Consider the following 50,634-nt stretch of genomic DNA (forward strand, 5'->3'; position numbering starts at 1 on the left):
GGTGCCTCGTTTCGCTCGTAGAGCGTGTCGTGGCAGGTGACGAGCTTCTCGCGGATCGCCTCGATCGGCTCGCTCACGTCGACGACGAGCAACACGAGGTCCGCCCGGTAGACCTCGTCGAGCGTCGAGCGAAACGACTCGACCAGCCAGTGGGGTAAGTCGCTGATGAACCCCACTGTATCGGTGAGCAGGACGTCCCGTTCCATGTCCGCGCGGCGCGTGGTCGTTCCCAGCGTCGTAAAGAGCTGGTCGCGCGACTCGGCTGTCGTATCGAGGTCGGGATGGAGGCCCTCGTTCTCGTCGACGGCGACATCCGCAGCGAGCCGTCTGAGGAGCGTGGATTTCCCGGCGTTCGTGTATCCCGCCAACGCCACGAGATCGAAGCCCGACTCGCGGCGCTCCTCTCGCCGGTGCTCCTCGGTTTTCGCGATCGAGGCCAACTCGTCCTTGATCCGGCTGATCTGGGATTTGATGTCGCGCTCGCGGGACTCGTCGTACTCGCCAAGCCCCATGAACCCGGGGTGTTCCTCGCGTTTCGCGAGGCTGACCTTCGCGTCCACACGGGGAAGTTCGTAGCGCAGCTCGGCGAGTTCGACCTGGAGTTGGGCCTTCCGTGTCTGGGCGCGCTGGCCGAAGATGTCGAGGATCAACGTAAAACGGTCGATCACCTCGACGTCGTCCGGTAGCTCCGTCCCGATGTTATATATCTGGTAGGGGCCGAGGCGGTTGTCGAAGATCACCGTATCGGCACCCGTTCGGTCGATCAGGCGCGCCAGTTCCTCGACCTTTCCCTCGCCGATGTGGTAGGCGGCGTCCTCCGTGCGTGTCTGTGCCAGTTCGTCGAGGACGGTGTAGCCCGCAGCACGCGCCAGATCTCGGATCTCGCCCGTGTCGGCTGTGCCCTCGTCTACTCGTTTGACGATGACCGTATTCATAGTATGAGTGTTCGTGCGGCGTAGGCCGCCTGGTGTGCGATCTCGACGGTTCGACGCTCGGCAACCGGCTCGGCGTATGTGAACTCGGGGTCGAACGACGTGTCGACGACCTCGGGCCACTCGTGGAACCCCCCGCGCTCGGCGACGACGGCTCCCAACGGTGGATCCGGAAGACTGCCGACCGCCTCCGCGGCGACCGACAGGGTGGCCGTGAGCGTCGGCCCCGCTCGGCTGCTCGCGAGGTCGATCCCGGTCACCTCGCGGATGCGATTCGATCCGACGCTCGCGGCGACGGCTGCCGAGACCATCAGGTATTCGCCACGCTCCTCGTGGCGACTGCTGATGTCGATACCGACGTCATCAGCCGCGCCGGTCCGTCACCCCGAAGCCGTCCCGTTGCCACACCATATCGCGCGCTACGTGCCCGGTCGACTTCAATCCCGTGCCGGTTTCGGTGCGTTCGACCGGGGCTATCGCGTGCCGATCTCGTCCTCGTCCTTGATGATTCGGGTCTGGCCGGTACCGCTGGTGTGTTCGTTGACCAGGTCGTAGAAGTCGTTTTGCATCCCCGCGGGAAACTCGAGTACCCCGACCCACGAGCCGTCGTTCTGCCACTCCTCGCGTTTGAGGTCGCCGAACTGTCGGACCTGCGCCTGGGCACTGCCCGCATGCTCGGCCGGCAGTTCGACCGCCACGACCACCTCGTCGAACCGGATCGGGATAACCGGTCTGAGGGCGTCGAGCGCGTCGTCGATCTGCTGTTCGACCGGTTCCATCGCGTCGACCCTGAACCCCGCCTCCTCGAGGGCGCTCTCGATGCGGTCGGGCGGATGGGGCGCGTTGTCCATCTGCGGGTTCACGGCGTTTCGCGCGATACGGTTGATCAGCTGTCGACGCTTCTGTTCTTGCATCTCGCGGCGCTGCTCGGCGGTGATCTGGATCTCCCCCCGTCGGATGACCTCGGGAATGATCTCCATGGGATCGGTGGTGTCGAAGACGTCCTCGAGATCGCTCTCGGCGGGCCGATCCCCGCGTGAGGCGTTCTCGAAGACCTCCTCGGCGGCGATCACCTCCTCTAGGTCGCCGTCGAACTCCTCGCGTTTGATCGCCAGCGCCGCATCCGGGTCGACGAGCACTTCGAACCGTGCGCCATGGGATTCGAGACGGGCCGTCACCGCCTCGTCAAGCGATATCATACCCATGCGTTCGAGCCGGCGGTAAAAGAGTGTTCGCGCTTTCGGTTCCGCTTACTCGGCCGATTCGTCGGACTCCTGCTCCTCGTCCTCCTCGTCGGCCAGCAGGTCGAACTCGTCGAGGTACGAGTCGATCTCGTCGTCCTCGACCTCGGTGAACGACTCGGTCTCGGTGGGGATCGTCGCCATGCCGATACTCTCGGGGCGAAGTCCGCCGTCGTTGACCTCCGCGAGCGCGCGAAGCGCGAGCTCGATCCCGCCCTCCAAGTCGGATTCCTCCTCGTAGTTGTCCTCGAGGTAGTCCTCGATGTCGCCACGGTCCGCGCCGACCGCGAGCGCCTTCCACTCGTAGGGCGTCCCCGAGGGGTCGGTTTCGTAGAGCCGTGGTTCACCGTTTTCGATGCCGCCGATGATCAGCGCGACGCCGAACGGCCGGGCGCCGCCGACCTGCGTGTACTGCTGGATGTGGTCGGTGACGTCCTTCGTGAGCGTCTCGACGCCGATGGGCTCGCCGTATCGAAGCCGGTTCACTTGTGCGTTCCGCCGGGCGAAGTCGATCAGTTGGCGGGCGTCGGCGACGTGGCCCGCACTGGCGATGCCGATGTGGTCGTCAGCCTTGTGGATCTTCTCGACGCTGGTGCGCTCCATCAGCGGCGAGCGGATGCGTTTGTCGACGGCGAGAACGACGCCGCCGGCGGTTCGGATGCCGATGCTTGCCGTGCCACGTTTTACGGCCTCGCGGGCGTACTCGACCTGATAGAGCCGTCCGTCAGGCGAGAAGATCGTGATTCCTCGGTCGTAGGCCTGCTGTTGGTTTTGTCCCTGCATAGTATCACACTGGAGTTACGTCGAAGTCCGTCGCGCCGGTGTACGCATCCCCGACCCGTACGTCGACGAGGCCGTCACGAACGACGGCGGCCCGGTCTGCGTTCTCGTACACGACTCGATTCTCGCCCGAAACTTCCGGTCGGCGTCCTAAATACTTTTCTTCACAGCGCTTCACCGTTCCGCTGATCCCACGTACGGAGACGCCGACCTCCTGCCCGTCGACCTCGTCGAGACAGGCCAGCGCGGCCCGTGCCTCGCTCACCGTGTCCCGCCGGGTACGGACGACCGCCTCGCCGACGCCGTCGGCGTGGTGAAACGCGAACACGCTCAGCTCGGCGTCCGCACTTGCCGGGTCGCCGAGCAGATTCTGTCCGGCGTACCAGAGCCCGCGCTGGAACCCGCGCCGCGAGAGCGCCGCATCGGGCCAGGTTTCGAGCCCGACGCCGAGATAGCGCCATTTGGGCCGGACGTGTTTCGGGAGGTGCTTCACACCCCGATAAAAGGGCTCGGCACGGATAGATCCCGCGTTGGCGGCGACCGACGTGGGTTTCGAAACTCAGCGCCGCTCGGCGACCAGCACGCCGACCTGGTCGTGGACTCGCTGTGCGTGGGTGATCGCAAAGCCCGCCGCGGTGAACGCCTCGACGAGCGTGCCGACCGTCGCGGGGACGTCCACCTCGGGGCTGTAAAACGGCTCGTCGGGATCGGGCTCGCCGAAGAACATCACGTCGCCGAGTACGACCTTCTGAGGTCCGAGTCCCGCAATGGTCTCGATGGCCTCGCGCTTTTCCTCGTCCGCGAGGTGGTGCATCGCGAAGTTCGAGACGACGATATCGACGGGGTCGTTGTAGTCAGGCTCCCGGAAGCGTCCCTCGCCGAACTCGACGTTATCGAGCCCCTGCTGTTCGGCTTTCTCGCGCGCTTTCTCCATCATTCCCTCACTGATATCCCGTCCGACCACGCGCTTCGCGTCGGGTGCAAGCGCCAGCGCGATCGCACCGGTCCCACAACCGATATCGAGGACCGTGTCCTCGGGATCCGGGTCCGCGTGCTCGATCACGAGGCTCGCACAGGCTTTGTACTCCTCGCTGTCCTGGCTCTCGTCGTAGTCGGCGGCGTGGTCGTCAAACCGGCTCGCGTGCTCCTCAACGGTTCTCTTCATACCGTCCCCTACGCACCCCCGGCTCTATGAACGACTCGGAGGCGATCGCTCGATTGCGCTGTGCGAGCCGCCCCCACTCTCGAAGCCCCTCCTCGACCTGCTCGGCGGTGAACCCGATCTCCTCGCCGACCGCGATCAGCTCGCGCGGGCCGCGCAACTGGAGGTGACTCTCGGGGGAGGCGCTCACCACGAAGGGCGCGTCGTACTGGACGACGAGTTCGCGGAGTTTTCGCATGTCCGAAAGCGCCTGCACCCGCGGGCCGCCCGCCTGTCGAAGTACCCTCGAGAAGTCGAACTCGACGCGTACGCCGTTCTTCGCGGCGGCCTTCGCGAGCACGTGGTTGAAGTCACCCTCGTCGGCCATCGGCTTCGTGAGCACGTCGACACGGGGCTGTTCGACCGCGAACCGGTTCAAATCGTTCGTCCCGCCCCGGAGCGCGAGAACCGTGTACTCCTCGCGACGGTTCCCGAGGTGTCCGCTTGCTTTCTGTGGGTTTTCGGCGCGGACCTCGGTCCCCGAGACGACGTCGATTTCGTACCTCTCGGTGATCCGTTCGGCATCGGCCACACCGCTTCGGACGACGAGTCCCGAAAAGCCGTACTCGCGGGCGGTGCAGGCGAAGCGCGCGGGCGTCGCGCGGCCTTCGGGCGTGGCGTCAACCGCCTCGTACATGGGCCCGTTTCGTGCGCGGCGATGAAGTCCGTGGCGGTTCGGGTCGGGTTAGGGTTAACATCCTCGACGGCGTATCCCCACCCGTATGTCACGACGCAACCCATTCGACGACGTAGAGGAGTTCTTCGACCGGCTCAATCGCCAGTTCGAGGGCCAGGGTGGATTCGACCAGGACGTCTTCGGGATGGGCGGGTCGAACCGCCTGAGCGTTGATCTGCTCGATCGCGACGGGGAACTGGTCGTCACGGCCGACGTCCCCGGCTTCGAGAAGGACGAGATCGACGTTCGAGTCTCCGGGCGAACCCTCACCATCGAGGCCGACCGCGAGCGGAGCACCGAGGAGGAGGACGAGACCTACCTTAGGAGCGAACGCCGGAGCGAGTCGCTCCGCCGAACGCTTCAGCTCCCCGAACGCGTCGACGAGGAAGCCGTCTCGGCGACCTACAAGAACGGCGTGCTGACGATCACGCTCCCCAAACACGACCCCGGGATCGGCGGGAAGTCGATCGACATCGAGTAAGGTCGTACCGATCTGTCTCGCTTCGGGGGCGACCCGCTGTCGTTCACTGTCCGGACTGCAGAATGCCTCTCGGTCGCTACCGGGAGCGTTGAGAGCCGGGTTCGAGGGGGAACGCGCGAGCAGGGCCAACCCCTATGGGCGTGTCAGTCGTAGCCCCGGCCAACCGGCACGCGGTGGCCGGGCGAGATCCATGGAAAGCGTAAACCCAGCGACCGGCGAGACGCTCGAAACGTACGACGACCACACCGAGGACGACGTCGATCAGGCGCTCGACCGGGCCACCGAGGCCTTCGGAGAGTGGCGCGAGCGCCCGATGGACGAGCGACAGGTGCTGCTCTCCCGGGCTGCGGAGGTGCTCCGGGAGAACCAAGAGGAGTACGCCCGGTTGATGACCGAGGAGATGGGCAAACCCATCACCGGGGCCCGCGCCGAAATAGAGAAATGTGCGTGGGTCTGCGATTTCTACGCCGAGCGCGCCGACGAGTTCCTCGCCGACGAGGTACTCGGCAGCGAGCCCGAATCCCGTTCGCTCGTCTCCTACGAGCCGCTCGGGTCCGTGCTCGCGGTGATGCCCTGGAACTTCCCGTTCTGGCAGGTGTTTCGCTTCGCGGCCCCGCACCTCACGGCGGGTAACGTCGGCCTGTTGAAACACGCTTCGAACGTCCCGGGCTGTGCGAAGGCCATCGAGGAGGTCTTCGAGGAGGCGGGCTACCCCGAGGGAGTCTTCACCAGCCTGCTCGTCGGGTCGGACGCCATCGAGGACGTGATCCGCGACGATCGCCTCGCGGCGGTGACGCTCACGGGAAGCGAGGGTGCCGGCCGAGCGGTCGCCGAGACCGCCGGCAGCGAGATCAAAAAGAGCGTCCTCGAACTCGGGGGTAGCGACCCGTTCGTCGTGCTCGACGACGCCGACGTCGAGGCCGCCGCCGAAACCGGCGCGCAGGCCCGCACGATCAACTCGGGACAGTCCTGCATCGCCGCCAAACGTTTCATCGTTCACGAGGCCGTCTACGACGAGTTCGTCGAGCGGTTCACGGAGGAGATGGAGTCGCTCTCGATGGGCGATCCCATGGACGAAGACACCGACCTCGGCCCGCAGGCCCGCGAGGACCTCGTCGAGGACGTCCACGATCAGGTCGAACGGAGCGTCGAGGCGGGCGCACAGCTCCGGACGGGGGGTGAACGCCCGGATGAAGACGGGAACTTCTACCCGCCGACCGTGCTGACCGAGGTGCCGCGGGACGCCGCCGCGGCGACCGAGGAGGTCTTCGGTCCCGCCGCCGCCGTCTTCCAGGTCGAGAGCGAGGACGAGGCGATCGAGGTGGCAAACGACACCGACTTCGGGCTCGGCGCGTCGCTCTGGACCGAGGACCTCGATCGAGGCGAGCGCCTCGCCCGCCGGGTCGAGGCGGGCTGTGTCTTCGTCAACGAACTCGTCAAGTCCGACCCCCGAATCCCGTTCGGCGGCGTGAAGAATTCCGGCTACGGCCGGGAACTCGCCGAGAAGGGGATTCACGAGTTCGTCAACGAGAAGAGCGTCTGGGTGCAGTCGTCCGAAGGCCCGGACGACGTCGCGACGGAGTAAAGAGGGCGGGGGCGTAACTCGGAGGCGATGGTCGACGGGCGCGCGCTACGGAGACGGGAGCTGCTCAGGGCGGGGGCACTCTGTGCGACGGTGGCGAGCGCGGGCTGTCCGAGCCTTCGCTCGGGGTCCGACTCCGTCGGCGAGGACGAGGAGCCGGAGACGTACACGTTGACCGTGAGGATCGAAGAGAACGGCCAGCCGGCACTCGAGGCCTCGGTGTCCGTCCAGACCGCCCAGCTCGTTCCGCGGGCCGACGCGCGGGTGCCCGGTCCGGACGGGATCGTCTCCTTCGAACTCGAAGACGGCTCGTACATCGTCCGCGTCGAGAGTCAGGAGTTCACCAACGTCGAGGAACCCGTCGATATCGACGGCGAGGACGTCGAGGTGACGATCCCGCTCGAACGCGGGATCGGGTGATCGACTACTTCCGCACGACGAGGACGGGCACCGAGGCGTTGTCGACGACTCGCTCGGTGACGCTACCCATCGACAGCAGCTTCTCGCGGGGACTCTTCCCGTGTGTCCCGATCGCGATCAGGTCGATTCCAGCTTCGTCGGCGTATTCGAGGATCTCCTTCTGTGGCGTACCGGTTCGAACCTCACCGACGGCTTCGAGTCCCGCGTTGTCGGCTTGCTCGCGGACGTGCTCGACGGCCTGTTCACCCTCCGTCTGCAGGGATCGTTCGACCTCCTCGCGGGCGTCCTCGGCGGCGCGCGCGACGCGGCTGTCGACGACGTAGAGCGCGTGAACGGCGGCGTCGTTGTCGCGCGCGATCCGCAGGCCGTGTTCGAGCGTGGTGTCGACCATCTCGCTTCCGTCGGTCGGAATCAGGACGCTGTCGTACATACTCGGGCGTTCGTCCGCCGGCTACTTTTAGCCTCCCCCGGACGCGGAACCGCGAAGCGGTGCATCCAATCAGGGGACTTTGATGTAGCTCGACCCCGCCGCCTGCAACCCCACGAGTTCGCCGACGCCCGCCGGAACCGTCTCGACGCCCTCCGCGAGGGAGGTCTCGTCGATCCCCCGGGAGCGAAGCGAGTTCGCACACGCCCGGAACGCGACACCGCGGTCGGCGAGCGCCCCGACCCGATCCGCCTGTTCGGCGTCGGCCGTCAGCGCGAGAACGCCGTCCCCGTTGGCGACGAAGACGACGCTGGCGTCCGCCCGTGCGTCGAGCAGGTTCCCGACGTTCGCGATCGCGTGCGCGCGCTCGGCCGGCGATTCCGCGGAGCAGTGAAGTGCGACGTCCATACGGCCGAGAGGACGCCCCTGGACATAGAACCTCCCCCGATGCCGCGCGGCTCGCCGGCCATGGGTCATGACGGGACGACGACCGTCGGTGAAGTAATGGCCCTTGCGTCCCTCGAACCGGTATGGTCACCACTGCCGAGTTGCTGGTCGAGTGTCTCGAACGCGAGGGGGTCGAGTACGTCTTCGGCATCCCGGGCGAGGAACTCGAGGACGTCCTGTTCGCGCTCCGTGACTCCGATATCGTGTTCGTCCCGACCCGCCACGAGCAGGGCGCGGCGTTCATGGCCGACGTCCACGGCCGGCTGACGGGCAAGGCCGGGGTCTGTCTCTCGACGCTGGGCCCGGGCGCGACGAACCTCATGACGGGCGTCGCCGACGCCCATCTCGATAAGTCCCCGCTGGTCGCGATCACGGGCCAGGGCGGGCGCGAACGGCTCCACAAGGAGAGCCACCAGGCGCTGAACGTCGTCGACATGTTCGAGCCGATCGTGAAGTGGAACACGCAGTTGGGCGAGCCCGATGTCGTCGCCGAATCGGTCAGGAAGGCGTTCAAACTCGCCGAACACGAGAAACCGGGTGCGGCCCATCTCGAGTTTCCCGAGGACGTCGCCGCCGAGGAGACGACCGAGACGCCCCTGCCGGTCCGCGAGCGGGTGCGCCGGGCCGATCCCGATCCCGATTCGATCGAGCGGGCGGCGAACCTCTTCGAACGGGCCGAACGGCCGATCGTGCTCGCGGGCAACGGTGCGGTGCGGACCCGGGCGCGCGGCGCGGGCCGCGATTCCGAGAGTTCGAACCGGCTGCGCGAACTCGTCGCCCGGATGGGCGTGCCCGTCGTCGCGACCTACATGGGCAAGGGTGCGATCTCGGATCGCGAGCCCTACTCGCTTCTGACACTGGATTCGGGCCCGGATGGCGAGGCTGCGGCGGCCATCGAGGACGCCGACTGCGTCCTCGCGGTCGGCTACGACATCGCCGAACACGACCCCGAGGGCTGGAATCCCGACCTCGAAACGACCGTGGTCCACGTCGATCACGAGCCCGCCGAGGTCTATCGCCACTACAACCCCGAGGTCGAGATCGTCGCGGACATCCCCGCGAGCCTGCGTGCGCTGACGGAAGCGATTGGCTCGGGAACCGGGAAGGCATGGTGTACCGACGTCCACGACCGGGTGATCGACCACGTCACCGCGCGCCCGGAACCGGACGACCCCTTCTCGGTCCGACACACCCTGCCGATCCTGCGGGCGGCGATGGCCGACGAGGACGTCCTGCTCTCGGACGTCGGCAGCCACAAGATGGCGATCGCCCAGTCGTTTCCGACCTACGAACCCAACACCTGCATCGTTTCCAACGGATTGGCGAGCATGGGGATCTCAGTTCCGGGCGGGCTCGCAGCGGATCTCGCCTGCGAGTCGAACGTCGTCGCCGCGACCGGCGACGGCGGCTTTCTGATGAACGGCGCCGAAATCGAGACGGCAAAGCGACTCGGACTCGGCTATACGATCCTCCTGTTCAACGACAACGACTACGGGCTGATCAGCGAGAAACAGGAACAACACCTCAGCGAACACTTCGGGACAAAACTCCAGAACCCCGATTTCGTCGCGTTCGCCGAGAGTTTCGACATCGAGGGCCATCGCCCCGAGACGTGGGACGAACTCGAGGAGGTCCTGAACGAGGTGGTCCCCTCCGAGGAGATGGCGCTCGTCGAGGTCCGACTGGAGTGATGGTCCCGTACTCGGGCCATCAGCCGACGAGCGCGCGCCCCCGTGGCGAGAGTGCGAACAGCCCGACACCGAGCAGCGCCCACAGAAGCACCATCAGCCACTCGTAGGGCCAGACGAGCGCCGACGGCCCACCGGGTAGGTAGAGCACGACGAAAAACGCCGAGAGGACCAGCGCGATCGCGCCCGTGAGGTAGCCGGCAGGCACCTTGAAGGGCCGTTCCATCCCGGGTTCGCGCCGGCGGAGGACGAGAAACGAGACGCAGACGAACAGCCACGCGAGGACGATCCCCAGCCCGCCGGCGTTGACGATCCAGCCGAGCATCCCCTCGCCGAACAGAGGCGCGAGCACCGACGAAACGCCGATCAGCAGGATGGCGTTGTGGGGCGTGTTGTACTCGGGGTGGGTCTTCGCGAGGACGGCGGGCAGCATGTCCGACTCGGCCATCGCGAAGATCGCCCGGCTCCCGCCGATGACGAAAGCGTTCCAGCTCGTGAGAATGCCCGCGATGCCCGCAAGCGCCATCAGCTGGCCGACGGTCACGCTGTCGTACAGCGTCTCCATGGCCGCCGCGGCCGGAAGCGGGCTCTCGACCAGCTGTGCGCCCGGTAAGGCCCGGCTGGAGCCCCAGAGAACGGCGATGTAAAAGAGGGTCGCCATCAGTACCGCCGCGACGATGATCGTCCCCAGCGACCGGGTGGGGACGTCCGCCTCCTCGGCGGCTTGGGGGATCACGTCGAATCCGACGAACATGAACGGCGTCGCGAGCACGACTCCGAAGACGCCCGCCACCCCACCGATCACGGGCGGGTCGGGGGAGGGCTGGCCGCCGGTGATCGCGCCGATTACCAACACTACCCCCGCGAGCGCGATGACGAGCGTGACGATCCCCTGGAACTGGGCGGCCGGGCGGATCCCGACGTAGTTGACGGCGGTCATGACGGCTGCACCGCCCGCGCCGACGAGCACCCACGTCCCATAGACCGGATCGCCCGCGATCGACCAGAGTTCGACCGCGTTGAACCCCGGGATCACGAACGCGAGCGCCGACGGCAGGGCGACGGCCTCGAAGGCGGCGACGCTGACGTAGCCGAAGGCGATCGCCCACGTACAGATAAACGATCCGAGCGCGCCGAGCGCCCGGTGGCTGTAGACGTGCTCGCCGCCGACGAAGGGCATCGCCGAGGCGAGTTCGCCGTAGATCACCGCGACGAAGATCACCAGCGTTCCACCGATGACGAACGCCGAGATCGCGCCGAGGGGTCCGCCCTCGTTTATCCACTGGCCCGAGAGGACGATCCATCCCCAGCCGATCATCGCGCCAAAGGCGAGCACCAGCAAGTCCCGTTGGGAGAGCGCTTTCACCAGTCCGCGCTCGGTCGTGTCTGTGTTCGACATACACGGCCCCTCACGACACGGGTAAAAATACGTTCGGGGGACGGCAACGCGATGTTGCCCGGTTTACAGGATCTCGCGGACGTTCTCGACGGCCGATTCCTTCTTTGCGGGGTAGGCCTCGACCTTCGCCCGCAGTGTGATCCCCTCGCCGAGGCGGGCCTCGCCGCCGAAGGCGGCCTGCTTGTCGAGATACAGGAACAGTTCGCAGTTCTCGGTGACCCGGTCGTCGAGTTGCTCCCGAACCCGCTCTAGATCGGCCGAGCCTCGGAGCTGATCGAGGACGTGACGGATCCCGTCCGCGTTCTCGACGCGCGCCGAGAGGACGAGGATGCGGTCCCCGTGATACCCCTCCGTCTCCGCCCTGTCGATCTCGACTCCTTCGGGGAGGTAGGTTCTAAGGGCCTGCTCGACCCGCTTTTCGTCCTCGGTAGCGTAGCAAAAAGTTCGGATATCGACGTAGTGAAGCGGGACGGCGGCCATCGCGCGTTACTCTTCGGTCTCGTCGGCGGGGGAGAGGTCGTCCTCGGGAATGCCGGTCTCCTGGCCGTCCTCGAAGCTCACGGTGTAGGTGGCATCGCCGAACATGTTCTCCATTACCTGCGTGACCCGCCCCTCCTGACCGTCGTACTCGCTGTGCTCGTCCGACAGCACGACGTGATCGTCCTCGTCGAAGCTCATACTCACCGGTAGCCCCCGGTTCGGTAAAAGCGACATGGTTCGTCCGCCGAAGCGTTATTCCGAGCCGCGCTCCTCCTGCCGGTATGTACGCTTTCGCCACGCCATCGCCCCCGGGAGGTGGCTAATGACGACGATCGACAAGCTGTGGTTTCGTGCCAGCGAAGCGAGCCAGCGAGCCGAACGGGCCTACCACCGCCTCCGCGAGCGCCATGATGCCTGTCTCGAACGCGAGCGCCACCGGCGGGTTTCCCGGGGACGCTTTCGGACCCTGACCGAGCGCGTCGAGCGCACCGGTGCGCCCTACGGGGCCCACACCATCGTCTACCGCCCTTCGGGGGAGCTCCTGCTCGTGCGCCACGACGGCGTCGACCTGTGGGTGCTCCCCGGCGGCGAGGTCGACCCCGAGGAGGACTTCGAGCGCGCCGCAGTTCGTGAACTCGCCGAGGAGGCCGGCGTCGACGCCGAGTATGATGGGTTGGGAATCCTCACGCGGGTCCGGATCACCTGCGGCGAGTACGAGACGGTGGGCGTGGTTCCCGTCTTCACCGCCCGAGCGCTCACGACCGAGACCCACATCGCCGATCCCGACGATGAGATCTCCGCGGCACGATGGTTCGCCGACCTCCCCGAGGACACCCGCGACCGCGAGGACCTGTTGGCGTGGCGCGAGCGCGAACTGTGAGTTACTCGTCGGGCCCGTAGCTCTTTCCCTCACGGGTATCCGCGCGCATCCGCCGCAGCGTGGCCTGGGCGTTCGCGGCGTCGTAGCCGAAGAAGACGTCCTCGCCGTAGGCGTCTGCGACCTCCGCGGCGTGGATCAGATCGTCGATATCGAGGTCGACCGCATACAGTTCGACGCTGAAGGGAGTCCCCAGAAGACTCTCGAAACCGCTCGCGATGGTTTCGAGCCAGTAGGTCGTCGAGTAGGCCATGTCGTAGAGCGGGACAACGAACTCGTCCACATGGGGTTCGATGGCCTCGATGTCGAGGCCGGCGCGCTCGTAGAGGTGGCCCGGATACGGGTCGGGATAGAGCGTCAGATAGGTCTTGCCGGGAATCCTCTCCGAAGCGTCGGCGACGAACTCGGTAATGATCGACGCGCGCCACGCGAGGCGGTCCTCGAACTCGCTTTCGGCGAACAGCCGGTTACAACGCTCGCAGAAACAGTACTCCTGACGGGGAAATCCCACGTCGTCGAGCCGGACGCTTTCGTTCTCCTCGGCAGCCTCGCTCACCATTTCGAGGAGCCCCTCGCGATAGTCCTCGTGGGTCGGGCAGATGTACGCCCAGTCGAAGTAAGGGCGTTCGCGGGTGGCGAGTTCGCCCTCCCGGTTTCGCGGGACGAGTTCGGGTGAGCTCTCGGCGGCGGCGTTGTCCCCGAAACAGGAGATCATGTTGATTGCTTCAGGGATCGGCTCCGTGGAGCGCCCGCTGACGTCCTTCGATTCGTAGAAGGCGAGATCGAACTCGGGCCAGGTGCATTCCTCCTCGTTGCGCGTGACGACCCCGAACATATCGGTCCTACCGCCGGGGCGCGTAAGTGCGTTGCTACGTCCGGCGGCGCCGCGGGAGTGCGACACAGTTTTGCCACACATCGTTCTGTATCAAACCATGGGTCAGTATCAACGACTGGCGTATTCCCAGTACGCCCGCGGCGGGTTCGCGCTGGGAGTCGTCGTGTTCGCGGTCGGCATCCTCGGTCACGCGTTCGGCCCGACGGTGTTCGGCTCGCTTCCCGAGTGGGAGGTAACGCTCTTTACACTGATGGAGATCGGCGGGATCGGACTCGCGCTCTGTTCGCCGATCGTCTTCGCGATCGTCCTCCCGTTGATCGAGTAAGTGCCTCCGAGTGTCCGCATCGAAGTGATCTCGCTCCGGCCGCCGTCACGGAGGACCCCCGGATGATACGGCATAGCCTCCACCGGGCGATCACGCGGTCTCCAGGGCAGTGTCGAAGAACCCCACCTCGAACGCCATCGCGCGAGAGAACAGCGCGTCGAGGCGTGCCTGCCGGCGCGCCGAACACGCGGATCCGTGTTCGTCGAGCTCCGAGCGCAACCACTCGACGGTCGCTTCGAACTCCGGGATCGTGTGGAGTTCGATCCACTCCGCGAGGTAGAACGCCTCGGGCGACTCCTCGATCGCGCTCGCCCACTCCAGATACGCCCACTCGACGGGCACCAGTACGGCCAGCGTCTCGGCGTATCCGCCCTCGTGGGCGGCTCGCAGGAGGAGGTCACGAAACCCGGCCGTCGTCGGGTTCATCCTCGGATCGCTCCACGCCGATTCGGGTACTCCGAGGGCCTCGAACGACCGCCGGAAGTAGTCGTCCTCGTCGCCGATGATCGCCGAGAGAAACGCCGTCAGACGAGCTTTCGATTCCATGTCCGGGGCCTGTCCGACGCCGTAGCCGACCAGCGAGACGAGCGTCTCGACGAACGCGTAGTCCTGAACGAGATACCGGGCGAACACTTGCTCGGAAAGGGTTCCCGCGCCGAGCTCCTCGACGAACCGGTGGGTCGTCGTCGCCGTCCAGTGCGGTTCCGAGCGCTCCCGAAGCCAGTCGGTAAACCGGGCGCCCTCGCGTTCGGCCGCGTACTCCTCGAAGGAGGCAGGACCGCTCATATTGCCCACTCCTCCTCGTGCCACGCCGCGTCCCAAAACCGGTACTCGTAGCGCGCGGAGGTGAGAAATGCCTCGCGATACCGGTTTCGGCGGGTCTCCCCCGCCTCGGCGGCCACCTCGTCCATGAGCTCCTTGCACCACTCGGCCAGTTCGGTGAACTCCTCGCTCGCGTAGGTCTCGATCCACGCGGCGTACCCCTCGTGGTCGGGAACCCCCTCTTCGGCGAGCCTCCTCCCTGTCTCGTTGAACCCCCACATACAGGGCAGGAGTACGGCGACCAGCTCGCCGAAACTCCCGGTCGCCGCGGTCCGGACGAGGAAGTCGGTGTACGCACGCGTCGTCGGCGAGGGGTCCGTCTCCTCTAACTCCGCCTCCGAGATCCCGAACTCCGCCGCGTACGAGCGGTGCAGGTCCATCTCGGTCGAGACGGTTTCGGAAAGCAGGTCCGCAAAGCGCTCGATTCGTTCGAGATCCGGTGCGCGGGCGGCCCCCAGCGCGAACACGCGGTTGTACTCGATCAGGTAGACGTAGTCCTGGCGGACCCAGTAGCGAAACGGCGCTTCGTCCAAACTCCCATCCCCGATCCCCCGAACCATCGGGTGGTCGTGGATGGCCTCCCAGATCGGTTCGGCCTCCGGTTCGAGCGACGCGACGAACGACATACGCGAACGTCGATCCCACGCCTCCGAATACCTTCCGGTTGTACAACACAGTTATTTCACGCGCTGGACGACGATCACCGGTCGGTCGACTGTTCGAACTACCTGTCCGGTGACGACCCACCGTTCTCGCTCCGTGAAAATCGTCTCCTCATACTTTCCACTAGTCACCCCGTTGAAAACCATCCCCGGTCGTTCCCGACGCCTGAAAACGCGCGAACCGGTTTTGTCCTCTCCGCCCGTAGTGTAACACGAACGACCATGATGAAAATTCTCGTCCCGATTGATGACTCCGAACCGGCGCGGACGGCGCTGCGATACGCCCACGAGACGTTTCCCGAAAGCGAGATCACCGCACTACACGTGATCCCCGTCGAGGGGTACTGGGGAGCGTTCGCCGACGACCCCGAATCGATTCCGGGCCACGAGAAGGCTCGCGAACACGCCGAGAACCTGCTGAAGGAGGCACGAGACGAGATCGATGCGGGGGTCGAAATGCGGGTCGTGACCGGACACGTCGCCCCCGAGATCGTCGACTTCGCTGGCAAGGGCGAGTTCGATGCGGTCGTCATCGGGAGCCACGGGCGAACGGGTGCGACGCGGATCCTGCTGGGGAGCGTCGCAGAGACGGTCGCGCGGCGCTCGCCCGTTCCGGTAACGATCGTTCGCTGACGGTCCCGAAGCACGGTAGGACAGCTCCGGTATTCGGAGGTCGGTTGGCTACTCGACTTCGATGTGGTCGGCGAACTCCTCGCGGATCAGCGTCCCGCAGTAGGTACAGCGCACGCCGTCACCGAGGACCGCAAAGCGTGAATCGACGGGCTCGTTTTCGGTCGTGATACAGTTGGCGTTCGGGCACGAGAGCACGCCGACGACCGCCGACGGGCGTTCGACGCGGTGTTTCTCCGCCACGTCGTACTCGCGGACGATGTTGATGGTCGCGTCGGGCGCGATCAGCGAGAGGACGTCGACTTCCTCCTGGCTCAGTTCCCTCCCCTCGACCTTGACGATGTCCTTGCGTCCGATCCGATCGGAAGGGACGTTCATCCCGACGGAGATCTCCTCGCCGCTCGAGCCGTCGATACCGAGGATCGCCAGCACGGTGAGCGCCTGGCCGCCGGTGACGTGGTCGATGACGGTGCCGTTTCGGATCTTGCCGACGCGAAGTTGGTGGTCGGCTGCTGAGTTCGTGTCGGTCATAGCAGTGAGTCGAGCAGTGCCATCCGGACGGGGACGCCGTTGTGGGCCTGTTCGAAGTACGCCGCGTGCGGTGTGTCGTCGATCGCGGGGTCGATCTCGTCGACCCGCGGGAGGGGATGCATGATCGAGAGGTCCGCCTTCGCCTCGTCGAGCATCGCGCGGTCGATCCCGTACTCGCTGGCCACCGCGCGGTACTCGTTCTCGTCGGGGAACCGTTCGCGTTGGATCCGGGTGACGTAGAGTACGTCGAGATCGGGGAGAACGGGTTCGAGGTCGGTGTGTTCTTCAACCGACGCGCCGGCCTCGTCGAGGTCGTAGCGCACCTCGGGGGGCAGCGCGAGGCTCTCGGGGCTGACGAAGTGTTGCGTCGTCTCGAAGTTCGTCAGCGCCTGAGCCAGCGAGTGGACGGTGCGCCCGTACTTGAGATCGCCCATAATGCCGATGGTGAGGTCGTCGAGTGCGGCGTTCTCCCGGATCGTGTAGAGATCGAGCAAGGTCTGGGTCGGGTGGTGGCCCGCGCCGTCGCCCGCGTTGATGACGGGCACGTCGACGAACTCGCTGGCCATCTTCGCCGCGCCCTGTTTGGGGTGGCGCAACACGAGCGCGTCGGCGTAGCCCTCGATCACCCGCACCGTGTCGGCGAGACTCTCGCCTTTGGTCACCGAGGAGCTGTCGACCGAGCCCATGTCGATGGTGTCGCCGCCGAGGCGTTTGATCGCCGTCTCGAAGCTCATCTTGGTGCGCGTGCTGGGCTCGAAGAACAGCAGCCCGAGCACGGAATCGGTGTGGCGGGTATCGCCCGTCGGACCGTCGAAGTCGGCCGCGCGGTCGAGCACCGCCTCGATGTCCCCGCGGGAGAACTGTTTTGCGGTCAGGACGTGGTCGTGCCGCATTACAAGGTAGGGGACACAGGAGGTCTTGAATCCCGCGGTCGGCGACGGTTGCCGGGCACACGCTTAACAACGATGGTGCAGAACCCGATCACGATGGTCGAACTCGGTTACACCCTTTCGAGCGAGGAACACCCGCCGAACACGCTGATCGAGAACGCCGCCCGCGCGGAGGAAGTCGGCTTCGAGTTCGTCTCGATCTCGGATCACTTCCATCCGTGGGTCGAAGCGCAGGGAGAAAGCCCGTTCGTCTGGTCGACGCTCGGCGGGATCGCCCAGGCCACGGAGGAGATCGACGTCGGCGTCGGCGTGACTTGTCCCACCGTCAGGATCCATCCCGCGGTTCTCGCACAGGCGACGGCGACGACCGCGAACATGCTCGACGGGCGCTTTTTCTTCGGCGTCGGGAGCGGCGAGAACCTCAACGAGCACGTGTTGGGCGATCGCTGGCCCGAGACGGCGGTCCGTCTGGAAATGCTTGAGGAGGCCGTCGGCGTGATACGGGACCTCTGGGAGGGGGAGAACTACAGTCATCACGGTACCTACTACGACGTCGAGAACGCGAAGATCTACACCCTTCCCGAGGAACCTCCGCCGATCGTCGTCTCGGCGTTCGGCCCGAAATCAGCCCGTTTGGCGGCCGACATCGGTGACGGCCTCTGGTCGGTCGGCCCGAAGGAAGCCCCCCTCGAGAACTACACCGAGGCCGTCGGCGACAGCCCGAAGTACACTCAGATCGACGTCTGTTACGCCGAGAACGAGCAGGAGGCGCTCGATACGGTCTACGAGACGTGGCCGAACGGCGAGATCGCGGGCGAACTCAGCCAGGTCCTCCCGATGCCGGCACACTTCGAGCAGGCGGCCGAGATGGTCGACCGTGATGACGTCCGTGGCAGCGCCACCCCCCTCGGCTCGGATCCCGAACCGTTCATCGAGAGCGTCGAGGCCTGCATCGACGCGGGCTACGATCACGTCTACTTCCATCAGATAGGCCCCGATCAGGAGGGCTTTTTCGAGTTCTACGAGGACCATCTCGCCAGCGAGTTCTAACGGAGCGAACGTTTATATCTTTTTGAATACCTATACAATATTACGTGATACGACGGCTGCCGACGGGGATCGACGTGCTCGACCGGACGTTGAGTGGGGGGATTCCTGTGGGAAGCGTCGTCGTCCTCTCGGCCGCGCCCGCGAGCCAGTCGGAGCTCCTGTTGTCCGAGCTCACCGCGCCTCGCGAGACGCTCTATTTGACGACCGAACGCTCGGCGGCGGCGGTCCGCGAGGCGTTCGAGCGGACGACTGCCCCCACGGGCGCGCCCGAAGTAGCCCCAGTCCCGGCCGAGGCACCCCTCGACGGTGCGGACCGACTCATCGAGGGCCTTTCCTGGGAGTCGACGCTGATCGTCGATCCGACGGACCCGTTGGAACGGTGCGAGCGCGCGCGCTACCGTCGGTTCATGAACGATCTCCGAGCGGCCATGGTCGACGCCGAAAGCGTTGCCGTGCTTCACTGTCTTTTGGGGGCGAACCCCCCGGTCGGACGCGATGTCACGGAATACATGGCTGACGTAGTCTTCTCGCTCGAGACGCGGATCATCGGCGACTCGATCGAGAACCGGCTCGCGGTGCCGAAGTTCCGCGGCGGGTGTGCGCTTTCGGAGACGATCAAACTCGAACTCGGCGACCGCGTGCGGGTCGATACGAGCCGCGATATCGCTTGATTACTCCTCGGCGTCGATATCCAGGTCGCCTTCGAGCTCCTCGACGATCTCGTCGGCGTCGACGTCGGCGTCCTCGAGCGCTTCCTCGACGCCGCCACCGCCGCCCATGCCGCCCATCATACCGCCCATACCGCCCATCATACCGCCGCCCTCGATGGTCTCCTGGATGATGACCCGATCGAGGTCCAGGCGGTCCATCAGGTCCTGGGCGATCTGCTGTTTCTGGAACATCCACTGCTGGTTCATCGTCAGCTCCGGAGTGGCCTCGATGTACAGCGTCTCCTTCTCGACGACCTCGGTTTCGGTCTCCGGCTCGGCGTCTTCGCCGTCTGCTTGAGACTCCTCCGGAGTCTCTCCGTCCGCATCCTCCTCGGGTTCGACGACGGTCTCCTCCTCGACCTCGTCGGTTTCGACCCACATCTCGAGGTCGGCGTCGATGAACATCGAGAGCATCCCCTTCGCGCGCTCGACGCGGTCCTCGACGACGTCGACGATCTCGTACTCGTACTCGACGTCCTCGCCCGCGAGCGGGTGGTTGAAGTCGACGCGGGCGCGCCCACCGATGACCGTTTCGACGTGGCCGTGCTGGTTGTCGATATCGACGTGAGCACCGGGATACCGGTCGTCCTCGGGGATCTTCTCGGCGCTGATCGTGCGGACCTCGTCCTCGCTGTACTCGCCGAAGGCCTCCTCGGCCGGGACGACGATGCTACCCGAATCGCCGGCCTCCTTGCCCTCGATGTCCTCTTCGACGGTCTCGAAGAGGTGGCCCGCGCCCAGCGCGATCACTCGGGGTTCGATGTTTCGCTCCTCGACATCGACACCCTCGTCCTCGGCGATCTCCTGGTCCGTGGTGTCGACGAGCTGGTCGCCATCGACCGTGCGCGCCGTGTAAGCGAGCCGGACGAAATCGCCGTCGCCGAGCCCGTCCTGCGTCTCTTCGGTTTCGGTCTCGGCATCTTCGGCTGCGTCTGGCGCTTCTTCGTCACTCATACCACAGACGACAGCCGTTCGTGCCTTAAGAACAACGTTTCGTGCCCGTCGCAGGCACGAGCTATCGACGGGGTTAGCTCTCCTGGTATGTTTCGATCGCCGCTTCGATGTCCTCGTCGTCGATGTCGCCGTTCTTGTACGCATCGAGGACCGCGTCCATGTCCTCCTGGTCGATCTCACCCTCTCGGTATGCGCCGAACGCCTTCTCGATGTCCTCCTCGTCGACATCGCCGTCTGCGTACGCTTCGAGGGCCTTCTTGACCGTTTTCCGGTCGATATCCTCCTCGGCGTGGAAGGCGATCTTGCCGTCCTCGTCGATGACGTAGATCGTCACCGAGGCCTCGATGCCGTACTTCTCGAGGACGTCGTCGTCACACGTCGCGTGGTCCCAGTCGCCGCCGTACTTCTCGTGGAACTCCTCGAGGTCCTTCTTCGAGACCGCCGTGTTGGAGTTGATCGTGAGCACGTACGCGCGGTCGCCGTACTCCTCGTGGAGGTCGACCAGCGTCTTCGAGTAGGACTTGCCCTCCTCGGTCCTGATGTCGGCGAACAGCACCACGGTCGGTTTGTCCTTCGCCTCGACGGTTATCGTCTCCCCGTCCGGCGTTTCGACGTCGACTTTCGGCGCGTCGTCGCCGTTTTTCGGTTTCTCGTCTTCCTTCTTCTCGTTCTCCTTTTTCTCGTCTTCCTTCTCCTCGCCGTTGTTGCCGTCCTTCGAGTCGTCGCCCGTATCGTCGGGGTCTTCGTCCGGATCTTCCTCGCTTCCGAGACAGCCGGCCATACTCGCGAGTGCTATACCACCGGACAGCTGGATCATACGTCGACGGTTAATCTCTGACATCGATTCTCTATACTTTCTTTTAGTACTTATTTATCTATGACATTATAGATAATATATTCAGTTACTAATCGGGTTGGAGGGGGAACGGACGCTGTTTCGACCGCCCGACTGGCCGGCAGTCGATTCGGACCCCCTCATAGGGGGCCATTAATCGGGCTGGGGAAGCGGTCGGACGGGGAGACATTCGGATCCAGTCACTTGAGTTCACAGTCCGTATCCTGACCGGAAGCGGGTGATTTTTCGAGGAGGCGGGGACTGGTGTGAGTCATGTACGAGGTCGAAATGAAACTCCGGGCCGAGCACGAACGACTCCACGAGAGGCTCGAACGGCGGGGCGCAAACCGGATCGATGCCGTCACCCAGCGCGACACGTACTACGACGCACCGACGCGCGATTTCGCAGAAACGGACGAGGCACTACGGATCCGACGCGAGACGCGCGACGGCGAGACGCGCGCGACGCTCACCTATAAGGGTCCCCTCGTCGGTGAGACGTCGAAAACGCGCGAGGAGCGCGAGACGGATCTGAGTGACGGCGACGTGATGGGGTCGATCCTCGATTCGCTCGGCTTTTCGGCCGTCGAGACCGTCGAGAAGCGCCGCGAACGTTTCTCGCTGGAGGGATACACAGTGACACTCGATACGGTCACCGATCTGGGAACGTTCGTCGAGATCGAAACCGAAGCCATCGAGTCTGATCTCGACGCCGCGCGCAAGGGAGTCGGTCGGACCGTCGAGTCGCTCGGACTAGATCCCGCCGACGAGATCCGTACCTCCTATCTCGAACTCCTGATCGAAGACGGCCACGATCGGGAGTGAGCCTCCGTCGGAACCCCTCATTGGTTAGCCGGTGACGGTTCCACGGATCGTGTCGGAGCAGATCGGCATTCGTATCCGGAATGTCTCCATCCGTCGTGCCGCACGGAAAACGGACACAATGCCGCAGTATCGGGATCTCGAACCGTCTCTGCTCCGGAATGGAGCGGACGGCGGTTCGGTGTACTGCAGTATCGATCACATACGTTATACTATGCGACGGCATACACTGGAGTTATAAACACCGGCGAAGTTATCGGAAGGTATAGCACGCCCGGAGGTGTAGGCTCGCCAATGACCGAACGGAACATCCGTGTCGAGCCGATCGACCGGCGTGCAGTCGAGGATCAGGAAGTGGAAATCGTCGAGCGAAAGGGACTGGGCCACCCCGATTCGATCTGCGACGGCGTCGCCGAAAGCGTCTCCAGTGCTCTCTCACGCGAATACATCGACCGAGTCGGCAAGGTGCTTCATTACAACACCGACGAGACCCAACTCGTCGCCGGCAATGCCGCGCCCGCCTTCGGCGGCGGCGAGATGATCGACCCGATCTACCTGCTGATCGTCGGGCGCGCCACCAAGGAGTATGAGGGAACCCGCATCCCGACGGGCAAGATCGCCCTCGAAGCCGCCCGCGACTACCTCGCCGAGCACGTCCCCGAACTGGAGTTCGGCACCGACGTCATCGTCGACGTGAAACTCGGCGAAGGGTCGGGCGACCTTCAAGAGGTCTTCGGCGAGGAGGGCTCGACGGTACCGATGGCCAACGACACCTCTTTCGGGGTGGGACACGCCCCGCTGACCGAGACCGAACGGATAGTTCTAGAGGCCGAAAGCAGTCTCAACGGCGAGTACAGCGAATCGAATCCCGAGGTCGGTCCCGACGTGAAGATCATGGGCAAACGCGAGGGTGGTCGGATAGACATCACGGTTGCTGCCGCGATGATCGACGAGTACATCGCCGACCTCGACGAGTACGACGAGGCGGTCGTCGGCGTTCGCAAGCACGTCGCGGAACTGGCCGGCGGATACACCGACCGCGATGTTTCAGTACACGTAAACACCGCAGACGACTACGAGCAGGGCTCGATCTACCTCACGACGACCGGTACCTCCGCCGAGCAGGGCGACGACGGCTCGGTCGGCCGGGGCAACCGTGCGAACGGCCTGATCACGCCCAACCGCTCGATGTCGATGGAAGCCACGAGCGGAAAGAATCCCGTCAACCACATCGGGAAGATCTACAACCTGCTCTCGACCGAGATCGCCCACGCGGTCGTCGAGGAAGTGGACGGGATCCGCGACCTACGGATCCGTCTCCTCTCCCAAATCGGTCGGCCGATCGACGAACCGCACGTCGCCGACGCCCACGTCGTCGCCGAGGAGGGCGTTTCGCTCGCCGACATCGAAGAGGATGTGATCGGGATCGTCGACCGCGAACTCGCGGACGTCTCCGAGATCACCCGGCGCACGATCGACGGCGAACTCTCGACCTTCTAGACCGTTCGAAGCTCGTTTATAACTCGCTCGTCTACGCTCGCCAATGACCCCGCCCGGAGCCGACACCGTCCTCGTACGCTACGGCGATATCGGCGTCAAGAGCACGAAGGTCCAGCGGGACATGGAGCGCGCGCTCGAAACGAACCTCCGGGCGATGCTCGACTCGCGGGGCGTCTCGGGAGAACTCGACTGGCAGTGGTCACGACCGCGGATTCGAACCGGAAGGGTCGATGCGGCGACCGACGCCGCCTGCGATACGTTCGGGATCGTCTCGGCCAGTCCCGCGATCTCGACGGAGCCGACGATGGCGGCTATCCGGGAGGTACTCGCCGACGTCGCCGGCGCGATCGGGGTCGAGGGACCGTTCGCCGTTTCGGCCCGCCGTGCCGGCGAGCGCGAGGCCCACCCGTTTACGAGCACGGACATCGAGCGTGAGGGCGGGCAGGCGATCTGGGACTCTCTGGACGAACCGGCGGTCGACCTCGACGATCCCTCTCAGGTGTTCTACGTCGAGTGTCGCCAGCGGGAGGCGTTCGTCTTCACCGAGAAACGTGCCGGGCCGGGCGGCCTTCCATTGGGAACCCAGCGCCCGTTGGTGGCGTTGCTCTCGGGCGGGATCGACTCGCCCGTCGCGGCGTGGGAGGTCATGAAACGCGGCGCGCCCGTCGTCCCCCTCTATTTCGATTTCGAGGCCTACGGCGGCGCGGATCACGTCGCCCGGGCGGTCGAATCGGCCCGGACGCTTGAGCGATATGCGCCCAACCACGGGTTCGATCTCCGGATCGCGCCCGCGGGCGCGGCGGCCGACCGCCTCATGAGCGGGGTCGAGGACACACGGATGCTCTCGCTGCGTCGGTTCATGCTCCGGGTCGCCGAGCGGGTCGCCGAGGCGGAGCGGGCGGTGGGGATCGTTACCGGTGAGGCGATCGGCCAGAAGTCGAGCCAGACGGGCGCGAACCTCGCGGTCACCGACAGCGTAACCCGGCTCCCCGTCCATCGCCCGCTGTTGACGTGGGACAAACAGGAGATCATCGCACGCGCTCGGGGGATAGGAACCTACGAGGACTCGGCCATCGAGACGGGCTGCAACCGGATCGCGCCCGACTATCCCGAGACGAACGCCTCGATCGAGGAAGTCGAGGAAAGCGAACCCGATCTGGAGGCGCTGGTTTCGGAGGCGGTCGCGGGAACCGAACGGGTCGAACTATAGGCCGCCGGAAGCGAAACCGACTTTCGCACGCCCCGACACTCTCCGCGCGTGACGACCGTCTGTATCGTCGGCAAGCAAGGGGTGGACGTTCGCTTCGAACTGCTCTCCCGCGAGACCGCCCGCGGGGTGCTCGCGACCCACGACCTTTCCGAACCGTGGGAGAACTCCATCTCCGTCGAGACGGTGAGTCTCGGCGGTGCGGTCTCGCTGCTGAACGATCTCAACTGGTATCTGGTGCGGTTTTCGGAAACGGCGTTCGTGAGGGAACCCTCGATCAGCGAGGACGAATGGCTCTCGCGGACGCTCGCCGAGCGGGTTCGGGACAACGGGATCAGCGTCGAGGAGACGGACGAATCGCTCGCGGTCTACGGTATCGAGGATGGGGCGCTGGTCGAGCCGATGTACGTCACCCGGCGGAACGGCGAGATCCCCGACTACGACCTGCGCGAGGTCGAGGAGACGGTCGTCGTGCGCGTCGCCGAAGAGGAGTTCGGGAATTAGTCGAACAGGCCCGTCGAGAGGTAGCGCTCGCCGCTGTCGGGGAAGATCGTTACCACCAGCGGGCAGTCGTCGTAGCCGGCTTCGAGGCCACCGTCGCTGAAGGCGGCGGGTGCCTCCGGACAGTTCAGATCGGGCCGGGCCAACCCGTCTGCGACCCGACGGGCGGCGATCGAGGCCGCGCCGCTCGACTGGCCCACCAGGATTCCCTCCTCGCGGGCGAGGCGGCGACACTCGCGTTCGGCGTCCGGGAGCGCGACCGTCTCGATCGAATCGAGCAACTCGACGTCGAGCAGCTCGCTCACGAAGCCCGGGCCCATCCCCTGAAACTCGTCTTTTCCTGCCGTTCCGGTCGAGAGCACCGCGTTCTCCTCGGGCTCGACCGCGATCACGTCCATGTCGGGGTACTCCTCTTTGAGCCGGCGACCCGTGCCGGTGATCGTCCCGCCGGTCCCGACGCTCGCGACCAGCGCATCGATCTCGCGGCCCTCGACGGCCTCGATGATCTCGGGAGCAGTAGTACGATAGTGAGCCTCGGCGTTGGCGGGGTTCTCGAACTGGCCCAACTGGACCGCACCAGTATCGGCCATGATCTCGTCGGCGCGGGCACGCGCATCCATCATATCGCCGGCGACGAGTTCGATCTCCGCGCCGTAGGCTCGCAGCAGGCGACGACGTTCCTCGGACATGGTATCTGGGAGGACGATCGTCAGGTCGTAGCCCCGAGCGGCCGAGGCGACCGCGATGCCGATCCCCGTGTTCCCACTGGTCGGTTCGACGATCGAATCGCCCGGCGAGATCAGTCCCTCGCGCTCGGCGGCCTCGATCATCGCGATCGCGGGCCGGTCCTTTGCCGAGCCTCCCGGATTGAACGACTCCAGTTTCGCCGCCACGGTGGCGCCCTCGGGGGAGTCGACCCGGACGAGTGGCGTCCCGATCGCGTCCAGAATGCTCCCGTCCATACCCGACGAGTAGGGAACACAGCTATAAACCCCTGATGGACTTGAGTAATAATTCAGTCCGGATGTATTAACAACTCGTCCGGAACCCTCCGATCCTGCCGGGACCGACAGGTGAATGATACCGCTTGGCGTGGGACCGACCGTGCAATCAGTCCGGCTCGTGGCCCTCCGAACGCTCGCGCGCGACCTCTGGAGCGGCGGCCGGGGCTGGATCCTGCTGGGAGTGGCCGGCGGCTGGTTCCTCTCGCTCGGCGTCCGACTCGTCTTTCCCGCCCTCCTCCCGTACATTCGCGAGGAGTTCTCGCTCGGGCTGACCACGGCGGGTCTGTTGATCACCGTCCTCTGGGTGGCCTACGCCCTCGGCCAGTTCCCCGGCGGGGTCATCGGGGATCGACTCGGCGAGGGCAATGCATTGGTGGTCAGCACGCTGGTCTCCGGAACGATGATCGCGATCGTTGCCGTCTCGAACACCGCGTTCGTGTTGTTTCTCGCGACCGCGCTCTTTGGTTTCTCGACGGCGCTCTTTGGCCCCGCGCGCTTCACGATCCTCTCGGCGATCTACGACGAGCGCGACGGCACCGCCATCGGCCTGACGCTCGCCGTCGGCGAGGCGGGTAACGCGATCCTGCCGGTGATCGCCGGCTTACTCGCGGCGACCCTCTCGTGGCGACTCGGCTTCGGCGTGACGGTCCCGCTTTTCTTCCTGATGGCGGTCGTCCTCTACCGGGTCGTCCCGGGGAAGCTCTCGGAAGGGAGCGCCGTCGACAGCCTCTCGATGGAGACCCTGAAATACGTCGTCCGCGGGATCGCCGAGCGAGCGATCCTGATCGTCACGGGCGTCCACGTCTTCCTCTTTTTCGTCTATCAGGGCTTTACGGGCTTCTATCCCACCTATCTCGTCGAGATAAAGGGCCTCTCTCCGAGCCTCGCCGCCGGCCTGTTCGGTCTGTTTTTCGCGAGCGGCGTCGCCGTCCAGCCGGTCGCGGGGGCGAGCGGTGACCGCTTTGGTACCCGGCCGACGCTGTACGTTATCATCGCGGTCGCGACGGTCGCGCTCGCGGCCCTCCCGTTCGTCGAGGGCGTTGCAGGCCTCGTCGTCGTGACGATCGTCGCGAGCGCCCTCTTGGGCGTGACGCCGCTGACCCAGACGTTCCTCGTCAACGCCCTGCCAGACGACATGAAAGGCAGCGGGCTCGGGTTGCTCAGAACGGGCCACATCGCGCTCGGCGCGACTGGCCCGCTCGTCGTCGGCGCGGTCGCGGATCTGAACTACTTCGACGGCGCGTTTCTCGGGCTCGCCGTCCTCTCGGCGGCGGGGATCGGACTGACGGCGCTCGTCCCCGACGACTGAGCGCGCCCGTTAAGATCCTCGCCCCCGAACGCTCGACCATGAGTCTCGAAACGATGCGCCCGAACCCGACGTGGGACCCGAAGGCACACGAACGCGACCTCGAACCCTTCGAGCGACACGCCGACGACCTCACGATCCGCGTGTGGGGCGGCGACTGGTGTGGCGATTGTCGAGCCGTTCTTCCTGACTTGGGCGCGGCCCTCGACGCTGCCGGGATCCCCGACGAACGGGTCCACGAGTACCCCGTCGAGAAGCGCGACGACGGTTCGAAGGAGGGTGAGCTGGTCGAGGAGTACGGTATTGAACTCATCCCGACGGTGGTCGTCGAGCACGACGGCGAGGAGGTCGCCCGGTTCGTCGAGAACGAGCCGATCCCCGCCGTCTCGCATCTCGCAGAACAGCTCCGGGAGATCGAGGCCTCGGCGTAGCCCTACTCCGCGTTCGCGGGATCGAGGTCGTCGGCCCACTCCAAGGCCTCCTCAATGTCGGTGACCGGCGGTGAGCAGGTAAAGGAACGACAGACGTAGGCGGTCGGTCCGTCCCTGCGTTCTCGCTCTGCCCAGATCGGCGGTGCCTCCTCTAGACCGAGCGCGTCGAGCCACTCCTCGAGCCCCGCCTCGGTCGGCGGCCGCCGCGCGAGGATCCTGTTGGGGAGGTACGTCCCTCCCAACCGTTCGCGCCAGTCTTCCGGAATCCCGTCGGCAGCGACCGTCAGTTCGAGTGAACCCGTTTCGAAGCGATCGGCCACCAGCGCGAGCGTCGCGTGTTCGAGCGGGTTTCCGCGAACCCTGTCGCCGTACCGCGAGAGGACCGCCTCGACGATTCCCTCGAAATCGGTCTCGGCGAAGTGCGACAGCGACAGCAACACGTCACACGCGACGCCCAGACTCGACGGGGTCGACTGGTCGGTAAGCTCTTGTGGGCGCGCAACGAGTTCCTCTCCGGCCTCCGACGTGAAATAGAGCGTTTCTCGTTCCCCGTCCCAGAACTCGCTCTCGATGGCCCGCGCGAGATCGAGGGCGAATCCCAGATGTTCGACCTCTCCGGTAGCCTGATAGGTGTCGAACGCGCCGCGCGCGAGGAAGGCGTAGTCCTCGAGGTAGCCGTCGATCTTCACCGCACCCGACTTGTAGCGCCGCGAGAGTCGTTTTTCGTCCGCGTCCCAGAGCTGTTCGCGAACGAACTCGAGAGCCGATACGGCGCGCTCGGCGTACGACTCGTCCAGCGTCAACCCGGCCTCCGCGAAGGTCGAAATTATCAGGCCGTTCCAACTCGCTAGAATCTTCTCGTCGCGGCGCGGTCGAGGGCGTTGTTCTCGCGCCGTGAACAGTTCAGTTCGGGCGTTTTCGAGGTGCCGTTCGACCTCGGGTTCGTCCATGTCGTACTCCTCGGCCAGCGACCCGACGCTCCGGGCGAGCGTCAGCACCGTTTTCCCTTCGAAGTTCCCGCGCTGGTCGACGCCGTATCGATCACAGAACAGTTCGGCGACCTCCTCGCCGAGGATCTCTTTGACCTCCTCGGGCGTCCAGACGTAGAACGCCCCCTCCTCGCGTTCGCCCGTCTCGGGGTCCTCGCTCTGGGCGTCGAGCGTGCTGTAGAACCCGCCCTCCGGATGGCCGAGCTCGCGGTCGACGAACGCCAGGGTTTCTCGGACGGTATCGGCGTAGCGCTTCTCGCCGGTGGCTCGATAGCCCGCGAGATAGGTCCGGGGGAGTTCGGCGTTGTCGTAGAGCATCTTCTCGAAGTGCGGAACCACCCACTCGCGATCCGTGGCGTATCTGTGAAAGCCACCGCCGAGCTGGTCGTACATCCCGCGGCTCCCCATCGCGTCGAGGGTCTCACGAACGATCTCGCCATAGGGTCGCCGTTCGGTGCGGTCGTACGCTCGCAAGAGGACCTCCAGCCGGGCGGTCTGGGGGAACTTCGGACCGTTCTCGCCGAACCCACCGTGTTCGCGGTCCGCACCGCGCAGCGCGGCGTCGGCGGCCTCGATCAGCACGCCCTCGGGACGCGTACCTGCTTCAGGAACGTCCTCCAACTGATCGGTGATCGCGCGGGTCCACTGGTCGGCCCGGTTCTCGATCTCCTCCCGATCCGACCCCCAGCTCTCGGCGAGGTTGTCGAGCAGATCGCCGAAGCCCGGCGTCCCCCGGCGCGATTCCCGGGGGAAGTACGTTCCCACGTAGAAGGGCCGGCCGTCGGGCGTGAGCCAGACCGACAGCGGCCACCCTCCGCGACGGGTGACGAGCTGGCAGATCGTCTGGTAGATGCTGTCGAGGTCGGGGCGTTCCTCCCGATCCACCTTGATCGGGACGAACCCCTCGTTGAGTTGCTTCGCTATCTCCTCGTCCTCGAAGCTCTCCTCCTCCATGACGTGACACCAGTGACACGCCGAGTAGCCCACCGAGAGGAAGATCGGCACGTCGCGTTCTCTCGCTTCTTCGAGCGCCGCCTCGTCCCAGGGCTGCCAGTTCACCGGGTTGTCGGCGTGCTGTCTGAGATACGGGCTCTCCTCCTCGTCGAGCCGGTTCCGATCGGGTTCGCTCATGGCTCGGGGTAGGGAGTCACGACGGGTAAACGTGGCCACAGGGCTATGCCCTCCGAGCCCGTACCGCGGGTATGGTCGACGAGAGAGACGAGGGGTTAGGATCGGTCTCAGGGCTGCCCGACGAGCTGGGCATCGACGACGACTTGGCGCGCGCCGACCAGCGCGCGACGGTCCGCGTCGAGTCGAGACGCTACGGCAAGCCGGTGACGATCGTCGAGGGGCTGGACCCGACAGCGATCGATCTCAAGGAACTCGCCTCGGAACTCAAACGCGCCCTCGCGGTCGGGGGCACCGTCGAGGACGGACGGATCGAGCTTCAGGGCGATCACGCGAGACGCGTTCCCGATCTCCTGCGCGGGGAGGGGTTCGAGGTGGACTGAAGCGTGTGTACGCTGCTTTTCGCGTGGCAGGTCTTCGAGGACGCCCCCGTCCTCGTCGCGGCCAACAGGGACGAAGCGCTCGGTCGCCCGTCCCATCCGCCCGGAATCTACGGCGAGAACCCGCGGGTGATCGCCCCGTGGGACGAGGAGGCGGGTGGGACGTGGATCGGCTACAACGAGTTCGGCGTGAGTGCGGTGATCACGAACCGGTGGCTCGATGCCGACCTCGCCGGCGAGCGTTCGCGTGGCCTGCTCGTGGGCGAGGCCCTCGAACGCGAATCAGCGGAGGACGCCGCACGGTTCGTCGAGCGCTCGGTAGGCGAGTTCGAGTACGACGGGTTCAACCTCGCGCTGCTCGACGAGAACGCGGCACTCTTACTGGAGTGGGACGGCGGACTGCGCGTACGAAACGTCGACCCCGGCGTTCACGTCGTCGTCAACGTCGGTGCCGACGGCGAGTTCGAGATTCCCCCCGAGCGAGCGGAGTTCGGCGAGCGACAGGCCGAAAGCGCCCGTCAGGCACGCCAGGAGCTCCAGCCTGAACCCGGTGAGCGCTCGGCGGAGTGGCACGAGCGGGCGGCCGCCGTCCTTCGGGATCACGACTACGGCTTCTGCGTCCACGCCGAGGAGTACGGCACCCGCTCGTCGTCGCTGATCCGGGCGGAGAAAAACGGGGCGACGAGCTATCGGTTCGCGGACGGCCCACCCTGCGAGACCGGGTACGAACCCGTCGAACCGTAAGCGGTCGGTGACAGCAGGCAGCGTTTTTATCAATCAGCCAATCGGACATCGTGTATGGTACTCGATACTATCATCGTGTTCCTGGTCAGTCTGATAGTCGGGACGCTAGGGATCTACGTCGGCGTCAGTCTCGCGACGAACGAAGCCATCGGGTTCGGAGGGGCGGCGCTCACCGCACTGCTCGGGGCGCTCGCGTGGGGGCTCGTGAGCTTCTTCGTGGGATGGCTACCGCTCGTCGGCGCGTTGCTCGCGCTGGTGGCGTGGGTCGGCGTGATCAACCTCCGTCACGCCGGCGGCTGGGCGACTGCAGCCCTGATCGGAGTCGTCGCGTGGCTCGTCGCCAGTGCGGCGCTGTACGCACTCACACTCGCCGGGCTCGTCTCGGCCTCCGCGGTTGGGATCCCCGGGGTCTGAGCGGGCGTTATTCCTCCTCGGGAACCATCCCACCGAAGGTCTCCTCGGCGTCGGCGGGGACGTCGAAGTCGTGGTAGTGATCCCCTTTCTCCTTGGTGAGAACGTTCAGTGCCGCCGCGGCGCCGTCGCCGGCCGAAATGACGGCCTGCCACTCCTCTGTCCGTCCCATCGCACCGGTCGCGTAGGCGTTCTCGACGCTGGTCTCCATGGTCACGTCCACGTCGACGACACCCTCGTCGGTGAGTTCACAACCGAGCTCCTCGGCGAGGTCGCGCTTCGCACCGGTCGCGAGGATCAGGTACGTCGCCTCGTACTCGCCGTCGTCGGTAGTGATCGAGAACCCATCGTCCGCGGGCTCGATGGCCGTGACCTCCTCGCCCTGATGGCGGTCGGCACCGAAGTCGTCGACCTGCTGTCGAGCGGTCGCCATGAAGGCGCTGCCGTCGACCGAGCCGATCCCGAGGTAGTTGAACAGATGGGCCTTGTGCATCCACGTCTGGTCGGTGTCGAACACGACGGTGTCGAGGCCGTTTTTCGCGGTGAACAGTGCCGCGCTCAGTCCCGCCGTCCCGCCGCCGACGATCGCTACGTCGCTCATATGATCCCAGACGGACAGGTCGCCAATAAGCGTACTGGCTGGTGGTCCGTTTTCAATTAACAACCATATAGGATAACTATTAAATGCATCTTTTTCGTTGGTTCCGAGTGGAATGTTCGACACTACCATACTGCAGTTGGGTGGGCAGGGGCCCCTCGTTTCGCTCCTGGCCGGAATCGTGGCGATCATACTCCTCTTGGTCGTCCTCGACTTGCCGCCGTTCATCGCGCTCGTCGTCGCGGGGCTCGTCGTCGGTATCGTCACTCCGGAGGTCGTATTCGCGGAGATACCCGCCGAGTTCGCCACCGCGTTCGGCGACAACATGGCCGGGATCGGGATCCCGATCCTCATGGCGGCGGTCATCGGCAAGTCGATGATCGAAAGCGGGGCCGCGGATCGGATCGTGCGGGGGTTCAGCTCGGTCGTCGGAGAGGACCGGACCGAACTCTCGCTGTTCGGAAGCAGTTTCGTGATCGCCATCCCGGTGTTTTTCGATAACGTCTTCTATCTGCTCGCGCCCCTCGCGCGGGCGGCTCGCACCCGGACGGGCGGGAGCTACGCGCTGTTCATCGTCGCCGTGGGTGCCGCCGGTGCGACCACCCACGCCTTCGTTCCGCCGACGCCCGGCCCGCTGCTGGCGGCGGGTGAGCTCGGCGCCAACCTCGGGACCACGATCGTCACCGGCGTTCTCGTCGGGCTCCCGACTGCACTCGTCGCTGGGCTCGGCTACGGGCACTTCATCAATCGCCGGATGGACATCCCACTGCGCGACGCGATGGGGACCTCCGTCGACGAGCTCGAGGAGAAAGTCAACAGACCGACCAGCGCCCTTCCGGGGATGTTCGAGTCCCTGCTCCCGATCCTGCTGGCGGTTCTGCTGGTGGCCGCGAACACGGGCGTCGAGACGTTCGTCGGCGAGGAGAGCGCGCCGGCTGCCTTCACGGGCTTCTTCGGTGATCCGAACTTCTCGCTGACGATCGCCGCGCTGGTCGCGGCGTTCACGTTCTACCGCATGAGCGACCTCTCCTCGGATACGTTCTCGGACGAACTCACGGAGGCGCTCAAAAGCGGCGGGAACATCGCCGCGATCACCGCCGCCGGCGGCGCCTTCGGCGCGATGCTCGCCGCGGCGGGCGCAGGAGAGTACATCGCCGGCGCGCTGGAGAACGTCGGGTTCGGGCTTCTCGTGACGGCATGGATAATCGCCGCCGGGGTGCGCGTCGTCCAGGGCTCGGCGACGGTCGCGATCGTCACCACGGCCGGCATCATGGCGCCGTTCACGGGCCAGCTGACGGTCAATCCCGCCTACATGGTCATGGTGATCGGGGCGGGCGCCACGTTCTGCTCCTGGTACAACGACAGCGGCTTCTGGATCGTCAAGGAGATCGGCGGGCTCACGCAGGCTGAAACGCTCAAGACCTGGACCATGGCGACGATCCTGATCGGTGTCGTTGGTCTGATCGCCTCGCTCGTCTTCTCGACGGTCCTCCCGCTGGTCTGAGCGTCGAACCCGACCGCAAGCGGTTTTTGCGCTTTCCCAGTCCGGTTGCGATCCTAGTTGTTCACCACCTCTATGGGGACATCCGGCGGGTAGGTCGTACGTATGGAGCCGTTTTTCCTTCGATACCCACACGAGAAGTGGATCGTCCGTTTCGGTTGAAGCGATCAAAGACCCCATTGTATTATACTTCTATGAGACCGTTCTCCACCCACGAGATGATTTTTGCACCGCTCGTCTCTCACACACCGTTCTCATGTCCGGGGGATGATGAATAACGGACGCTCAGTCAGGGACTGGTTCTTATTCGGTGCAAACCGTTTGACCGTTACAGCAATCCTGACAAGTACCTGTTTCGTTCTCCTGACGGTTTTCAGCATGCTTGATCTCCCCTTCCAGTCGATATTGAGCGATGGAGACACGATCGAGACGCTGTTTCAGACCCTTATCGGTGTTCTCATCACTGGTATGACGCTCGTTGTCTCGATCAATCAACTCGTCCTCTCCGAGGAGTTCGGGTCGCTGGGTCGACAACGCGAGAGAATGGACAAATCGATGACGTTCCGGAAGGACTCCGAGCGAGAGTTTCAGTGGACTGGCCCGCCGGAGCCGAACCGGTTCCTCAGTACGCTCATCAACACGAGCGTCGATCGGACCAAGGCGATTCAAGAGGCCGTGAAAGGAAACGCCGACCAACTCCTTCGAGACCGGGTCGAGCAACTGGCCGATCGGATCACCACGAGCGCCGACGAGGTCACCGACGAGTTAGAAGACGCACCGTTCGGCGAGTTCACGATCATGCGGGCCGCCCTCTCGTACAACTATTCGTGGAAGATCTACCTCGTTCGTCGACTGTACTGGGAACATCGAGAGAGTTTGAGCGAGGACGAGCAAGGCGCGATCGATGATCTAGTCGATATCTTGGAGCTGTTTGGCCCGGCAGAGGAGTTCTTCAAGGCGCACTATCTCCAATGGGAACTGGTCAATCTCTCCCGACGGATCCTCTACTCGGGGGTTCCAGCGCTCATCATCACGATCTATGCTGCGCTCTATCTGAAACCCGAGGTCGTCTCAGGGACGGTATTCGATGTCCCCGTACTCGTCTGGCTCATCAACGGCGGAGTGACGTTTGCGCTGATTCCGTTCTTTATCTTTACCGCGTACGTCTTTCGGACGGCCTCGATCGCGAAGGAGTCGGGAGCTATCGGACCGTTCGTCCTCCACGAATCGGAGCGAGCGCCCCTCATCGACTGGGAGGACTAACACGTCGCGACGCCACGGTTCAGGCCCGCTCGGTCAACGGTCCGTTGCTGGCCGAACCGCGACAGTTCTTATCTTCACCGGCGGCCGTTTTTTGCACCTATACGGAGCGTCGCAAGCGGTCCACGCTTACCGTAATCCCGCTACGCCCAGCCGATTCAGGCAGGTATCCGAGAGCAGGCGTTCAAAACGCCCATTACTGCCTTATCGCAGACCGACTTCCCGTTTCTCCCAGTCCTTCTCGAAGAGGTTGATCGTGTGGACCGCATCCTCGGTGTAGGCGTGTTCCTCAACGACGTCGTGATCGAGTTCGATCCCGAAGCCGGGACCCTCCGGAACCTGCACGTAGCCGTCCTCGACTTCGAGGGGATCGGTCAACAGATCGTCGACCCAGTCGACGTCGTAGGTCTGGAACATCTCCTGGATCAGGAAGTTCGGCGTCGACGTGCAGAAGTGCGAGTAGATCGCGCCTGCGACCGGACCCTGTGGGTTGTGTGGGGCAATGCTGACGTGATCTGCCTCCGCGAGCCCCGCGATCTTCTTGCCCTCCGTAATGCCACCGGTGTTCATCAGGTCGGGCTGGAAGACGTCGATGTCCGTGCGGGTCACCAGCTCGAAGAAGTCGTGTTTGCTCATGTGGCGCTCGCCCGTGGCGACCGGGATCGGCGACTTGTCGGCCACTTCGGCGAGGCTGTTGATCGAGTCCGGCGGGCAGGGCTCCTCGTACCACGTGGGATCGAACTCGTCGAGCTTGCGCGCGATGTCGATCGCCTGGGCGGCCGAAAAGCGCCCGTGGCACTCGATCAGGAGGTCGACGTCCGGCCCGACGGCTTCTCGAACCGCTCGGACGATGTCGACGGAGTGGTTGACGTCCTTTTTCGGCATGTGCTGCCAGGCCGTCCCGAAGGGATCGAACTTCATCGCGTCATACCCGTCATCGACGACGCGTTCGGCGGCCTCGGCGAACCCTTCGGGCTCGCCTTGGGTGTCGGTGTACCAGCCGTTGGCGTACGCGCGGAGTTCGTCACCGTGGACCTTCCCGCCCAGCAGGTCGTAGACAGGTGTATCGAGCAGTTTACCCTTGATGTCCCAGCAGGCCATGTCGACCGCGGAGCAGACGGTGGTGTTGATGACGCCCTTCGAGAACCACTCGTCGCGGTACATTTCGAGCCAGATGGCCTCGGTGTCGAAGGGATCCTTCCCGATGAAGAAGTTCGACATCTCCTCGATGGCCGCGGCGACGGTGCGGGGTTTGTCGTGGGTCGTCGCCTCGGCGAGGCCGGTGACGCCCGCGTCGGTCTCGAGTTCGACGAAGACCCAGGGTTTCCAGGGGTTCGCAACCAGATAGGTTTCGACGTCCGTGATCGTTACGTCGTCCATGCTCGTGTGAGCGAATCGATCCGCACGTAGTAATACTACCGGTAGAGGCGTGGGACAGGCGGGCGCTTATGAACTCGTGTGGCGAACTAGCGTACATGGATTTTGGTCTCGGACTCCTGAGTGCACAGCGATGGCCGGGCGACGACCGATCGGCGGGCGAGATCTACGGGGAGGTGCTGGATCTCGGGCAGGCGGCTGAGGAGGCGGGCCTCGACAGTGTCTGGACCTCCGAGCACCACTTCACCGACGACGAGTACCTCTCGGGGACGATGCCGACCCTGGGAGCGCTCGCGGGCGCGACCGACGAGATCGAGCTGGCCTCGGGCGTCGCGCTCACGCCCTTCTACGATCCCGTCAGGCTCGCGGAGGACGCCGCGACAATCGACGCGCTCTCCGGCGGCCGGCTCACGCTCGGACTCTCGATCGGCTATCTCGACTTCGAGTTCGAGAACTTCGGAGTCTCGAAGGACGAACGCACCGAGCGCACCGAGGACGCCGTCCGCCTGCTGCGCAACGCCTGGGAACCCGGTCCTCTGGAATACGACTCGGAGTTCCACCCGATCTCGCCCGACGCCGAGGTGACGCCGACGCCCGACGAACCCCCGGAGGTCGTTCTAGGGGCGGTCGCGAAGCCCGCGGTCCGGCGGGCCGCGCGCATGGGCGACGGCTGGTGTGCCAACGAGATGCTCTCGATCGAGGACATCGAACACCGGAAGAACGACATCGAACGCGTTCGGGAGGAGGAGGGGATCGGGGGAGAGTTCACCACCTACGCGATCCAGTACGCCTTCGTCGGCGACAGCTACGAGGAGGCCTGGGAGACGCTCCGGGATGGCTACTTCTACCAGCAGCGCAAGTACCAGGAGTGGGGCGGCGAGGAAGCGATCGACGAGCTATCCGACGAGCAGAAGGAGGAATTCGAGGAGCGCGCGCTCGTCGGCACGCCCGAGGACGTGGTCGAGGGGGTCGAGAAGTACCGCGAGGCGCTCGGCGACGACGTCCACTTCGTCTTTCGGCCCTACGCGCCGGGCATCGACACCGAGGAGCTGCTCGAATGTATCGAGCGCCTCGGCGAGGAAGTCGTGCCGCGCCTGTAGACGGGCGAAGGGCAACCTTTACCCCCCGGCCTGCGCCTCACTCAGCCATGACCGAGACCGTGTTGCTGGTCGGGGGCGGCGGACGCGAACACGCCATCGCGCGGACACTGGACGACGGCGACTGTGACCTGTACGCCTGTGCTGGAAACCGCAACCCGGGGATCGCCCGAATCGCTCAGGGCTTCGAGGCGCTCGATACGACGAACACGAGCGCCGTGACGAGCTACGCCGAGGAGGTCGGCGCGACCCTCGCCGTGATCGGCCCCGAGGCGCCGCTGCAGGCGGGCGTGGCCGACGCCCTCTCGGACGCCGGAGTCTTCCCCTTCGGCCCGAGCGCCGAAGGGGCCAGAATCGAGACGGACAAGGCCTATCAGCGCCGGTTCATGCGCGAACACGACATCTCGGGCTGTCCGGAGTTCGAGACCTTCGAGGACACGGAGGAGGCCTGCGAGTACATCGATTCCTCTACTATCGACCTCGCCGTCAAGCCCGCCGGACTCACCGGCGGGAAGGGTGTGAAGGTGATCGGCGATCAGGTGAATCGGGAGGAAGCGAAGGCGTACCTCCGCGAGGAGGAGTATGACAGGATCGTCTTAGAGGAGCGATTCGTCGGCGAGGAGTTCACCGTTCAGGGCCTCGTCGCGAACGGCTCGTTGAGAGTCACTCCCGCAGTGCAGGACCACAAGCGCGCCTACGAGGGCGACGAGGGACCCAACACCGGTGGAATGGGCTCTTATAGTGCTGCGGGCCTCGAACTGCCCTTCATGGGCGAGGAGGAGTACCGCGAAGCCGTTGGAATCCTCGACGAGACGGTCGCGGCGCTCGGCGAGTATACCGGGGTGCTCTACGGGCAGTTCATGCTGACCGCCGACGGCGTGAAAGTGATCGAGTACAACGCCCGCTTCGGCGATCCCGAGGCGATGAACACCCTGCCGACCATGAACTCCGACTTCCTCGACGTGCTCGTCGCCGCCCGCGAGGGCGAGGAGCTGCCGCAGCTCTCCTTCGCCCCGCGCGCGACCGTCTGCAAGTACGCCGTTCCGGATGGCTACCCGGTCGATCCGCAGGGTGGGACGCTCATCGAGGTCGACGAGGAGAGCGTGGCGCGGGCAGCGACCGAAAACGGCGACGCTGCGCTCTTCTATGCCAGTGTCGACGACCGTGACGAGGGTATCTACACGACCACCTCACGCGCGTTCGCGGTCGTCGGGATCGCTGGGACCATCGCGGAGGCGGAGGCCATCGCCGAGAACGCTCTGAACGAAGCCGACGAAGGCGTGCGGATCCGCCACGACATCGGGACCGAGCAGTTGGTCCAGTCGCGCATCGACCACATGGGGGAGCTTCGCGGGGAGTAGCGCCGGCGCACGCAGGGGTAACGACGAGGGGTGTTCCGTCAATGGTACGTCCATGAGCGAACACGGACGCACCCGCGACGAATCGCCGTGGCTGGCGACGACGGACGGCCCACGATTTTCGGCGCCCGATGGCGATCGAGCCGTCGACGTGGCGGTGGTCGGTGCCGGCATCGCGGGGCTCTCCACTGCGGCCCGGCTCGCCGAGGACGGTAGCAGTGTGGCGGTGATCGAGCGCGACCGGGTCGGCGCTGCGGTGACCGGCCACACCACCGCGAAGGTCACCTCACAGCACGGCCTGAAGTACGACCGATTGCTCGATACGGTGGGCGAAAAGCGCGCGCGCCAGTATGCCGAAGCCAATCAGGACGCCGTCGAGGAGATCGCACGGCGAAGCGAAGGATTCGACGCCGAGTTCGAGCGGCGGGATGCCTACGTCTACGCCGAGGATTCGGACAGTCGAGGACAGGTCCGCGACGAGGCGGAGGCGGCCGAACGCCTCGGTTTACCCGCCGAGTTCGTCGGAAGCGAGGACGTCGACCTCCCCTATGAGACGGCAGGTGCGGTCCGCTTTACCGAGCAGGGCCAGTTCCACCCCCGGAAGTACGTTTTAGGATTGGCCGACTTCGTCGAGGCCAAGGGCGGTGCGGTCTTCGAGGAGACGCGCGCAACCGCCCTGCGGATCGACGAACCCTGCGAAGTCGAGACCACGGATGGGACGCTCACTGCCGACCACGTGGTCTGTGCGACCCACTTCCCGGTCTTCGACCGCGGGAGCTACTTCGCGCGAATGCAGACCAAACGCTCGCACGTGATCGGGATACGGGTCACGAGCGAGCCCCCCGAAGGGATGTACTACAACACGGGCGATCCCTATCGCTCGATCCGAGTCCACGAACTCGACGGCGAGCCGCTCGTCCTCGTGGGCGGGGAGAACCACGAAACCGGCCGGGGTGGCTCGACGGACGAGCGCTACGACCGCCTCGAGACGTTCGCCCGCGCATATTTCGACGTCGAGGAAATCGAGTACCGCTGGTCGACGCAGGACTACAAACCGTTCGACGGGGTGCCCTACATCGGTCGGCTCGGTCCGGTGGGCGAGAACGCCTACGTCGCGACCGGCTTCGGCGGCTGGGGGATGACCGGCGGGGTCGCGGCCGGCGAGATCATCACGGGGCTGATCCGCGACGGCCAACATCCCCACCAGGATGTGTTTTCGCCCGCGCGGGTCAACGGCGAGTCGGCGAAGACGTTCGTCCCCCACAACGCCGCAGTCGGCGCTCACTTCGCGGCCGACTGGGCGCGCTCGCTTCTGGCCGACAGGGAAGCGACGCTGCGACCCGGCGAGGGTACCGTGGTGAAGACCGACGACGGACCCGTCGGCGTCTCCCGATCCGAATCCGGCGAGCTGAACGCCGTCTCGGCGATCTGCCCGCACATGAAGTGCGTGCTGCGGTGGAACGACGGCGAGACCAGTTGGGACTGCCCGTGTCATGGCTCGCGGTTCACCCCCGAGGGGCGGGTGCTCGACGGACCGGCGATCGAGGACCTGCCGCGTCGAAACGCCCGGGAAAAGTGACTGCGCGTGCCGGAGCGGACCTTTCGCCGGTAGCCGAACTCCACTCGGATATGAGCGAAGACGACCCGGCCTACGGCAGCGACGGGATCGAAAACGACGACGGACGGTACGGCGACACCGAGGACGAAAAGCGGAGCGCGGGCGGCGAGAGCGACGGGGCTGAGAACGGCGACGAGGGGGAGGACGGATCGCTCGGACAGGACGAGACCGACCTCGAGTAATCACGCTAGTTCAAGGGACAGCCGGACCAACGGGGGTGCGTGAGCGACGACATCCCGCCCCGCCACGACCGCGTGACCCGCCACCCGACGCCGGGTCGCACGAACTCGCTGTGGCGCTGGCCCGACGCCCGCCATCCCCTCCGAATCGTGGTCAACTACCTCGTCATCGTGCTCGTGCGCCATTCGCCGAGTCTCCGGGCGAAGAACTGGCTGCTCAGACGGATCGGCGTCACCGTCGGCGAGGGGGTCTCGTGGGGGCTCGAATCGACCCCCGACGTCTTCTGGCCCGAACTGATCACCGTCGACGACGGCGCGATCGTCGGCTACGACGCGACCTTGCTCTGTCACGAGTTCCTCCAAGAGGAGTACCGTACCGGCTCCGTCAGGGTCGGCAAAGGCGCGATGATCGGAGCGGGTGCGGTGGTGTTGCCGGGCGTCGAGATCGGGGCCGGCGCGAGCGTCGCGGCGAACTCGCTGGTGACCGAGGACGTCCCGCCGGGCGCGACCGCCGTCGGCGTCCCCGCCGAGATCCGCTCCGACGAGTGACCGTCTACTGATCACTCGCGGCGCTTGCTCGCGCCTTCCTCGAAGACGATCCGGTTGGGGACGATGTACTCCGTGCCGTCGTCCTCGATCCGGGTGACGAACAGCTCGACCTCCTGGACGACACCTTCCCGCCCGCCGATCCGCACCCGGTCGCCGATCCCATAGGGTTGATTCAAGAAGAGATAGAGCCCCGCCGCGCCAGACGAGAGCAGGTCGCGTGCCGCGATCCCGCCGAGGAAGACGATTCCGAAGAAGTACGCTCCGAGCAGGACGAGCAGGGCGGTGGTGGCGATTCCCAACTGGCCCAGCGCGATGAGGACCGCGACGTAGATGACGCTGTACTTCACGGTCGTCCCGACGAGGCCGACTTCGGGGAACTTCACGCTGCGCAGGCGTTCGTTGATCAGCAGTTCTATCTTGTCCCCGGCGATGATCCCGACGATGACCACGAACAGCGCGATGAAGGCGCGGGGAAGCAGCCACGTGAATTGGGAGAAGAGGACGAACACGTCGAGCACGCCCGCGACGTAGAGCGCGAACAGGACGCCCACGCCGTAGACGAACCACGAACTCAACCGCGAGACGACCGAGACGGTCGAACTCCCCAGCCCTTGGGCGGTCCGTTCGAAGGCGGTCCCCTCGACGGCGTCGCCGACGCCGAGGGCGGTCAACACCCGTTTGGTGGACTGTCCGAGGACGTACCCGAACGCCACGACCCCGACGAACACCGCGAGTGCGAGGACGAGCGGGGCACGCAGGATCGAGACGACCATCAATACTCCTCCGGATCGAGCTCGAGGACGAGCTGTCCGCCTTTGAAGGCGCGGACGAGCCCGTCGCTTTCGGAAAGCACGATTGAGGTGGCGTTCGTATCCCGCGTGATCGCCCCGCCGGCCATGTGCCGGGCGCCGAGCCCCTTCGGGATGTCGATACCCTTCGCGTCGGGTTCGAGATAGCGGTAGGCCGAGACGATCTTGCCCGAATCCGAGATGACGAAGGCGCCGTCGAGCCGGGAGAACTCCTTGAGCATCACGTTGACGATCGGGTCGCCGACGTGGACGTGGGACTTCTCGAAGGGGTTGTACGAGAGGGGCCGGGACTTGTTCATCACGTTGCCCGCGTCGCCGATGACGAAGAGCGCGCCGACGGGTTTGCCCTTCTGGCCCTTCTTGCCCAGATCGATTGCGACCTCCAGAACGCTCCTAATCACTTCCGGTTCGGCCCGGGAGTTGACGAACAGGTCGTAAAGCTCCGAGTGGACCGATTCCTCGGCGCGCACTCGCGAGACCGTGTCGATCTCCTCGCTGAAGATCGCCGTCGCGCAGACGACGACGTCACCCTCCTCGATGTAGCCGTCGCCGACGGCCGCACCCACGCCGAACTCGATGAGGTCATCGATGTCGGTGAAATCGAGCGGGATCTCGACGAAGATGTCGGCCTCGACGGCGTTTTCCGTACCGACGACGACGACCTCCGCGTCGAGTTCGGCCTCGGCGAAACGTTCGTAGAGTGAGCCGGTGGGCGAAAAGAGCGCGACCGCGTCCGCGTTCTCGACGATGCCGGAGAGGAGCCCGGAGACTGTATCCATTATCAAGAAACTCTCAGCGCGCGCGAAAAAGCGTTGTGGAGGGCTTCGAACCGTCAGACGACCGGCAGACACGATCCTGCCGAACGCTTTTGACCCTCTCGTCCCAACGGGAAGGCGCTATGGTTGCCCTACTCGCGATCGTCAAGAAAGCGGCGTCGTTCGGCTACAAGAAATACGGGATTCCCGGCGCGATCGGGTCGGTCGTGCTCGCCCTCGCGGGGTATCGGTTCGTCAAGAAGGCGTTGAGCGGGTCAAAATCGTCGAACTGAATGCGGAACGATCGGGTCGTACTTCCCATTCACGTCGAACCGATCCAGTCCCCGCGTCTCGCCGTGCTCGGTTCGGCCGGCGCGGGGAACCGGATCCGAACCGTTGGACCCCCGTGAGAACACGTTACGAGCAGTCGCTCGAAACTGAGAAGGATGCTACCCAAACAGCATCCTAGTCGTCAGTTGAATTCGTTCCTAAACGCGGCATGAGGGACGGGTTTCAGGGTGAAAAACAGGATATGGCCCCGTTTCATCCCGACTAAAGTATACCCCTTCGGTTGTAGCAGTTCCGTGACCTCCCTGCCCGTCGGTTTCCCCTCCCGTTCTTCACCGGCGTTCACGACGACGTTCTCGATCCGTAGCTCTCCCATCCCGTCGATTATCTCCGGCTCCGCGCCCTCGGCCTCTACTTTCAGGAAATCCACACCATCTACGTTCGACCGCTCGATATAGTCCTCAAGCGTGTGAACCGGTACGTGGTCGCCGGCGCTTCCCGACCCGGTATCGGGATCCAAGAACCCGTCGTCACCACCCCCGTCCCCGTACCGTATCTCCAGTTCGTCCTCCTCGTTCCAGAGCCCGCGATTGACCAGTTCTACGTTGTCGAACCTCTCCAAGTTTCGCTCCGCGATGGCGTGATTTCTCGGGCTCGGCTCGAACGCGATGACCCGCTCGGCCAACTTGGCGTACATCGCCGTATGCTTCCCGTGATAAACGCCGGTCTCGACGACGACGTCCGAAGGACCCGGCGCGACGTCCACGACTGAATCGGTATATATGTATTTGTCCCTGTAACCGAGACCGACCGTCGTTAGCTTGTAACCGGCCGAGAGTGGCGGTATGGACGGATTGTACAGCGTATATCTCTTCAGTAGTCGATCGATCGTAGCGCCGGCCCGTCCTCGTACTGCGCTGAGAAACGGTGGCAGTCCGGCTTCTCTGTAGGCTTCGAACGCGTTCGTTACCGATTCGGAGATCCTCGCAAGCATATCGTCCCCTGGTTCCTCTATCGCAAAACCGTTGCCGAATACTGGTATCAAACCGATCTGCTAGGGTTCGACGGAGGGCATTCAAACCGGTTCTGCGTTTCTCATGCGCGGCACCGGATTCGAACAACGCCCGAGAACCCGCTCGCTTCGCTCGCGGAACCTCAGTCTAACTCATATCCCCATACGATTGCTACCGCTCGCTATTTTGCTTGCGGCAGCAATGCGCGGGACCGGATTCGAACCGGCGGACCCCTACGGGACAGCGTCCTAAGCGCTGCGCCTTTGGCCTAGCTCGGCAACCCGCGCGCGATACTCGCTTTCCACGAACGGACCAAAAACCCGTCGCTGTCGTCTCGACCGGGACGGGGCGCTACTGCTCCAGCGTCTCGCTCAGTTCGTCGATCGTCCCGACGGTGAGGTCCGGCTCGCCGTCGAAGGGTTCCCAGGGTGCGCCCTTCCGGTCGATCCATACGCCCTGCATCCCGGCGTGACGCGCGCCCATCACGTCGAACCAGCCCGCCGTGACGTGGGCGATCCCCTCGATCGGGGTTCCCGTCCGTGCCGCAGCGTGGCGATAGAGACCGGCGGCCGGTTTGAACGTCTGAACCTCGTCGGCGCTGATCGTGTCCTCGAGAAGGTCGCGGATATCGGCGTGCTCGACCATCGATTCGAGCATCTCGGGGTTCCCGTTCGAGACGACGTAGCAGTCGTAGCCCGCATCGCGCAGGCGCTCGATACCGTCGCGTACGTCGTCGAACACGTCGAGTTCGTGGTAGACCGCGAGGATCTCGTCGCGCTCCTCGGTCGGGAGGTCGACGCCGTGGGCGTCGAGGGCGTACTGCAGCGCGTCGCGGTTCATCTCGTAGAACGGCTGGTAGGCGTCGATGTGGTTGGCGACGAACGTGTATTCGAGCGAGCGCGACCGCCAGCGCTTCGAGATCGGTTCGGGCTCCTCGACGCGCTCCTCGAGTGCGTTTTCGGCCGCGTCGACGTCGACGAGCGTGCTGTAGGAATCGAACGTGACCGTCTCGACGCGCTCGGGATCGAACGACATGGTCGGACCACGGCGGCGAGTCCCATAGTTCTCCCGTCCGCGGAGTCCGACGGTTTAACTCCGATGACGACCAACACAGTCCGTGTACCGCGCGAGCGACCGGTTACAGAACGAACGCTGGCTCGCTGACCTCCAGCGGGCGGCCGACGAACTGGGGTTCGAAAGCGACACCCGCTCGATCGCCGAGGACCTCTTTCTCTCGACGATCCCCGAGGAGGACCGATCGAAGCCTGCCGCCATCGCTGCGAGCCTCTATGCGGGCGGGCTGATCGCGGGCGATCGTCGCTCGCAGGGTGCGGTCGCCGATGCGGTCGGCGTGACCCGCCTGACGGTTCAGAACCGCTGGAAACCCCTGATCGAGGCGGCGGGTATGGACCCGCCGACCTGGTGAGTCGTCGACCGACTAGCGGGTTTTTGACGATGGACGACCAAGGGCGTGGTACGATGTGTCACTGCCTTGGCTCCGTCGAAGGGATGAGCGAACCGGAGCGCGCCGACCTGCGTGAAGAACACATGATCGAGGAGTTGCGCGCCGAGTACACGAGCGAGGAACTCGATCGGTTGGGCGTCGCCGCGTAGGGCGTTATTTTTCCGGTCGCGTTCGGCCCCGTCCCTCGCGCTCGGGCGTGAGGTTGCCGTGTTCGTCGATCTCGCCGTCGACGATCCGGGTACTCGAGACGATGTCGCCGTCCTCGGCTCGGAGGTGGTCGACCACGACGAGTTCGAGGGGGTCGTGGCCCTGTTCGCGCCGGATCCCGTTGATGCGTTCGCCGCCGCGCTGGGTCTCGGGTGAGACGATCAGCGCGTCGAAACGGGGCCGAGTGGCGATACCCGTGGGATCCTCGAGCTCCATGATCTCGTACTCGCGGCCGTGCTCCTCCGCCAGCGGGGCGAGTTCGGCCTCGAGGTCGGCCTTCCGGTCCTCGAAGGCCCGGACGTATCGGTCCTCGTGGCGAGTCTCGGGTGCGAGTTCGTCGCTCGTCAGCCCGACGGTGACGTCGCCGAGTTCGAACGCGCGCTCGAACAGTGCGCGATGACCGTCGTGTACGGGATCGAACGTCCCACCCAGCGCAACCTGCATACCGGGGCGATGTGAGCCGGTGGCTTAGTGGCTTCGGAACGGGGAACGGCTACTTCGTGGCGTCGGTGTCGTCAGCGTCGTCCTCAGCCCCGTTGTCGTGTCCGTCGGTATCGTCGACGGTGATGCTGATCGGCCTGCTCGCTTCCCCCTCGTTTTCCGCGAGATACTGATCGAGGTTGAAGACGGTGTTCAATTCGTCTTGGACCTGATGGAGGATCCCTCCCACTAACTCGCTCGGTGCGATTGCGGTGTACTCGTAGGGGTTGTTGCCCGCGCCCTCGCTCTCGCGTTTCTCCCGGGAGACGTTGCCCTCCTCGTTGAGTTCGGCGAGCGCCTCCCGGACCGTACTCGGGTACAGACCGGTGCCCGCGGCGATCTCCTCACTGGTTGAGCCGGGATACTGGCGCAGATAGACGTAGATCCGCGCGCGGGTCTCGGTGTCGAGCACCCATGCGAGCAGGTCGACGATCCCCCTGTCGAACTCCTCGACCGCGCGGTCGGCGCCCTCCTCAATGCGCGTTCGTGCGCCCGTCCCCGCCTCGTCCGCGGAGTCGACCGATACCGGGATCTCCTCGCCGTCCGCTGGGTCGTCTTCGGACATGTCCTCTCTGAGAGGTCGAAAGATCGCTCCGGTAAAAAGTCTTGCTTACAGCGTGAGCGAATCGTAGAGGGCGTCGACGCCCGATTCCTCACGGATCCGACGCTGGCGCTGCGCACCGCTTTCGGCGCCGTAGATCCGTTCGATGCCCGACACGTCCAGGCGGTCGCACTCGCGCTCGACGACCTCAGAAAGCGAGACGGTTCCCGACAGGTCCCGGTCGATGAAGGAGGCGTCGTGGCCGTGGCGCAGCGCGCGCCACTTGTTCTCATCGAGGAGTTCGCGACGGTGATCGTACGCGTCCCCCCACGGATTCACGCTTTCCTCGTAGCGCTCCGCGAGATCCGTCACGAGCGCGTGGATGTACTCGACGAACGCCAGCACGTACTCTGGGTCGGCCTGTCCGTCGGGGGTGCGTACCTCGACGGTACCGTGTTCCGAGTGGGGACGCACGTCGTACCAGAGTTCGCCCCGGTCGTTGATCGAGCCCTGCTCGACCAGCAGTCGCTCGAAATCGGCGAACTCCTCGAAGCTCTCGAATGCCGTCGGCATCCCGGTGTTCGGTAGGGCCTCGAATATCTTCGCCCGCGCCGAGGCCAGCCCGGTGTCGAAGCCGTTCCAGTAGGGCGAATTGGCCGAGAGCGCGAGCATAATGGGTAAAAACCAGCGGATCTCGTTGGCGATCCAGACGGCTTTATCGGGATTATCGACCCCGACGTGGACGTGCAGGCCCGCCGTGGTGTTTCGGTGTTGAGGATACTGGATCCGGTCGAGCTGGGAGCGATAGCGGGGTTTCTCGGCGTGTTCGAGTTCGCGCCACTTCGCGCCGGGATGCAATCCCGCCGCGGCGATCCGATAGCCGTGTTCGGCGGCGTAGGACACGAGGGTTTCACGGACCTCTCGAAGGACCTCGTCGGCCTCCGAGAACGACTCGATGACGGGCGTCTGGGTCTCGATCACGCATTTGAACAGCTCGTGATCGAGGCGCCCCTCGAGTACGCCGGGGGGATCGTTCTCGTAGACCAGTTCGTCCGTCCCCGAGACGGGCCGGCCCGATTCGTTGACGACGAAAAACTCCTCCTCGATCCCGAGGGTGCCCATCCGCGCGAAGTTCTCTGCCGAACCCGTCTCCATCGGAGTTCGATTCGTCCCCGTCGAATAAATACCCCCTGTTATATTCGCGGGCGGGCGACCACGGCGAGGTGGTCCTCGTGATAGGGTTCGAGACGCTCGGTTTCGAGGATCTCGTAGCCGGTTTCGAGGCGCTCTCTCACGTCCGAGAAGACCGCCTCGGGCTCGCGGGTCACGTCCTCGCTTCGGGCTTTGATCGCCGCGAGCAGCCGGCCGTCCTCGCGGAGGAAGGGTCGATTGCGGAGTGCCACGTCTGCCTGCCCGCGCGTCGCGACGTCCTGGACAACGGCGTCGACGTCGCGCTCGACGACGTGGGCGTAGCTCTCGGGTTTACGGGCGTCCTTCAGCAGCGGAAAGAGGTTCTCCCGGTCCTCGGCGACCCCGACGAGGTCCCGGACGGGCCGGGGCGCGAACTCGACGGCGTACGTGGGTCCGGAGAAGTCCGCGACGTGGCTCACGGTCGTGCCGCTCGCCGCACCCAGGTACAGCACCGTCGGCTCGTCGGGGAGTTCGAGGGCCATTCCCGCCTCGAACATCGCGCCGAGCTTCGAGCGATGGGGGTCCCACGCGCGCCACCCCTCCTCGACCGGCTCGCCGTAGACCGCCGCGCCGCGGGTCGAGAGGCGTTGCCGGCCGTCGAACTCCCGCTTCTCGATACCGTCGGGACGGCTCATGACTCCTCCCGCGCCCGGATGGTCGCGATACGCTCGTCGAGTTCGGCGTCGAGTTCGGGTCGTCGATCGCCCGCGTAGTGGTCGACCCGCGCGGCGATGGTGAGCTTGCCCGCGAGCGCCCGGGCGGCCGAGCCCCGGTCTTCGGACCGAGTACCCCGAACGTACTCGTGGGTGTAGATGATCCCGTGTTTGGGCGAGGGGGCGTGGCCCCGGAGATGTGCGAACAGGGCGTCCTCGGCGCCGAGCACTTGTAGCGTGCCGCTCGGTTTCTTCGCGAGTTCGCCGAGCCCGCCGGCCAGCGCGATCAGCCGGGCCGCCAGCACGGGCCCGGCGAGCGCCGCGAGGTTGGGCGCGACCGTGGGCGTGGTTCGCTCGATGAACGCCCTGAGCGAGGCGGCTTCGTCGGCGAGTCCCACCACGCGGGCGGCGAGCGAAACGACCCGCTCCTCGACCACATCCTCGGGGTCGTGTTCGGCCAGTCTGCGCGCGTACGTCGTTCCCGAACCGTCTTCCAGCCCGAGGCTGCCGCCCCACTCGGTGACCCGTTCCGCGAGTTCGTTCGCGACCCGCTCGGTGTCGTCCATCGCGCGCACCGCGTGGACGAGCTGCTTGTCGTCGCTTCGCTCGCGGTCCGCGACCTCCGCGCGGGCGGTCTCGATCGTCGCCGTCCGGAGCCACTCGTAGTACTCATCGGTCGAGTCGACACGACCGGTCTCGACGGCGAGGGTCGGCCAGCCGCGCGGTTCGTCGGTCTCACCGGTGACGATCGCCTCGCGGGCCGCGTCGGCGTCGCCCGGATCGAGCCCGTCGAACCAGCCCGCTTCGGCGGCCGCGGTTCCGTTGGTCCCGTCAGTCATTGGGCGGCCGTAGACCCCGGAGTTGTATAGCCGTCCCGATGGGAGCCGACGAAATCCGCCCAAACTGACTTCGGATCGACGGTCCAACGCTTCCCATGGACGCTGACGAACCCGAACTCACAACCGAGGCGTTCGTCGAGTACTGCCGGCTCCAGGCCCGACTCCTCTCGGGGACCGTCGAGACGATCGAAACCGAGGCAAACGAACTGCTCGACGAACTCGACGAGGAGACCGCTGAGATCCGCCGGCGGCTCGACGACGCGGACACCCTCGCGGGCCCCGATTCACCTCGATCGACCGAGTCCCCCAGCGATCCGTCCGCCGACGTCGACTCGTTGGCCGAGTTGGAAGGGGACGTCGAGGAGAAACAAACCCTCGTCGAGGCGAAGCGGGTTCGGATGGAGGCCTTCCGGACGCTCGCCGACGCGTATCTCGAGCTCGCCGGCGAACTCGAAGGGGGTGCCGAGGACGGCCGGGAGGCCCTCGAACGGGTGGTTCGCTTCGAGGCCGATCGGGACGCCCCGGCGTACTTCGAAGAACGCGAGACGGTACTGGAAACCGCGGTGTCGCGCGACCGCGAGGAGTGAGCCGGCCCACGAGCTCATACCGACCCATCTTTCCCGCTGAAGCGAGGCCTTAAGTCGCTTCGGGGATACTATCGTTTTATAATGACAAGCCCCACCCGTCAGCGCGAGCGCAGTACCGAAACGGAGGAGGTGCAGGAAACACAGGAATCGTCGTCCGAACGGGTGTGCGAGGAGTGCGGGTCGGACAGTCTCGTCAAAAGCGACGACCAAGGGGAACTCGTCTGTCAGAACTGCGGACTCATCGTCGAGGGGATGAACATCGACCGCGGCCCGGAGTGGCGCGCGTTCAACCACTCCGAGCGACAGAGCAAGTCGCGGGTGGGCGCGCCGACCACCCAGACGATGCACGACAAGGGGTTGACGACCCAGATCGACTGGAAGGACAAGGACGCCTACGGCCGGTCGCTGTCTGCCGAAAAGCGCAGTCAGATGCACCGGCTACGCAAGTGGCAGGAGCGCATCCGCACGAAGGACGCCGGTGAGCGAAACCTCCAGTTCGCCCTCAGCGAGATCGACCGCATGGCCTCGGCGCTTGGCGTACCCCGCTCCGTGCGGGAGGTCGCCTCGGTGATCTATCGGCGGGCACTCAGCGAGGACCTCATCCGCGGGCGTTCCATCGAAGGTGTCGCCACCGGATGTCTCTACGCGGCGTGTCGGAAGGAGGGGATTCCACGCAGTCTGGAGGAGATCAGCGAGGTCTCGCGGGTCGAGCGAAAGGAGATCGGGCGCACCTATCGGTACGTCTCCCAGGAGCTCGGCCTCGAAATGCGTCCCGTCGACCCCCAGCAGTACGTTCCGCGTTTCTGTTCCGAACTCGAACTCTCAGAGGAAGTCCAGGCGAAGACCAAGGAGATCATCGAGGTCACGACGGAGATGGGCCTGCTCTCGGGGAAGTCCCCGACGGGCTATGCCGCCGCGGCGATCTACGCCGCCTCGCTGCTCTGTAACGAGAAGAAGACCCAGCGCGAGGT

The 50,634-nt window shown here is 65.3% G+C and carries 62 protein-coding genes and 1 tRNA gene; 30 read left to right on the forward strand and 33 right to left on the reverse strand.

Features of this window, described 5'->3' with window-relative positions; all coding sequences use genetic code 11:
- From hflX to EAO80_RS11925, 7 genes are all read right to left on the reverse strand, one after another.
- The coding region (gene hflX, locus EAO80_RS11895) for a GTPase HflX (protein ID WP_122090105.1) at positions 1 to 935 on the reverse strand (935 nt) is incomplete at its 3' end.
- Positions 932 to 1,285 carry a DUF2209 family protein gene (locus tag EAO80_RS11900; RefSeq protein WP_122090106.1) on the reverse strand — a complete coding sequence of 118 codons (354 nt, stop codon included), beginning with the start codon at positions 1,283 to 1,285 and terminating at the stop codon, positions 932 to 934. The genes EAO80_RS11900 and hflX, both read right to left, overlap by 4 nt.
- Positions 1,286 to 1,405: 120 nt before the next feature.
- A complete protein-coding gene (locus tag EAO80_RS11905) occupies positions 1,406 to 2,131 on the reverse strand; it encodes a ribosome assembly factor SBDS (RefSeq protein ID WP_122090160.1) in 726 nt (241 codons plus the stop codon).
- A 51-nt stretch (positions 2,132 to 2,182) separates the two neighbouring features.
- On the reverse strand, positions 2,183 to 2,956 hold the full coding sequence (gene psmA / locus EAO80_RS11910) for an archaeal proteasome endopeptidase complex subunit alpha (RefSeq protein ID WP_122090107.1): 774 nt from the start codon (positions 2,954 to 2,956) through the stop codon (positions 2,183 to 2,185).
- A gap of 4 nt (positions 2,957 to 2,960) precedes the next feature.
- Positions 2,961 to 3,446, reverse strand: a complete 486-nt coding sequence (locus tag EAO80_RS11915) for an Rpp14/Pop5 family protein (protein ID WP_122090108.1) — start codon at positions 3,444 to 3,446, stop codon at positions 2,961 to 2,963.
- Between the two features lie 66 nt (positions 3,447 to 3,512).
- Complete coding sequence (locus tag EAO80_RS11920) at positions 3,513 to 4,118, reverse strand: class I SAM-dependent methyltransferase (protein WP_122090109.1); 606 nt, start codon at positions 4,116 to 4,118, stop codon at positions 3,513 to 3,515.
- The gene (locus EAO80_RS11925) at positions 4,102 to 4,791 is read right to left on the reverse strand and encodes an RNase P subunit p30 family protein (RefSeq protein WP_122090110.1); all 690 of its coding nucleotides are present in this window, start codon (positions 4,789 to 4,791) and stop codon (positions 4,102 to 4,104) included. Before EAO80_RS11925 ends, EAO80_RS11920 begins: the two co-directional genes overlap by 17 nt.
- An 85-nt stretch (positions 4,792 to 4,876) precedes the next feature.
- Here EAO80_RS11925 and hsp14 point away from each other — a divergent pair, with 85 nt between their 5' ends.
- From hsp14 to EAO80_RS11940, 3 genes are all read left to right on the forward strand, one after another.
- Positions 4,877 to 5,311, forward strand: coding sequence for an archaeal heat shock protein Hsp14 (gene hsp14 / locus EAO80_RS11930; protein WP_122090111.1), 435 nt, complete (start codon positions 4,877 to 4,879; stop codon positions 5,309 to 5,311).
- A gap of 190 nt (positions 5,312 to 5,501) precedes the next feature.
- A complete protein-coding gene (locus EAO80_RS11935; protein ID WP_122090112.1) occupies positions 5,502 to 6,896 on the forward strand; it encodes an NAD-dependent succinate-semialdehyde dehydrogenase in 1,395 nt (464 codons plus the stop codon).
- A 27-nt stretch (positions 6,897 to 6,923) separates the two neighbouring features.
- Entirely contained in the window at positions 6,924 to 7,313 is a 390-nt protein-coding gene (locus tag EAO80_RS11940; RefSeq protein WP_122090113.1) for a hypothetical protein, read from the forward strand.
- Between the two features lie 4 nt (positions 7,314 to 7,317).
- Here the strand turns inward: EAO80_RS11940 and EAO80_RS11945 are convergent, their stop codons facing one another.
- Both EAO80_RS11945 and EAO80_RS11950 read right to left on the reverse strand, forming a co-directional pair.
- Positions 7,318 to 7,743: a universal stress protein gene (locus tag EAO80_RS11945; protein ID WP_122090114.1), complete on the reverse strand. Its 426-nt coding sequence runs from the start codon at positions 7,741 to 7,743 to the stop codon at positions 7,318 to 7,320.
- Positions 7,744 to 7,812: 69 nt separating this feature from the next.
- Positions 7,813 to 8,148: a DsrE family protein gene (locus EAO80_RS11950; protein WP_162993988.1), complete on the reverse strand. Its 336-nt coding sequence runs from the start codon at positions 8,146 to 8,148 to the stop codon at positions 7,813 to 7,815.
- A 122-nt stretch (positions 8,149 to 8,270) separates the two neighbouring features.
- Between EAO80_RS11950 and EAO80_RS11955 the strand changes: the two genes are divergently transcribed.
- A complete protein-coding gene (locus EAO80_RS11955; RefSeq protein WP_122090116.1) occupies positions 8,271 to 9,878 on the forward strand; it encodes an acetolactate synthase large subunit in 1,608 nt (535 codons plus the stop codon).
- Positions 9,879 to 9,897: 19 nt separating this feature from the next.
- Here EAO80_RS11955 and EAO80_RS11960 read toward each other — a convergent pair whose 3' ends face one another.
- The 3 genes from EAO80_RS11960 to EAO80_RS11970 form a co-directional block, all read right to left on the reverse strand.
- Positions 9,898 to 11,274, reverse strand: coding sequence for an APC family permease (locus EAO80_RS11960; RefSeq protein WP_122090117.1), 1,377 nt, complete (start codon positions 11,272 to 11,274; stop codon positions 9,898 to 9,900).
- A gap of 63 nt (positions 11,275 to 11,337) precedes the next feature.
- A complete protein-coding gene (locus EAO80_RS11965; protein ID WP_122090118.1) occupies positions 11,338 to 11,754 on the reverse strand; it encodes an RNA-binding protein in 417 nt (138 codons plus the stop codon).
- A gap of 6 nt (positions 11,755 to 11,760) precedes the next feature.
- On the reverse strand, positions 11,761 to 11,952 hold the full coding sequence (locus tag EAO80_RS11970; protein ID WP_122090119.1) for a DUF1918 domain-containing protein: 192 nt from the start codon (positions 11,950 to 11,952) through the stop codon (positions 11,761 to 11,763).
- A gap of 124 nt (positions 11,953 to 12,076) precedes the next feature.
- Here EAO80_RS11970 and EAO80_RS11975 point away from each other — a divergent pair, with 124 nt between their 5' ends.
- A complete protein-coding gene (locus tag EAO80_RS11975) occupies positions 12,077 to 12,634 on the forward strand; it encodes an NUDIX hydrolase (RefSeq protein ID WP_122090120.1) in 558 nt (185 codons plus the stop codon).
- A 1-nt stretch (position 12,635) separates the two neighbouring features.
- Here EAO80_RS11975 and EAO80_RS11980 read toward each other — a convergent pair whose 3' ends face one another.
- Positions 12,636 to 13,466: a hypothetical protein gene (locus tag EAO80_RS11980; protein WP_122090121.1), complete on the reverse strand. Its 831-nt coding sequence runs from the start codon at positions 13,464 to 13,466 to the stop codon at positions 12,636 to 12,638.
- 97 nt (positions 13,467 to 13,563) lie between these two features.
- On the opposite strand from EAO80_RS11980, the gene EAO80_RS11985 reads away from it, so the two are divergent.
- On the forward strand, positions 13,564 to 13,791 hold the full coding sequence (locus EAO80_RS11985; protein ID WP_122090122.1) for a DUF7860 family protein: 228 nt from the start codon (positions 13,564 to 13,566) through the stop codon (positions 13,789 to 13,791).
- 90 nt (positions 13,792 to 13,881) lie between these two features.
- Here the strand turns inward: EAO80_RS11985 and EAO80_RS11990 are convergent, their stop codons facing one another.
- Positions 13,882 to 14,577 carry a TenA family protein gene (locus tag EAO80_RS11990; RefSeq protein ID WP_122090123.1) on the reverse strand — a complete coding sequence of 232 codons (696 nt, stop codon included), beginning with the start codon at positions 14,575 to 14,577 and terminating at the stop codon, positions 13,882 to 13,884.
- Positions 14,574 to 15,239: a thiaminase II gene (gene tenA / locus EAO80_RS11995; RefSeq protein ID WP_122090124.1), complete on the reverse strand. Its 666-nt coding sequence runs from the start codon at positions 15,237 to 15,239 to the stop codon at positions 14,574 to 14,576. The genes EAO80_RS11990 and tenA overlap by 4 nt, the downstream gene beginning before the upstream one ends.
- A 261-nt stretch (positions 15,240 to 15,500) precedes the next feature.
- Here tenA and EAO80_RS12000 point away from each other — a divergent pair, with 261 nt between their 5' ends.
- On the forward strand, positions 15,501 to 15,908 hold the full coding sequence (locus tag EAO80_RS12000) for a universal stress protein (protein WP_122090161.1): 408 nt from the start codon (positions 15,501 to 15,503) through the stop codon (positions 15,906 to 15,908).
- 48 nt (positions 15,909 to 15,956) lie between these two features.
- Here EAO80_RS12000 and pyrI read toward each other — a convergent pair whose 3' ends face one another.
- Entirely contained in the window at positions 15,957 to 16,436 is a 480-nt protein-coding gene (gene pyrI, locus EAO80_RS12005) for an aspartate carbamoyltransferase regulatory subunit (protein ID WP_122090125.1), read from the reverse strand.
- Positions 16,433 to 17,329 (reverse strand): aspartate carbamoyltransferase, encoded by an 897-nt coding sequence (gene pyrB, locus EAO80_RS12010; protein ID WP_122090126.1) that lies wholly within the window; start codon positions 17,327 to 17,329, stop codon positions 16,433 to 16,435. The genes pyrI and pyrB overlap by 4 nt, the downstream gene beginning before the upstream one ends.
- A gap of 93 nt (positions 17,330 to 17,422) precedes the next feature.
- Here pyrB and EAO80_RS12015 point away from each other — a divergent pair, with 93 nt between their 5' ends.
- Together EAO80_RS12015 and EAO80_RS12020 are read left to right on the forward strand one after the other, a co-directional pair.
- A complete protein-coding gene (locus EAO80_RS12015) occupies positions 17,423 to 18,376 on the forward strand; it encodes a TIGR03557 family F420-dependent LLM class oxidoreductase (protein ID WP_122090162.1) in 954 nt (317 codons plus the stop codon).
- A 47-nt stretch (positions 18,377 to 18,423) separates the two neighbouring features.
- Entirely contained in the window at positions 18,424 to 19,047 is a 624-nt protein-coding gene (locus EAO80_RS12020) for an RAD55 family ATPase (RefSeq protein WP_368280537.1), read from the forward strand.
- Here the strand turns inward: EAO80_RS12020 and EAO80_RS12025 are convergent, their stop codons facing one another.
- The gene (locus tag EAO80_RS12025) at positions 19,048 to 20,040 is read right to left on the reverse strand and encodes an FKBP-type peptidyl-prolyl cis-trans isomerase (RefSeq protein ID WP_122090128.1); all 993 of its coding nucleotides are present in this window, start codon (positions 20,038 to 20,040) and stop codon (positions 19,048 to 19,050) included. It lies immediately after the preceding gene.
- Between the two features lie 73 nt (positions 20,041 to 20,113).
- Positions 20,114 to 20,857, reverse strand: coding sequence for a peroxiredoxin family protein (locus EAO80_RS12030; protein WP_122090129.1), 744 nt, complete (start codon positions 20,855 to 20,857; stop codon positions 20,114 to 20,116).
- Between the two features lie 291 nt (positions 20,858 to 21,148).
- Here EAO80_RS12030 and cyaB point away from each other — a divergent pair, with 291 nt between their 5' ends.
- The 4 genes from cyaB to EAO80_RS12050 all read left to right on the forward strand — a co-directional run bounded on the left by cyaB (position 21,149) and on the right by EAO80_RS12050 (position 24,908).
- Entirely contained in the window at positions 21,149 to 21,700 is a 552-nt protein-coding gene (cyaB, locus tag EAO80_RS12035; protein ID WP_122090130.1) for a class IV adenylate cyclase, read from the forward strand.
- 291 nt (positions 21,701 to 21,991) lie between these two features.
- Positions 21,992 to 23,197, forward strand: coding sequence for a methionine adenosyltransferase (locus tag EAO80_RS12040; RefSeq protein ID WP_122090131.1), 1,206 nt, complete (start codon positions 21,992 to 21,994; stop codon positions 23,195 to 23,197).
- A gap of 43 nt (positions 23,198 to 23,240) precedes the next feature.
- Positions 23,241 to 24,407: a tRNA sulfurtransferase gene (locus EAO80_RS12045; RefSeq protein WP_122090132.1), complete on the forward strand. Its 1,167-nt coding sequence runs from the start codon at positions 23,241 to 23,243 to the stop codon at positions 24,405 to 24,407.
- Between the two features lie 48 nt (positions 24,408 to 24,455).
- Positions 24,456 to 24,908, forward strand: a complete 453-nt coding sequence (locus EAO80_RS12050) for a DUF5804 family protein (protein ID WP_122090133.1) — start codon at positions 24,456 to 24,458, stop codon at positions 24,906 to 24,908.
- On the opposite strand, the gene EAO80_RS12055 is transcribed toward EAO80_RS12050, so the two are convergent.
- Positions 24,905 to 25,867, reverse strand: coding sequence for a PLP-dependent cysteine synthase family protein (locus EAO80_RS12055; protein WP_122090134.1), 963 nt, complete (start codon positions 25,865 to 25,867; stop codon positions 24,905 to 24,907). The two genes, EAO80_RS12050 and EAO80_RS12055, sit on opposite strands and share 4 nt — an antisense overlap.
- Positions 25,868 to 26,009: 142 nt before the next feature.
- Here EAO80_RS12055 and EAO80_RS12060 point away from each other — a divergent pair, with 142 nt between their 5' ends.
- Positions 26,010 to 27,218 carry an MFS transporter gene (locus EAO80_RS12060; protein WP_162993989.1) on the forward strand — a complete coding sequence of 403 codons (1,209 nt, stop codon included), beginning with the start codon at positions 26,010 to 26,012 and terminating at the stop codon, positions 27,216 to 27,218.
- Between the two features lie 38 nt (positions 27,219 to 27,256).
- Complete coding sequence (locus tag EAO80_RS12065) at positions 27,257 to 27,646, forward strand: thioredoxin family protein (RefSeq protein WP_122090136.1); 390 nt, start codon at positions 27,257 to 27,259, stop codon at positions 27,644 to 27,646.
- 2 nt (positions 27,647 to 27,648) lie between these two features.
- Here EAO80_RS12065 and EAO80_RS12070 read toward each other — a convergent pair whose 3' ends face one another.
- A complete protein-coding gene (locus EAO80_RS12070; protein ID WP_122090137.1) occupies positions 27,649 to 29,766 on the reverse strand; it encodes a thioredoxin domain-containing protein in 2,118 nt (705 codons plus the stop codon).
- 71 nt (positions 29,767 to 29,837) lie between these two features.
- Here EAO80_RS12070 and yciH point away from each other — a divergent pair, with 71 nt between their 5' ends.
- Genes yciH through EAO80_RS12085 form a run of 3 tightly spaced genes read left to right on the forward strand, consistent with a single transcriptional unit; the run spans position 29,838 to position 31,301 of the window.
- Entirely contained in the window at positions 29,838 to 30,146 is a 309-nt protein-coding gene (yciH, locus tag EAO80_RS12075) for a stress response translation initiation inhibitor YciH (RefSeq protein WP_122090138.1), read from the forward strand.
- Between the two features lie 3 nt (positions 30,147 to 30,149).
- Positions 30,150 to 30,887 carry an NRDE family protein gene (locus tag EAO80_RS12080; RefSeq protein ID WP_122090139.1) on the forward strand — a complete coding sequence of 246 codons (738 nt, stop codon included), beginning with the start codon at positions 30,150 to 30,152 and terminating at the stop codon, positions 30,885 to 30,887.
- Between the two features lie 54 nt (positions 30,888 to 30,941).
- On the forward strand, positions 30,942 to 31,301 hold the full coding sequence (locus EAO80_RS12085; protein ID WP_122090140.1) for a hypothetical protein: 360 nt from the start codon (positions 30,942 to 30,944) through the stop codon (positions 31,299 to 31,301).
- A gap of 7 nt (positions 31,302 to 31,308) precedes the next feature.
- Here EAO80_RS12085 and EAO80_RS12090 read toward each other — a convergent pair whose 3' ends face one another.
- Entirely contained in the window at positions 31,309 to 31,899 is a 591-nt protein-coding gene (locus tag EAO80_RS12090) for an NAD(P)/FAD-dependent oxidoreductase (protein WP_122090141.1), read from the reverse strand.
- A gap of 112 nt (positions 31,900 to 32,011) precedes the next feature.
- Between EAO80_RS12090 and EAO80_RS12095 the strand changes: the two genes are divergently transcribed.
- Together EAO80_RS12095 and EAO80_RS12100 are read left to right on the forward strand one after the other, a co-directional pair.
- A complete protein-coding gene (locus tag EAO80_RS12095) occupies positions 32,012 to 33,400 on the forward strand; it encodes a GntP family permease (RefSeq protein WP_122090142.1) in 1,389 nt (462 codons plus the stop codon).
- A gap of 402 nt (positions 33,401 to 33,802) precedes the next feature.
- Complete coding sequence (locus EAO80_RS12100) at positions 33,803 to 34,660, forward strand: hypothetical protein (protein WP_211330702.1); 858 nt, start codon at positions 33,803 to 33,805, stop codon at positions 34,658 to 34,660.
- A 201-nt stretch (positions 34,661 to 34,861) separates the two neighbouring features.
- Here EAO80_RS12100 and EAO80_RS12105 read toward each other — a convergent pair whose 3' ends face one another.
- Positions 34,862 to 36,037: a mandelate racemase/muconate lactonizing enzyme family protein gene (locus EAO80_RS12105; RefSeq protein WP_122090143.1), complete on the reverse strand. Its 1,176-nt coding sequence runs from the start codon at positions 36,035 to 36,037 to the stop codon at positions 34,862 to 34,864.
- A 95-nt stretch (positions 36,038 to 36,132) separates the two neighbouring features.
- Between EAO80_RS12105 and EAO80_RS12110 the strand changes: the two genes are divergently transcribed.
- Genes EAO80_RS12110 through EAO80_RS12130 form a run of 5 tightly spaced genes read left to right on the forward strand, consistent with a single transcriptional unit; the run spans position 36,133 to position 40,835 of the window.
- Complete coding sequence (locus tag EAO80_RS12110) at positions 36,133 to 37,134, forward strand: LLM class flavin-dependent oxidoreductase (protein ID WP_122090164.1); 1,002 nt, start codon at positions 36,133 to 36,135, stop codon at positions 37,132 to 37,134.
- A gap of 47 nt (positions 37,135 to 37,181) precedes the next feature.
- Complete coding sequence (gene purD / locus EAO80_RS12115; protein ID WP_122090144.1) at positions 37,182 to 38,492, forward strand: phosphoribosylamine--glycine ligase; 1,311 nt, start codon at positions 37,182 to 37,184, stop codon at positions 38,490 to 38,492.
- Between the two features lie 52 nt (positions 38,493 to 38,544).
- A complete protein-coding gene (locus tag EAO80_RS12120) occupies positions 38,545 to 40,068 on the forward strand; it encodes an FAD-dependent oxidoreductase (protein ID WP_122090145.1) in 1,524 nt (507 codons plus the stop codon).
- 50 nt (positions 40,069 to 40,118) lie between these two features.
- Positions 40,119 to 40,289 (forward strand): hypothetical protein, encoded by a 171-nt coding sequence (locus EAO80_RS12125; protein ID WP_162993990.1) that lies wholly within the window; start codon positions 40,119 to 40,121, stop codon positions 40,287 to 40,289.
- A 39-nt stretch (positions 40,290 to 40,328) separates the two neighbouring features.
- Positions 40,329 to 40,835, forward strand: a complete 507-nt coding sequence (locus tag EAO80_RS12130; RefSeq protein WP_122090147.1) for an acyltransferase — start codon at positions 40,329 to 40,331, stop codon at positions 40,833 to 40,835.
- An 11-nt stretch (positions 40,836 to 40,846) separates the two neighbouring features.
- On the opposite strand, the gene EAO80_RS12135 is transcribed toward EAO80_RS12130, so the two are convergent.
- Both EAO80_RS12135 and dacZ read right to left on the reverse strand, forming a co-directional pair.
- On the reverse strand, positions 40,847 to 41,608 hold the full coding sequence (locus EAO80_RS12135) for a mechanosensitive ion channel domain-containing protein (protein ID WP_122090148.1): 762 nt from the start codon (positions 41,606 to 41,608) through the stop codon (positions 40,847 to 40,849).
- Positions 41,608 to 42,423 (reverse strand): diadenylate cyclase DacZ, encoded by an 816-nt coding sequence (dacZ, locus tag EAO80_RS12140; RefSeq protein WP_122090149.1) that lies wholly within the window; start codon positions 42,421 to 42,423, stop codon positions 41,608 to 41,610. Before dacZ ends, EAO80_RS12135 begins: the two co-directional genes overlap by 1 nt.
- 119 nt (positions 42,424 to 42,542) lie before the next feature.
- Between dacZ and EAO80_RS19765 the strand changes: the two genes are divergently transcribed.
- Entirely contained in the window at positions 42,543 to 42,692 is a 150-nt protein-coding gene (locus EAO80_RS19765; protein ID WP_162993991.1) for a hypothetical protein, read from the forward strand.
- 179 nt (positions 42,693 to 42,871) lie between these two features.
- Here EAO80_RS19765 and EAO80_RS12145 read toward each other — a convergent pair whose 3' ends face one another.
- The 3 genes from EAO80_RS12145 to EAO80_RS12155 form a co-directional block, all read right to left on the reverse strand.
- Complete coding sequence (locus EAO80_RS12145; protein WP_122090150.1) at positions 42,872 to 43,681, reverse strand: FkbM family methyltransferase; 810 nt, start codon at positions 43,679 to 43,681, stop codon at positions 42,872 to 42,874.
- A 221-nt stretch (positions 43,682 to 43,902) separates the two neighbouring features.
- A tRNA-Leu gene (locus tag EAO80_RS12150) sits at positions 43,903 to 43,987 on the reverse strand.
- A 64-nt stretch (positions 43,988 to 44,051) separates the two neighbouring features.
- Positions 44,052 to 44,735, reverse strand: a complete 684-nt coding sequence (locus EAO80_RS12155) for a haloacid dehalogenase type II (RefSeq protein ID WP_122090151.1) — start codon at positions 44,733 to 44,735, stop codon at positions 44,052 to 44,054.
- An 82-nt stretch (positions 44,736 to 44,817) separates the two neighbouring features.
- On the opposite strand from EAO80_RS12155, the gene EAO80_RS12160 reads away from it, so the two are divergent.
- Both EAO80_RS12160 and EAO80_RS19770 read left to right on the forward strand, forming a co-directional pair.
- Complete coding sequence (locus EAO80_RS12160) at positions 44,818 to 45,126, forward strand: transcription initiation factor IIB family protein (RefSeq protein WP_122090152.1); 309 nt, start codon at positions 44,818 to 44,820, stop codon at positions 45,124 to 45,126.
- A 29-nt stretch (positions 45,127 to 45,155) separates the two neighbouring features.
- Positions 45,156 to 45,314, forward strand: coding sequence for a hypothetical protein (locus EAO80_RS19770; RefSeq protein WP_162993987.1), 159 nt, complete (start codon positions 45,156 to 45,158; stop codon positions 45,312 to 45,314).
- A gap of 4 nt (positions 45,315 to 45,318) precedes the next feature.
- On the opposite strand, the gene EAO80_RS12165 is transcribed toward EAO80_RS19770, so the two are convergent.
- Genes EAO80_RS12165 through EAO80_RS12185 form a run of 5 tightly spaced genes read right to left on the reverse strand, consistent with a single transcriptional unit; the run spans position 45,319 to position 49,076 of the window.
- Positions 45,319 to 45,816, reverse strand: a complete 498-nt coding sequence (locus EAO80_RS12165; RefSeq protein WP_122090153.1) for a phosphopantetheine adenylyltransferase — start codon at positions 45,814 to 45,816, stop codon at positions 45,319 to 45,321.
- Between the two features lie 49 nt (positions 45,817 to 45,865).
- Positions 45,866 to 46,417: a helix-turn-helix domain-containing protein gene (locus EAO80_RS12170; protein WP_122090154.1), complete on the reverse strand. Its 552-nt coding sequence runs from the start codon at positions 46,415 to 46,417 to the stop codon at positions 45,866 to 45,868.
- A 45-nt stretch (positions 46,418 to 46,462) separates the two neighbouring features.
- Positions 46,463 to 47,548 (reverse strand): glutamate--cysteine ligase, encoded by a 1,086-nt coding sequence (locus EAO80_RS12175; RefSeq protein WP_122090155.1) that lies wholly within the window; start codon positions 47,546 to 47,548, stop codon positions 46,463 to 46,465.
- A 38-nt stretch (positions 47,549 to 47,586) separates the two neighbouring features.
- A complete protein-coding gene (locus tag EAO80_RS12180) occupies positions 47,587 to 48,219 on the reverse strand; it encodes a fibrillarin-like rRNA/tRNA 2'-O-methyltransferase (protein ID WP_122090156.1) in 633 nt (210 codons plus the stop codon).
- Positions 48,216 to 49,076: an NOP5/NOP56 family protein gene (locus EAO80_RS12185; RefSeq protein ID WP_122090157.1), complete on the reverse strand. Its 861-nt coding sequence runs from the start codon at positions 49,074 to 49,076 to the stop codon at positions 48,216 to 48,218. Before EAO80_RS12185 ends, EAO80_RS12180 begins: the two co-directional genes overlap by 4 nt.
- A 95-nt stretch (positions 49,077 to 49,171) precedes the next feature.
- Between EAO80_RS12185 and EAO80_RS12190 the strand changes: the two genes are divergently transcribed.
- Together EAO80_RS12190 and EAO80_RS12195 are read left to right on the forward strand one after the other, a co-directional pair.
- Positions 49,172 to 49,663: a hypothetical protein gene (locus EAO80_RS12190; protein WP_122090158.1), complete on the forward strand. Its 492-nt coding sequence runs from the start codon at positions 49,172 to 49,174 to the stop codon at positions 49,661 to 49,663.
- An 81-nt stretch (positions 49,664 to 49,744) separates the two neighbouring features.
- On the forward strand, positions 49,745 to 50,634 hold an 890-nt coding region (locus EAO80_RS12195), incomplete at its 3' end, for a transcription initiation factor IIB (RefSeq protein ID WP_122090159.1).

Source organism: Halalkalicoccus subterraneus (assembly GCF_003697815.1).
In the GTDB taxonomy this organism is placed as follows: domain Archaea; phylum Halobacteriota; class Halobacteria; order Halobacteriales; family Halalkalicoccaceae; genus Halalkalicoccus; species Halalkalicoccus subterraneus.

Excerpts from the sequence above, each read along its gene's own strand:
- EAO80_RS11905 (WP_122090160.1), bottom strand. The coding sequence starts at position 2,131 with ATGATATCGCTTGACGAGGCGGTGACGGCCCGTCTCGAATCCCATGGC.
- psmA (WP_122090107.1), bottom strand. The coding sequence starts at position 2,956 with ATGCAGGGACAAAACCAACAGCAGGCCTACGACCGAGGAATCACGATC.
- EAO80_RS11920 (WP_122090109.1), bottom strand. The coding sequence starts at position 4,118 with ATGAAGAGAACCGTTGAGGAGCACGCGAGCCGGTTTGACGACCACGCC.
- EAO80_RS11925 (WP_122090110.1), bottom strand. The coding sequence starts at position 4,791 with ATGTACGAGGCGGTTGACGCCACGCCCGAAGGCCGCGCGACGCCCGCG.
- hsp14 (WP_122090111.1), top strand. The coding sequence starts at position 4,877 with ATGTCACGACGCAACCCATTCGACGACGTAGAGGAGTTCTTCGACCGG.
- EAO80_RS11935 (WP_122090112.1), top strand. The coding sequence starts at position 5,502 with ATGGAAAGCGTAAACCCAGCGACCGGCGAGACGCTCGAAACGTACGAC.
- EAO80_RS11940 (WP_122090113.1), top strand. The coding sequence starts at position 6,924 with ATGGTCGACGGGCGCGCGCTACGGAGACGGGAGCTGCTCAGGGCGGGG.
- EAO80_RS11945 (WP_122090114.1), bottom strand. The coding sequence starts at position 7,743 with ATGTACGACAGCGTCCTGATTCCGACCGACGGAAGCGAGATGGTCGAC.
- EAO80_RS11950 (WP_162993988.1), bottom strand. The coding sequence starts at position 8,148 with ATGGACGTCGCACTTCACTGCTCCGCGGAATCGCCGGCCGAGCGCGCG.
- EAO80_RS11955 (WP_122090116.1), top strand. The coding sequence starts at position 8,271 with ATGGTCACCACTGCCGAGTTGCTGGTCGAGTGTCTCGAACGCGAGGGG.
- EAO80_RS11960 (WP_122090117.1), bottom strand. The coding sequence starts at position 11,274 with ATGTCGAACACAGACACGACCGAGCGCGGACTGGTGAAAGCGCTCTCC.
- EAO80_RS11965 (WP_122090118.1), bottom strand. The coding sequence starts at position 11,754 with ATGGCCGCCGTCCCGCTTCACTACGTCGATATCCGAACTTTTTGCTAC.
- EAO80_RS11970 (WP_122090119.1), bottom strand. The coding sequence starts at position 11,952 with ATGAGCTTCGACGAGGACGATCACGTCGTGCTGTCGGACGAGCACAGC.
- EAO80_RS11975 (WP_122090120.1), top strand. The coding sequence starts at position 12,077 with ATGACGACGATCGACAAGCTGTGGTTTCGTGCCAGCGAAGCGAGCCAG.
- EAO80_RS11980 (WP_122090121.1), bottom strand. The coding sequence starts at position 13,466 with ATGTTCGGGGTCGTCACGCGCAACGAGGAGGAATGCACCTGGCCCGAG.
- EAO80_RS11985 (WP_122090122.1), top strand. The coding sequence starts at position 13,564 with ATGGGTCAGTATCAACGACTGGCGTATTCCCAGTACGCCCGCGGCGGG.
- EAO80_RS11990 (WP_122090123.1), bottom strand. The coding sequence starts at position 14,577 with ATGAGCGGTCCTGCCTCCTTCGAGGAGTACGCGGCCGAACGCGAGGGC.
- tenA (WP_122090124.1), bottom strand. The coding sequence starts at position 15,239 with ATGTCGTTCGTCGCGTCGCTCGAACCGGAGGCCGAACCGATCTGGGAG.
- EAO80_RS12000 (WP_122090161.1), top strand. The coding sequence starts at position 15,501 with ATGAAAATTCTCGTCCCGATTGATGACTCCGAACCGGCGCGGACGGCG.
- pyrI (WP_122090125.1), bottom strand. The coding sequence starts at position 16,436 with ATGACCGACACGAACTCAGCAGCCGACCACCAACTTCGCGTCGGCAAG.
- pyrB (WP_122090126.1), bottom strand. The coding sequence starts at position 17,329 with ATGCGGCACGACCACGTCCTGACCGCAAAACAGTTCTCCCGCGGGGAC.
- EAO80_RS12015 (WP_122090162.1), top strand. The coding sequence starts at position 17,423 with ATGGTCGAACTCGGTTACACCCTTTCGAGCGAGGAACACCCGCCGAAC.
- EAO80_RS12025 (WP_122090128.1), bottom strand. The coding sequence starts at position 20,040 with ATGAGTGACGAAGAAGCGCCAGACGCAGCCGAAGATGCCGAGACCGAA.
- EAO80_RS12030 (WP_122090129.1), bottom strand. The coding sequence starts at position 20,857 with ATGATCCAGCTGTCCGGTGGTATAGCACTCGCGAGTATGGCCGGCTGT.
- cyaB (WP_122090130.1), top strand. The coding sequence starts at position 21,149 with ATGTACGAGGTCGAAATGAAACTCCGGGCCGAGCACGAACGACTCCAC.
- EAO80_RS12040 (WP_122090131.1), top strand. The coding sequence starts at position 21,992 with ATGACCGAACGGAACATCCGTGTCGAGCCGATCGACCGGCGTGCAGTC.
- EAO80_RS12045 (WP_122090132.1), top strand. The coding sequence starts at position 23,241 with ATGACCCCGCCCGGAGCCGACACCGTCCTCGTACGCTACGGCGATATC.
- EAO80_RS12055 (WP_122090134.1), bottom strand. The coding sequence starts at position 25,867 with ATGGACGGGAGCATTCTGGACGCGATCGGGACGCCACTCGTCCGGGTC.
- EAO80_RS12065 (WP_122090136.1), top strand. The coding sequence starts at position 27,257 with ATGAGTCTCGAAACGATGCGCCCGAACCCGACGTGGGACCCGAAGGCA.
- EAO80_RS12070 (WP_122090137.1), bottom strand. The coding sequence starts at position 29,766 with ATGAGCGAACCCGATCGGAACCGGCTCGACGAGGAGGAGAGCCCGTAT.
- yciH (WP_122090138.1), top strand. The coding sequence starts at position 29,838 with ATGGTCGACGAGAGAGACGAGGGGTTAGGATCGGTCTCAGGGCTGCCC.
- EAO80_RS12085 (WP_122090140.1), top strand. The coding sequence starts at position 30,942 with ATGGTACTCGATACTATCATCGTGTTCCTGGTCAGTCTGATAGTCGGG.
- EAO80_RS12090 (WP_122090141.1), bottom strand. The coding sequence starts at position 31,899 with ATGAGCGACGTAGCGATCGTCGGCGGCGGGACGGCGGGACTGAGCGCG.
- EAO80_RS12095 (WP_122090142.1), top strand. The coding sequence starts at position 32,012 with ATGTTCGACACTACCATACTGCAGTTGGGTGGGCAGGGGCCCCTCGTT.
- EAO80_RS12105 (WP_122090143.1), bottom strand. The coding sequence starts at position 36,037 with ATGGACGACGTAACGATCACGGACGTCGAAACCTATCTGGTTGCGAAC.
- EAO80_RS12110 (WP_122090164.1), top strand. The coding sequence starts at position 36,133 with ATGGATTTTGGTCTCGGACTCCTGAGTGCACAGCGATGGCCGGGCGAC.
- purD (WP_122090144.1), top strand. The coding sequence starts at position 37,182 with ATGACCGAGACCGTGTTGCTGGTCGGGGGCGGCGGACGCGAACACGCC.
- EAO80_RS12120 (WP_122090145.1), top strand. The coding sequence starts at position 38,545 with ATGAGCGAACACGGACGCACCCGCGACGAATCGCCGTGGCTGGCGACG.
- EAO80_RS12125 (WP_162993990.1), top strand. The coding sequence starts at position 40,119 with ATGAGCGAAGACGACCCGGCCTACGGCAGCGACGGGATCGAAAACGAC.
- EAO80_RS12135 (WP_122090148.1), bottom strand. The coding sequence starts at position 41,608 with ATGGTCGTCTCGATCCTGCGTGCCCCGCTCGTCCTCGCACTCGCGGTG.
- dacZ (WP_122090149.1), bottom strand. The coding sequence starts at position 42,423 with ATGGATACAGTCTCCGGGCTCCTCTCCGGCATCGTCGAGAACGCGGAC.
- EAO80_RS19765 (WP_162993991.1), top strand. The coding sequence starts at position 42,543 with ATGGTTGCCCTACTCGCGATCGTCAAGAAAGCGGCGTCGTTCGGCTAC.
- EAO80_RS12145 (WP_122090150.1), bottom strand. The coding sequence starts at position 43,681 with ATGCTTGCGAGGATCTCCGAATCGGTAACGAACGCGTTCGAAGCCTAC.
- EAO80_RS12155 (WP_122090151.1), bottom strand. The coding sequence starts at position 44,735 with ATGTCGTTCGATCCCGAGCGCGTCGAGACGGTCACGTTCGATTCCTAC.
- EAO80_RS19770 (WP_162993987.1), top strand. The coding sequence starts at position 45,156 with ATGGACGACCAAGGGCGTGGTACGATGTGTCACTGCCTTGGCTCCGTC.
- EAO80_RS12165 (WP_122090153.1), bottom strand. The coding sequence starts at position 45,816 with ATGCAGGTTGCGCTGGGTGGGACGTTCGATCCCGTACACGACGGTCAT.
- EAO80_RS12170 (WP_122090154.1), bottom strand. The coding sequence starts at position 46,417 with ATGTCCGAAGACGACCCAGCGGACGGCGAGGAGATCCCGGTATCGGTC.
- EAO80_RS12175 (WP_122090155.1), bottom strand. The coding sequence starts at position 47,548 with ATGGAGACGGGTTCGGCAGAGAACTTCGCGCGGATGGGCACCCTCGGG.
- EAO80_RS12180 (WP_122090156.1), bottom strand. The coding sequence starts at position 48,219 with ATGAGCCGTCCCGACGGTATCGAGAAGCGGGAGTTCGACGGCCGGCAA.
- EAO80_RS12185 (WP_122090157.1), bottom strand. The coding sequence starts at position 49,076 with ATGACTGACGGGACCAACGGAACCGCGGCCGCCGAAGCGGGCTGGTTC.
- EAO80_RS12190 (WP_122090158.1), top strand. The coding sequence starts at position 49,172 with ATGGACGCTGACGAACCCGAACTCACAACCGAGGCGTTCGTCGAGTAC.